This is a genomic window from Streptomyces sp. NPDC048483, assembly GCF_040651455.1.
GTDB lineage: Bacteria > Actinomycetota > Actinomycetes > Streptomycetales > Streptomycetaceae > Streptomyces.
The window spans coordinates 1-53,036 of sequence record NZ_JBEZJZ010000029.1 but is presented as its reverse complement, the minus strand read 5'-3'; the positions used below and the strand labels follow the sequence as shown (position 1 = coordinate 53,036).

Sequence of the window (53,036 nt, the reverse complement as noted above, 5' to 3'; positions counted from 1 at the left end):
AGCGCGGCAGGCCGAGCGCGGCCAGCGGGCCGGCCAGCAAGGTGGCGATGGCCGGCTTGGACAGCATGCCGATGACCAGGCCGGTCACCGTGATGCCGAGCTGTGCACCGGAGAGCTGGAAGGTGAGGCTGCGGACGGCCCTGAGGGCGCTGTCCGCACCCCGCTCGCCGCGCTCGGCGGCGCGCTCGAGGTCGCTGCGCTCGACGGTCGTCAGCGAGAACTCGGCTGCGACAAAGACGCCACAGGCCAGCGTCAGGAGGAACGCCACGCCCAGCAGGAGCAGGTCGGTCATCGGGTCACCTCCGTCCCATGATCGAACAGGATCGGGAGGTTCGCGCTCTCGCGGGAGCGTGCCCGGCGACCGGCCCGGCAACTGGGAGGCTCGTCCATGACTGGACGCTCACACACCTTTCACGTGAGGAATTCCGGCAGGAGGAATTCTTGGGGAGGGTCCCCTCATGGTAAAGGATCAGCAAAATCAGCGGGCCGGCCGCCCCCGGTCAGTCCACGAGGCGCTTGACCCAGCGCCGCCAGTGATCCTCGCGGTGGTAGCCGGCCGCACCCCATGTGTGGTGTGCCCGCTCGTTGGCTTCCAGGACCATGGCGTCGGCCCGTCGGCCGCCCAGGGCGCTGAATCGTTGTTCTGCCGCCTCCAGCAGCGCGCCGGCGATGCCCTGCCGACGGCGGTCCGGATGCACGGCCAGCCGGTAGGCGGAGCATCGCCATCCGTCGAAGCCGGCTATCACGGTCCCGGCGAGGACACCGTCTCGCTCCGCGAGGAGCAGGGCTTCAGGGTCGCGCGTGACGAGTCGGGCCACCCCGTCGTGGTCGTCACTGATGCTGGTTCCTTCCGCCGCTTCACGCCAGAACTGCAGCACGGTGTCGATGTCGGCGAGGGTGGCGCAGCGGATGTGGAGATCGCTCATGAGGTGAGCCAACCAGAGCGCCGACCTGTTCGGCGAACGGTTTCCGCGCCGAGGAATGCACTGCGCCCAGGGTGCCTGCCGGCGTGCTTGGCGTTCAGGCGGAGCCTGGTGAGCACTCGCCAGCTCTTCCGTCGACACACCCGCCCCTGTAAGACGCGAAGATGGTGAACGTCTGTTACGCGAGGGGCGTCCGCGTATGCCCTTCGCGGCACCAGCCCGAGGGGCCCTGCGCGTCATCGAGTCGCTGCGGCCGCACCGATCCTGTCGCAGTCAGTCTCTGGCGGAATCAGAAATACGCAGGCGGGGAGCCCTCATGAAGACAGTTGACCTTGAACTGGGAGATGCGCGCCCGGTGACTGATCTGCTGCCCGTCCTACGCCAACTGCGTCCCCGTCTTACGGAGGACCTCTTCCGCGAGGTGTGCGAGGAAGGCCATGGGCAAGGACTGCGGTTCACCGCGTCGTACGGCGACGATGGGGTATGCGTCGGCGCGGCGGGCTGGCGCATGGTCAGTAACACCAGTGCCCTCCGCAAGCTCTCCATCGACGACCTGGTGACCACGCAAGAATCCCGCTCCACCTCAGTCGGACGGCACCTCCTGTCGTACCTGGAGGGCAAGGCTCGCGAACTCGGATGTCGCTCCTTGGAGTTGGACTCCGGGACCCGGTGCACGGACGCACACCGCTTCTCCCTACGCGAACGTATGGACATCACAGCCTTTCCCTTCGTCAAGCGCTTGGGCTGACACGAGTCAGTAACCTGATCTTCGAGGCGGCGCTGAAGTACCGGCCGATCGCGCTGTGAGCCGTTGGCCGAGTCAGGCGGCCGGCCGCGGCCTGTTGTGCGGCCGCTTCGGCAGGCTCAGAGCAACCGGTCGGGCGCTGTTCCCCTCTTTCCGGGAAAGCGCCTCAAGGGGGAAGCACCGTGGGTTGGTCACGTATCACGATCGTCACGGTCGCCGTGGTGTGCGGCGGGACGGTGGTGTGCGGTGTCGGCGCCTCCGGTACCGCGGCGGCCGACGACGGCAGCCGCGCCAAGAAGAAGGTGCAGCTGCTCTTCCAGTCCGACGGCGAGCGGCCTGGTGAGCTCGTCTACCTCGAGGTGGTCGGCGTCGCCACGCGGCACGAGAAGGTCGTCGCGAGGTCCCCGGCCTTCGCTCACGCGGTCCGGCTCACCTACCAGCGGGACCGGATGGCGGAGCCCTCGTGGGGCCTCAGCTACAGCGCGCTGGGCCGGATCTCGATGAAGGCCAAGCGCGGTACGTACCCGCTCACGGTCTCGATCGCCGGCCGCGTCGTGGACCGGGGAACGGTCGACGTGGTGGCGTCGCCGCGGCCGTCGTTCGAGGTGAGTGATTCCGTGGAGGGTGCGCGCCCCGGCGCGTCGGTGGGGCTGTCCTTCGACGACCTGTATCCGGGGGAGACCGGCAGTTCCTTCACCGTGCACTCGAAGGCGTTCAAGGCGCCGGTCCCGCTCAAGCATGACCAGCACGGCGGGTACTGGAACATTCCCCGGATGTTCGAGGCGCTGCCAAGCGTGCGGCCGGACGCCAAGGACGGTACGTACAAGGTGGTGCTGACCGGCCCGGACGGGCGGCGGATCGCCGAGCGTCGGCTCACGGTACGGGCCGCCCGGCCCGGCGACTCCGACTACAAGGGCAGGGCGCGCGGCCCCGAGTTCTTCGGGCAGCACAGCGACCTCGGCAGGTCCCCCCGCCACTTCCGCGTCACGGCCGGCGGCCGCATGAAGGTGATGTGGCAGGACTTTGCGCCCGACCCGGGGGAAGAGAGCCGTCTGACCGCGACCTCCCCGGCGTTCGAGGAGCCGGTGCGGCTGAAGCGGTACGACAGCAAGTCCGTCGACGGCTCCGACCCGATCTTCTACGGTCTGGCCAGGGTCCGGTCCGGCCTGGACAGCGGCAGCTATCCCGTGACGGTCGTCAGCCACCACGGGCGGGTCAAGCGGAGCAACCGGCTCGTCGTGACGGCGGCTCCGGGGTACCACAGCAGCAAGCCGGGGCACGACGGCGACAAGCCGGGGCACGACCGCGACAAGCCGGGGCGGCAGAGCGATCACGCGGGCATCCCGGCCATGGCGGTCATCGGCGCCGGTGCCGGCGCACTGGCGGTGGGCGCGGCCGGCGTGCCGCTGGTCCGGGCCCGGCGCGCCCGGACCGGCGATTCCCGCTGATCCGCACGGAGGCTTCCCCGGAACGCGGCTGAACGGGCGGGAGCCGTAGGTCGGGGGCCGGGGAGGGCCAGGTTCCCTGCCGTGGCTACCGTGGCTCCAGCACCCCTCGAACCGCCCCCTGGAGAACCCCCCGTGCCCGTACCCCTCGGCGAGGACGTGGTGGCGCTGCTGCGCCGCCCCAGCACCTGCTACATCGCTACCACGATGCCCGACGGCTCGCCCCAGCTCACCCAGACATGGGTCGACACCGACGGCGAGCACGTCCTGATCAACAGCGTCGAGTCGCATCAAAAGACCCGAAACATCGCGCGTGACCCGCGGGTGGCCGTCGCAGTCGCCGACCCCTCGGAACCTGCCTCCTACGTCCAGATCCGCGGCCGTGTGGTGCGTGTGACCACCGAGGGAGCGGTCGACCACATCGAGGCGCTCGCGCAGAAGTACCTCGGCGGGCCCTACCCATGGTTCGGCGGCCGCGACCAAGTCCGGGTGATCTATGTGATCCAGCCCGAACGGATCAGCAGCCCCCGCGGCTGACAAGGGCCGACGCCATGACGTGAGTTGCCGATGCGTGATGAGGCCTGGAGGAACCCCGAACCGGCGCGTGCGCGCGCCGGCCTTCCGGGCCCGCCGTACGGGACGTCCTGCGGGCGATTGCGCCGCGCGCACGATGCTGCATGCTTTCGGTGGTCGGCGGAGGTGACGAGGGGGACGGGAATGAGTGCACAGGCCAGCTGCGGGCGGGTCCTGCTGGTGGACGACGACGCCGCGATCCGGCGGTCGCTGGGGCGTGGGCTGCGGTTGAAGGGGTTCACCGTCGACCTGGCCGACGGAGGCCGTAGCGCGCTGGCGAAGGTGGCGGAGGAGGGGCCGGATGTCGTGGTCCTGGATATCTCGATGCCCGATCTCGACGGCATCGAGGTGTGCCGGCACCTGCGGGCGGACGGCAACGACATACCGGTGCTGATGCTGTCCGCCCTGGACGAGGTGGCGGACCGGGTGGCGGGGCTGCAGGCCGGTGGAGACGACTATCTCGTCAAACCCTTTGCCCTGGATGAGCTGGTGCTGCGGCTGCACGCGCTGTTGCGCCGGCGGCCACCGGCTGCCACCGACGCCGTACGGGTCGGGGGCCTGGTGCTCGATGCGGCCGCGCGCACCGTCCGCCTCGACGACAGGCCGGTGGAACTGACCCGGCGTGAGTTCGAGCTGCTCGAAGTCCTGGCCCGTAACGCCGGCCTCGTACTGACCCGCGACCAGCTGCTGGACCGGGTGTGGGGCTATGACTTCGAGGTGCGCACCGACGCGGTCGACACCTTCGTCAGCTATCTGCGCCGCAAGCTGGAGACGGGCGGACGGCCCCGGATCGTGCACACGGTGCGCGGCGTCGGCTTCGTCCTGCGCGCCGACGAGGGCAGCGGGAGCGGCGAGAGCAGTAAGGCCAGGGGGAGCGGCGAGGGGAAGTGCCGGTCGTGAGGTTGTCCACCAGGATCGCGATCGTGGTGGGGGCCGTGGTGCCCCTGCTGGTGGTGGCCTCGGGCTGGGTGCTGGTGGGCCTGGTCGGCAAGGATCTGCATGCGCAGGCCGACCAACGGCTCGGCGAGCGTGCCCACAGCATCGCGTCGGCGGCCCGCGGTGTGCTGCGTGCCGCTTCGAAGGACCGGCCTCGCGCCGAGCAGGCTCACCAGCGCAAGCTGTTCACCGCGGCGTTGGACATCGGTATCCGCCTGAGTGGCCCGGACGGCACCGTCATGGACGGCCCGCAACCCGACGCCTCCGTGCACCTGCCGCCGGCCGGGACCGGACATCCGGTCACCGTCCGCTCCCGTGGCAAGACATGGCGCGCACTGACCGTACCGGTGACCACCGGCCGACCCGGTGTGGCGGGGACGCTGTGGCTGTTCTCCCCGGAGTCCGCGCGCCAGGCGCAGATCCAGCTGGTACGCGGCCGGGTGATCACCGTTGCACTGCTCGCCGCGCCTCTGTCCGCGGGCCTGGCCTGGGCGCTGGCCGCGGGGGCGTCCCGGCCGCTGCGGCGCCTGCAGCAGCGCACCAGCGGCCTCGACCCGCACACAAGTGCCGCCCGGCTGGAGCACACACCGACCCGGATCACCGAGGTCGATGACCTCGCGCAGACCCTGCAGACGTTCCTCGCACGCTATGACGAACAGGCCACGCGCACCGCCGAGGCCCTGGCCACGGCCCGCTCCTTCTCCGCGGCCGCATCCCACGAGCTGCGCACCCCGTTGATGAGCATGCAGACCAGCCTCGACATCCTCGACGCCTTCCACGACCTCGACCCCGCCGACCATGCGGAGACCGTGGACGACCTACGGCGCGGCCACGCCCGGCTGCTGGGCCTGCTGGTGATGCTGCGGGCGCTCGCCCAAGGTGACCTGGTCGAGGCGGACGCGTTCGCACCCGTCGACCTGGCCGACCTGGCGGACGCGGCCGTGTCCGACCTGCGCCGCACGCATCCCGAGGCCGAGGTGACGCTCGACGGCGCGCCGGGCCTGACGGTGCTCGGATGGCAGCCGGGTCTGCGGTCGATGCTGGACAACCTCCTCGCCAACACCCTGACGCACGGCCGCTCCGCGGACGACCGGGCCCATGTCGCCGTACGGCTGCGCGCGGACCGCGACAGCGACACCCCCGCGGTCGTGCTCACCGTGGACGACCAGGGGCCCGGGGTGCCACCGGAGCAGCGGCAGACGATCTTCAGGCGCTTTCACCGTCGCGCCGACAGCCCCGGGTCGGGTCTGGGCCTCACGCTCGTCGCCCAGCAGGTCGACCTGCACCGCGCCCAGTTGCGCGTCCTCGACGGCCCTGGTGGCAAGGGGACCCGATTCGAGATCACCGTTCCCCTCGCACATCCGGAACAGCCCGCTGTGGTGGTGCCGCAGCACCGGGACTGGCTGTCGGACACCGCTCAGCAGCGACAGCAACAGCGACAGGAAATTCACAAAGTAGGTCCCTAGCTTGCTCCTGGCGGCGTCGGCAGCGTGCCCACGCCCGCGAGGAGGAGGCCCCGTGCACACCAGCGGCATCGCAGTCCCGGCCGAGATCACGAGGGGTGAGTCGCGGATCGGCGTGTTTCTCTCCACCGCGTCCACCTCGCTCGCCGCGGCCGGTCTGGCAGTGGCCGTCTTCATCTGCGGGGTCCTGGTCACCGAGGACGGCAGCGGGGTGCGCGTCGAACGGCCCGCCACGACGGCGACCGCGGCGACCGCCCCGCCTCGGTGAATCCCTGGGTGTCTCTGGATGTCCCTGGGCATCTCTGGCTGCCCAACCGCCCGGAAGCAGCGAGGGGCAGCTGATGAGGCAGCTGATGAGGCTCACAAAGAAACCACAAGAACCGCTCCTACCTTCGCTCTCACGCAGCCCGCGCCGGTCCCCGCACGGGGCGGGCCGCGGGCCGTACCCGGGAAGTACAGAGAACGGAGACACTCATGCAGCGTCGCAAAGCGACCATGGCAGGGGCCCTCGCGGGCCTCGTCATCGCCACGACGGCAGCCGTGGCGCCCTCCTACGCCGCCGACAGTGCGAGCCCCGCCAAGCCGGTCTCCGCGGCCGCCCACGCGAAGGGCCCCAAGGGTGATGGGGCCAAGAAGCTGTGCCGTCGGGTGCCCAAGCTGGAGAAGCGGATCGACAGGCGGATCACGCGCATGGAGGGCACGGTCGGCACGCGTGGCTCGATCAAGTTCCTGGAAGCGCGTATCGCCAACGCCAAGAAGGCCGACCACACCGCCATCGCCACGTTCCTCGGCGACCGGCTCACCACCCGCAAGGGCCTTCTGGCGGCCCTCAAGAAGAAGAAGCCCGACCTGAAGGACGTCGCCACCTGGTGCGAGAAGAACAAGGGCGGCGTGAAGGACAAGGCGGCCCCCACGTCATGACCCACCGCCGGCGCCTGTCCGTACTGGTGGCGGCCGCTGCTCTGGCGGTGCCACTGCTGGCCACCACGGCCTGCTCGTCCTCCACCACACCGGACAAGGCACCCCCCACGCCCGGCAGCAGTTCCCCGGCCTCGCCCGATCAGCTCGGGAAGATGCAGAAGAAGGTCGACGACGCCGAGCACGCCGTCGATTCGGCGGACGCCAACGGCAACGCCGACAACTCCGGAAACTGACACCCGGCGCCTCCGCCAGGCCAAGGTGCCCGGCGTGGGCGCCGGCAGACGATGCCAGACGCTTCTCGACCTCGCGCACCATGAAGCTGACTTGACGCCCTCTCAGGCCCTGCGGCTGGTCGCGGGCATCCTGGATCACGGGCCATCGCCTCCGCCCACCTCCCGACGCATCCCAGCCGCTCTCGGTCCGCACTCTGATCCGGACGCGAGTGTGTGGGTCGGGGCGCGGTCGCCGATATCGTGGCCGTTCAGCGCAATGGCCCGGGCCAGGCATTGGCGAGCCGAGGGGAGGGCGGCATGACTGTGGTGACGCGCTTGGTCGCTCACGCCGATCTGGACGATGTTGCTACGGACGCTCGGCAGATGTCGGTGTCGGTACGGCTTGTGGCCGTACTTGCGGACGGCCGCAGCCTGGTGCTGCTCGACGATCGCGGCTGGAGCTCCTCGCTGCACGGCGGCGGAGTGGACCTCCGGGCGTGGATCTCGGCCGAGGACGTCGAGAGGACGGCCCGGGCGGTGGTCGGGCCGGACGAGCCGAGCGACGGCGAGACGCCTGAGCAGGCGGCGGCCGGCCACTGGGGTTCCCTGGCCGCCATCTTCGGGCGGCAGGGTGTGGAGGTGGACCCCCGAGAGCTGGAGCGGCTGGCGCATGATGTCGTGCTCAGCGAACGCCTTCGAGCATGGATCGCCAGAGCGGCTCAACGCTAGTCACACACTGCACTGATGGGAACCCGGTGTTCGAGCTGGGCACGTCCCCGCACAGCTGCGTGGCGTTACGGTTCATGGGGATTGGCCCGAACACCGGAGGCGAGGGAGCGCCCACGGTGTGGGTGGAAGTGGCGCACCAGATGCGGATCCGGCTGTAGGGCCTGTTCCGAAAGTGCTGTGGCCTGGGAGCATGGTGCGATGGAACGTATTCGGCAGACGGTCAGTTCCGGGTCGCCACTCGAACCGCACATCGGATTTTCGCGGGCAATCCGCAAAGGGGCGCATGTTGCGGTTGCCGGCACCGCTCCCATCGGGGATGACGGGTCGACGGTGGGGCAAGGCGACGTCATGCACCTTCGTTGAGGTCTCACGTTTCATCGATCCGGACCGGCTCGTCGAAGTAGAGCTCGACGCCGTCCTCGACCAGCTTCCGAAAGCGCTGGTCGCAGCCGGACGACGACGACATTGCTGAAGCCGTACGCGGTATCAGGAGTCAACCGCTGGAGCGGGATTGTGTCCGCGATCGCGCGGCGGACCGTCTTTTTGGCCAGGACGGCCAGGACGGCCAGGACGGCCAGGACGGCCAGGACGGCCAGGACGGCCAGAACGGCCAGAACGGCCAGGACGGCCAGGACGGCCAGGACCCCGGACCTGCGGAGTGCTCCTCGTCCTCGACCACGAAACGCACGCTGCCGTCGAGGACGAAGAAGGTCTCGTCTTCGCGGTCGTGCCTTCACCGGGTTCCAGGTTGAGGCGGTGCCCGGGGGCGGGTGGGCTCGGGCCCAGATTCAGTCCCCGCCCGTGGGTTGGGACGCCGATCGCTCCGGGCGAGCCAGTTCCTGCGGTACGGCCGCGCGGAGGGCCGCGGCGATTGCGGCGACTGCCGGATGTCGTGCGGTGCCGCTTCGAAAGGCGATCTTGGTCCGCCTGTGGAGGGACAACCGGGTCAGCGTGACGTCGGATCGGGGGTCCACCACTGCGAGTTGCGGGACAAGGGCAACGCCCTGGCCCGCTGCGACGAGGGCCAGCACGGTGGTGAATTCGTCCACCTGGTGCCGGACGCGTGGGGTGAATCCAGCGGCTTGGCAGGCCCGGACGGTCATCGCGTGGCACAACGTTCCCGGGTTCGCTGTGATCCAGGCCGAGTCCTTCCAGTGCCCGATCACAGGGCCGCCAACTGGTTCCCGCGGTGCGGGTGACGCTGATGCGAGGTACATGAACTCGCTGCACAGAGGTTCGGCCGCCAGGCCGGGTTCGGCAGATGACGGCACGAAGTCGTATTCATGGATCAACGCAACGTCCAGGTCCCCCGCGCGCAGGGCGTTGGCGGCCCCCGCCGGATCAATCTCCAGGACCATGGGTTCGAGGCCCGGATGCTGACGGGCGAGGGAGTTCAGCGCCGCGAGGACCATGGTCCGGGCGGCGGTGGGGAAGGTGCCGATCCTTACCGAGCCCGCCAGACCGTGGCGAGTGTCGGCCAGCTCTGCGGCGGCCTGTTCCAGGCGTTCAAGGACAGCCTCTGCGTGGTGGACCAGGTTCTTCCCGGCCGGGGTGAGAGTGACCCTCCGGCCTGTGCGCTCCAGAAGGGGAACTCCTGCTTCGCGTTCGAGGGCGCTGAGTTGCTGGGAGACCGCCGATGGGGTGAACGCGAGCGCATCGGCGACGGCAGCGATGGTGCCGCGCAGGGACAGTTCCCGCAGCAGGCGCAAACGCCGAACATCGAGCATCAGCTCAGCTTACGCTCTGCCTCAGGAATGCGAACTGGACCTACATGATCTGCCAACGTCACCCTCGTACCCATGACTCAGCACCCGTTCCTGCACGGAATTCACGTACCGCTCATCACGCCGTTCACTGCCGAAGGACGCATCGCGGAGGACTCCCTCGAAGAACTCGCCCGTGACGTACTGGACGCGGGCGCCACCGGCATCGTCGCACTCGGGACGACCGCCGAGGCCGCGGTGCTCGATGCCGAAGAGAAGGCCGCGGTCATCAACGTATGCGCCCGGGTCTGCCGGGAACGCGACGCGGCCCTGATGATGGGCGCCGGCACCAATGACACCCGGGCCAGTGAAAGGGCTCTGGCGGAGCTCACACAGTGGCCGGAGGTCTCCGCCGCGCTGGTGCCCGTCCCCTATTTCACCCGTCCCTCGCAGGCCGGTGTCCTCGCGCACTTCACCCACCTGGCACACACCAGCCCCCTGCCCCTGGTCGTCTATCACATCCCCTGTCGCACCGGGCAGTCGCTCAACGCATCCGACCTGCGATCGTTGGGCCGACTCCCCGGCGTCGTGGGGACCAAGCTGGCGCAGACCGGCATCGATCAGGAGACCGTGGACCTGCTCGGCGACCTTCCGCCCGACTTTGCGGTTCTGGCCGGAGAAGACCTGTCGCTGTCCCCCTTGCTGGCGCTCGGCGCGGCAGGCGGCATCATCGCCTCAGCTCACCTGGCCACCGGCCGGTTCGTGGAATTGGCCGCCGCCTGGCACCAAGGCGACCTCTCGCGGGCCCGGGACCTCGGGCACGCCCTGGCGAGGCTGTCGGCTGCGGCCTTTTGCGAGCCCAACCCCACCGTGATCAAGGGCGTGTTGCATGCACAGGGCCGCATTCCCACCCCGGCCGTACGTCTGCCGCTGCTGCCCGCGTGCCGCAACTCGGTGGTGGAGGTGCTGAAGTGCCTGGCTGACCTGGGCGAATAGCTACTTGCTCAGGAGAGGGCGTTCTGCGGGGCCTGGGCGGGACTCGTAGTGTGTGAAGGCAGGTGGACGTTACGGGGCAGCCGCTACTTCTCCAGGCGGGACAGGTCGGGTGCGCGGTCGCCCACGGCCTCCGGGACGGCCTGGCTGATCGACTTCATCTGCTCGGCGGAGAGCCGCACCTTTAACGCCCCGCTGTTCTCGTCGAGGTGGGGGCGGCGGCGCATGCCGGGGAGGGGGATCACGGTGTCGGGCTGGGCCAGCAGCCAGGCGAGTGCCAGTTGCGCCGGCGTGCAGCCGATGTTCGCGGAGAGCGCCCGTATGCGCCGGACCAGCTCCAGGTTGGCTGAGAGGTTCTCTCCCTGGAAGCGTGGCTGACCGCGCCGGACGTCGTCGGCGGCCATGGTGTCCACAGAGGTCAGGGCGCCCGTGAGGAGGCCACGCCCGAGGGGTGCGTACGCCACCAGCGCGACGCCGAGTTCACGGGCCGCGGGCAGGATCTCCCGTTCCAGGCCACGCGTCCACAGCGAGTACTCGCTCTGCAACGCCGTGACCGGGGCTGCGGCACAGGCCCTGCGGAGGGTGTCGGCACTCACCTCCGACAGGCCGATGCAGCGCATCTTTCCCTCGGCCACCAGCTCGCCCATGGCGCCGACAGTGTCCTCGATCGGGACGTCGGGGTTGCGGCGGTGGAGGTAGTAGAGGTCGAGGTGGTCCACCCCAAGGCGCCGCAGTGACGCCTCGCAGGCCGTCCTGGCATACGCGGGGGTCGAGTCGATCCGGCGTGCCCGGGGATCGGCGGACCGGACGACGCCGAACTTGGTGGCAAGAAATACCTCGTCGCGGCGACCTGCGATGGCCCGCCCCACGAGTTCCTCGTTGGTGTGCGGGCCGTACATGTCGGCCGTGTCGAGGAACGAGATGCCCCGGTCGAGTGCCCGGCGGATCGTCGCGACCGACTCCGTCTCGTCAGCCGACCCGTAGAAGTCGGACATGCCCATGCAGCCCAGGCCCATCGCCGACGCAAGCGGACCGTCATGGCCCAGCCGCTTCTGCAACATCGCCATCCCCTTTCTCCCGTTGCCCTCCATCGGGCAGCGGTCTTCTCTGCGGCCCTCCACGACTCCTATGCTCAGTAGGGGAGTTGGCCATACCGGGCCGGAAGAAGGGCGCCGATGCTCCGGGACATCACGAACGGCTGGACGCACCACTCCTTCGCCTCCCCTGCGGCGTTTCGCCTCCCGTACCTACCCGACCACGCGTCTCTGGCCCGTCGCATACATGAAGAATTGCTCGACGGCCCTGGCTTCACCGTGGTGACGGGTACGCCCATCGCCACCATGAGCACGCAAGACGCCCAGGAGTTCAGCGAGTCGATGCTTCGCCACCTCGGCGAGCCGCTCCCGCAGGGCCGCGGTACGGACACCGCCCTCGCGTGGCTGGTCCGGGACGAGGGCCTCTCGGCGTACATCGACGACCGCCGTTTCCACGAGAACGCCTACACCTCCAAGTCGCGCGGTTACCTGCATCTGCACAACGACCAGGCTGTCCAGCCCTTCGGACAGGAACCCGACAGCATCGCCCTCCTCACCCACCGGAAGGCCGAACAGGGCGGCGCATCCGTGCTGGTGGACGGCTGGACAGTGCACCGGGCGCTGTGCGAGGAGTTCCCGGAGGTACTGCACCTGCTCGGCGCCCCGTTCCCCTTCGACCGCCGCCACGTCACGCCTCCGGGAGCACCGCCCGTGGTGTGGGCGCCGGTGTTCGCGCAGGTCGGTGGTCGCCTTCACGTCCGCTGCAACGTCAAGCGGATCGAGACCGCCACCGAGCTGACCGGCGAGCCACTCCCGCCCGACAGGAGGGCGGCCCTGGACACTCTGCGACAGGTGCTGGCCCGCCCGGAACTCAAGATCACGACCCTGCTGGAGGAGGGCGACTGTCTCGTCATCGACGACCGCCGTGTCCTGCACGGCCGTACGTCCTACGAGGACCACAGTGACCCCGCCCGCCGACGGTGCCTCGTCCGGGTCATGCTCCGGCGGCACCAGCCCACGCGCACCACCTGACCCCGGCATCGCCGCTGGTCGGCAGGCGGCAGGTGGGTGGTGGGACCGCAGGCCGGCGACGGCTGGGGCGATGTCGTTCAGTGTGGCGGGCCACTGACCGCGGAAAAGTTTCCAGAACCTGCCGGTCGCGCGGCAGGCGATGAGTTCTCGCCGGCTCAGGAGTCGATCCCAGTGCAGGCGGATTCCGCACCCGAAAGGCAGCACCATGGGCAAACTGATCGTTACCGCATTCGTCACCTTGGACGGCATCATGCAGGCCCCCGGCGGCCCGGGCGAGGATGTCGACGATGGCTTCGAGCACGGCGGCTGGCAGGTCCCGTACGTCGACGACGACTTCATGGGCCTGATGAGAGGGGTCTTGGAGCGGACCGCCGACCATCTCCTGCTCGGCCGGAAGACCTACGACATCTTCGCCGCCCACTGGCCCCGCGTCACCGACGAAAACGACCCGATCGCCGTGAAGCTCAATGCCATGCCCAAGTACGTCGCCTCGCGCACCCGGAACACGCTGGAGTGGCACAACTCCCATCTGCTGAAGGGCGAGGCCGCAGAGTCCGTCGCACGGCTCAAGGAGCAGCTCGACGGCGTGATCATGACGCAGGGCAGCAGCGACCTCATCCACACCCTGCAGCAGCACGACCTCGTCGATGAGTACCGGCTGCTCGTCAACCCGGTGATCATCGGGACCGGCAAGCGGCTCTTCGCCAACGGTGCCGCCCCTGCGGCCTGGACGCTCGCGGAATCCCGCGCCACCAGCGTGGGCGTGCAGTACTGCGTCTACGAACGGGCAGGGAAGCCCGAGTACGGATCCTTCATGCTGGACGAACAGGAGTGAGCGCTCAGGCCCGGGCGTAGTCGGCGAGGGCCGGTTCGAGCAGGGCGAACGCCTGGACGGTCTCGTCCTCGAGGACCGCTGCGATCTCCGGGTTGGTGCGGCCTGCGAGGGTGAGGTCCTGGATGCGGCGGAACAGGACGCGGTGCACCCCGCCGAGCAGGGACGCGGCCGTGCGGGGAGTGATGGCGTCGGCGGGGGCAGCGGTGGCCTCGGCGAGGGCGGCGGTCAGGGCGTCTTCGCGCTGGTCGTGCAGGCCGCGCAGGCAGGCCGAGAGGGTGGGGCTCTCCACGATCATGCGGGTGAACTCCGGGCCGGCGAAACCGGAGACCGGGTCCTGTGCGGTGACCGCGGACAGGAAGGCGCGGCGCAGCGCCGAGAGGGCGGATTCGCCGGGTTCGCGGGCGGCGACGGTGCGGGCCAGGCCGGTGACGAACTCGTCCTGCTGGTCCAGGGCCAGGTCTTCCTTGCGCGGGAAGTAGTTGGTCACGGTCTTCTTGGCGACGCGGGCGGCGTCCGCGATCTCGGTGATGGTGGTGCGCTCGAAGCCCTGCTCGATGAAGAGCCTGGTCGCCTGGTCGGAGATCAGCTGCCGCGTCTCGCGCTTCTTGGTCTCGCGCAGGCCCGTCGGCGCGGCGCCCGTCGTGGTGCTCGACTCGATACCCATGGGGAAATCTTACCCTCGTTGTACTTTTATATTGACACCCCTCTTGCCTCCTGCGTAAATTTACGCCCGTCGTAATTTTCCCTGTGGGGGAGCGCTGCTGCGTCACCCGCTCGTCGGCGGTGCGGCGCACGGAGCCCGTTCCATGACCACCCATGTGTGAGAACCACGCGACCACGTACGACGGAGGACTGTTGCTGAACGTCACTGCTGTTCCCGCGGCGCCCGGGCAGACCCGGCCGGCCCGCGACCGCATCGGCGCGCCGGTCGCCGCCCCGCTCCCGGCCGACGCCGAGGTGCGTGGTGGCTGGGTCACCGCGCCGGGCGCCCGGGACGGTGCGGTGATCTACGTGCACGGCGGAGGATTCGCCCACAGCATGCCTGAGGCCGAGCGCGTGATGGCGTACCGGCTGTCGAAGGCCACCGGCCGCCCGGCCCTGCGGGTGGACTACCGGCTGGCGCCGGCCCACCCCTACCCCGCGGCGCTCGAGGACGTGCTGGCCGCCTGGCGGAGCGTGCTGGACGAGGGCGTTGCCGCCTCGGAGGTCGTCTTCGCCGGCGAGTCGGCGGGCGCCACCCTGGTGCTGTCCGCCCTGCTGGAGATCAAGCGGGCCGGCGGTCCGCAGCCCGGTGCCGCGGTCGCGGTCTCGCCCGTCACCGACTTCACGCTGACCGGTGCGTCGCTGTCCGCCAACGACGGCAAGGACGTGCTCAGCCACGCCGTTCTCCGCTCCATCGGCACCCAGTACCTGGCGGGCGCGAGCGCTCAGAAAGCGCCCCAGTCGCCGCTGTTCGGCGACCTGCGCGGGCTGCCGCCGCTGCTGGTCGCCGTCGGTACGGACGAGGTGCTCCTGGACGACGCCCGCCGCTTCGCCGAGGCGGCCGACGCCGCCGGGGTGAGCGTGCACCTGGACGAGTACGAGGGCATGCCGCACGCCTTCCACCTGTCCGAGCAGGGCGAGGTGCTGCTGGAGCGGATCGGGCGGTGGCTGGCGGACCCGGTCCGCGAGTTCACCGTCAGCGGTCCGGACGCGGGGCCTTACGCGCTGGCGGACGGACCTGACGGGGCACTGTGGTTCACCCTGGTCCACCAGGACGGGATCGGCCGCAGAGACATCAACGGCCACGTCACGCTCACCTCCGTCGGCGCGGGCCCGACGATGATCGCCCAAGGGCCCGACGGCGCCCTGTGGTTCACCGAGTACCGTGCGCATCGCGTCGGCCGGATCACCATGGACGGCGAAGCCTCCTCCTTCGCTCCGCCGACGGCCGCCGGCGGTCCGTACGGCATCGCCCCCGGGCCGGACGGAGCCATGTGGTTCACGCTGTCCGGCGCAGACCGCATCGGCCGGATCACCATGGACGGCGACATCACCGAGTACCCGGCACCGGGCGCCTTCCCGTCCGCCCTCACCGCGGGCCCCGACGGCGCGCTGTGGTTCACCCTCAACCAGGGCAACGCGATCGGCCGGATCACCACCGACGGCCGGACGTCCGCCTACCGGCTGCCGACCGAGGCCGCCGCTCCGGTGGGCATCACCGCCGGACCGGACGGGGCGCTGTGGTTCACCGAGATCGGCGCGGGACAGATCGGGCGCCTCACCGTGGACGGCACCGTCACCGAATTCCCCCTGCCCGACCGTCAGGTGCGACCGCACGCCCTCACCACCGGCCCCGACGGGGCGCTGTGGTTCACCGAATGGGGCCGCGGCCGGGTCGGACGCATCACCACCGACGGCCGGATCACCGCATACGACCTGCCCCGCTCCACCTGCGAACCGCACGGCATCGTCCAGCACCGCGGCGCACTGTGGTGCGCCCTGGAAACCGGCTCCCTGGCCAGGATCGAGGTGTCCCTGTGACAGCTCCCACCCCTGCCGCCGCTCCCGACGCCCCGCCGACATCGAGGCCGCCGCGGACAGGGAGTTGACGTGACCCACGCCCGTCAGACCCATCACGCCCATCACGCCCATCACGCACCAGAACCGAACACGACGAAAGGAACCCCTTTGCCCCGGACGGCCTTCGACGCAGGAGCCGAATTCGACCGCCAGGTCCGCAACCTGACCGACCTCGGATACCCCGCGTTCTCCGGCCTCGGCCCGGAGCGGTTCGCCGCCCTGGTCGCCCCGCTGCGCGACTGCGCCGTGGCAGCCTCGGCAGCGTCGGACAGCCGGTGCGAACCCGAGTCCGGCCGCGTGCCGTTCCTGCTGGTCGTCACCCGGAACGCGGCCCCGATCGAGGAGACGATGCCGCGCACCACCCTGCACGGCGGGCGACTGCCCGGATTCGTCGACCGGTCCTTCGAACCCGGCGCCCTCGAACGGTTCGTCGCCACCGAGGAGACCGGACTCCCCGGCCAGGACGCCTATCTGCTGTGCGACGTCGAACGCGGCGAGGAATTCTGTGGCGCCGTCCCCAACGACGCCATGAACGTCATCGCCGAAAGAGACCGCACCCTGCTCACCATCGAGGAAGGGATCGCACTCCTCACCCATTTCCCGCAGGTGCTGGTCAAGAACAAGTGCTTCTCCCTGGGCGGTTCGCGGAGCGGCGACCGCAGGGTCCCGGCCATCTGGATCAGCCAGAAGGCACCGAAACTCGGCTGGTGCTGGGCGGGCAACCCGCACACCTGGCTCGGCATGGCCTCGGCGGGCACCCGCCGCGCCCTCTCATAGGGGAGCCCCACGGAGCCTGGGCCGGGAGCCGAGGGCACGCAGAGGAGCATGAGGGCAGGGCCTCTTGGACGCGGCCGTAGCGGATCTTGCGCCCTTTCTTCGTGCCGAGGAAGCGCCGCAACTGCTGCTGTGCGGTGCGGCCCTGCTGTGCGGGCTGGCGCTGGAAGGTCTGCAGGGCGCGCAGGTCGCCCTCCGCCCGGATGAGCTCCGTCACCCGTGTCACCCCCAGCGCGCGGATGAGCTCGTCCTCCAGATCCGCCGCGCAGACGAAGAACCCTTGCTGTGTTGCACTGGCCCGCTCCCACCCGCGGGCGTAGTAGCGACGCTCCGCCTCGTCGCACAGTCCCGTGAGGCGGAGGCCCAGGCCGGGTGGCCCGAGGAGGCGGGCGAAGCGCCCGACGCTCATCGCACCGCCCATCGGCAGGACGCAGATCCCTTCGGCTGCCAGGTCCCGGCCGCGGCTCTCGGCCAGCGCGCTGACCGCTGCGACATCGCTCGGCCCTTCGAGCAGGACGGCCGCCCGGACGGGCAGCCGCGCGGCCAGCTCGTGCGCGGGATCGCCGGGGCCACCGGCCGCCCACGCGGTGACCGCCTCACGGAACGCCCCCATGTCAGCCATGGGGCGAGTCTCCGCCCTTTCCGGCCGCCACGGTAGGGAATTTCCGCCGGCGCGTCGATCGGCGGTGAGCAGTCGGGCCCGACGGTCCGAACCAAGGAGGAGGCTGCCGCCAGGTGCGGCCCGAGGTGGCCAGGAAGGCGCGGCCCGTGTCCGGCGCCCGTCAGCTGCCCCGCAATTCCTCCAGCACCGGAGCGAACGCGTCCAGGAACGGGTCAAGGACGGTGATGTACGAGAACCCGAAGCGCTCCCGCCGCTCCCGAAGCTGCTCGGCCATCTGGGCGGGTGTGCCGATCAGAAGGGTCGGGGCGTCCAGTACCTGGCCCAGCTCGGCGGGCTCCGGGCGCCCGGCGGGGCCGGCGAACCCCCGACGGCGCCGGACCCGGGAGGACAGCCGGGCACCACGTGACATTGCGCATCGACCTCGCCTGGCTCCTTCTGATCGCCGAACAGCACACCCCCTCCGACCCCCAGGTCACCGACTGGGGCGCCCTGGTGGCGGCCGTCAGCCGCCACGAAGCGGAGATATTCGGCGTCCCCGTCTACACCGAGCCGCCGGACCGTGCCGCGTCCCTGCTCCAACTCCTCATCCAGGTACCGGCGTTGGAGCGCTCGAATGCGATGTTCGCGACCGCCGTCGCCTACGGATATCTCGTCGCCGGCGGCCTGAAGGTCGCCACTTCCCCCGAGCGGGTCCGCGACCTCGCCCGCCTGATCAAGGACGGTACGGCCGACGTCCGCGCCGTCGCCGACGAACTGCGCACCTGGACGGTGTGAGCGCACGCCCCGTCAGCACGTCGCCCGCCCGGTCAGCACCTCGGTCGGCCGCTCAGCACGTCAGCCGCCCGGTCACGACGTCAGCCGACCGGCCGCCGCGCCCTCCCCAGCACCGCCGGGGACCACGGCAGCGTCGGCCCCCGCTCCGGCACCGTCAACCGCCGTACCCGCACCACCTCGAACCCCGCCGTGCGCAGCTCCGCGAGCGGATCCCGACAGGTGTGACAGCCGCCCATCAGCGGCGGCCACACCGTATGGTCCAGCGACCACTGCACCGCCGCCAGCCCCCGCCCCGGCGCCCGGCCGTGCTCGAGGAACCGCAGCTCGGCGCCGGGCCGCAGCACCCGCCGCAGCTCGGCCAGCGCCCGCCGCGCATCCCGTACGGAACACAGCACCAGCGACACCACCGCGCAGTCGAACGCCTCACTCTTGACCGGCAGAGCCTCCGCCACCCCCGGCACCAGATCCACCGGCACCTCCGCCTGCGCCGCGGCCGTCCGCGCCGCCTCCCGCAAGGTGGGCTCCGGCTCGATCGCCACCACCTCCGAGACCGTGCCCGGATAGCGCGCGAAGTTCAGCCCGCTGCCCGCCCCGACCTCGATGACCCGCCCGCTGACCCCCGCCAGCAGTTCGTCCCGCAGCGCCGCCACACCCGCGCGCCGGTCGGCGGCCGGCCCGTAGCACCGCGCGTACAGCCGGGCGAAGACCGGATGGTGCACCGTGGTCCGCGGAACGTTCCTGCGCTGCCACATGACGGCCCCTTTCGCCGGCGGTGTCCGCTCCTCCCCTCAGTTTCCCCACTGAGCAGGCGCCAAGTCCGCAGATGTGGCCGACCCGCCCAGCTCCGGCGCCAGCCACCCGCGCGCCGCGCCGCGGAAGGCGCTCGGCGGCAGCGCGCCGGAGCCTTCCGGGACCAGGCCCAGCAGCGGCGCGCCCGCCGCCTCCGGGAGGTCGGCGAGGTTGCAGCGGGCGGCGAGGCCGGGCGCGGCGGGCCAGCTGCCGACGACGACGCCGGGGCAGTGGAGGCCGTACGCGCGCAGGGCCAGCGCGGTCAGGGCGGTGGCATTGAGGGTGCCGAGGCCCGCCTGAACGACCACCAGGACCGAGGCCCTGGCCAGGCGGGCGGCGTCGGCGAGGGTGTGGCCGTCGGCGTCGAAGCGGACGAGGAGGCCGCCGGCGCCCTCGACCAGGACGAGGTCGTGCGAGGCGTCCAGCTTGGCGGCCGCGTCGGCGATGTCGCGGGGGAGCACCGGGGGCAGACCGGCCCGGGAGGCGGCCGTGGCGGGCGCCAACGGTTCGGGATAGCGGGCGAGTTCGACGGTGGTGACCGGACCGGCCAGCCGCTCGACCTCCGCCGCATCACCCGTCCCGTCGGCGGTCACCCCGGTCTGCGCCGGCTTGAGCACCGCCACCGAGCGGCCCTGCGCGAGCGCCGAGGCGGCGATCGCGGCCGTGGTCACGGTCTTGCCGATCTCCGTGCCCGTGCCCGTCACGAACAGCACCGACATCTTTTCGCCTCTCCTCTTGAGCTTCGGCCGTCAGCCTTCGCGCGCCGCGGCGCACACCGCGGCGCAGATGCGCGCCACATCGTCGTCACCGGTGATGTACGGCGGCATCGTGTAGATCAGATCCCGGAACGGCCGCAGCCAGACGCCCTCCCGGACCGCCGCCCGGGTCGCGGCCGCCATGTCCACCGCGTGGTCGAGCTGGACGACGCCGATCGCGCCGAGGACGCGCACCTCGCGCACCCCGGGGAGGTCCGCGGCCGCCGCCAGACCGTCCCGCAGCCCGGCCTCGATCCGTTTGACCTCCTGGGCCCAGTCCTGGGAGAGGAGAAGGCCGAGGGAGGCGTCGGCGACCGCCGCGGCGAGCGGATTGCCCATGAAGGTGGGCCCGTGCGCCAGGACGGGGAGCTCGCCCTGGGAGATGCCGTCGGCGACCTCCGATGTGCACAGCGTCGCCGCGAGGGTGAGATAACCGCCGGTCAGGGCCTTGCCGAGACACATGATGTCCGGTGAGATGCCCGCGTGCCCGGCGGCGAAGAGGGCGCCCGTACGGCCGAAGCCGGTGGCGATCTCGTCGAGGACGAGCAGGACGCCGTGCGCGTCGCAGGCCTCCCGCAGCACCCGGAGGTAACCGGGGGAGTGGAAGGACATTCCGCCCGCGCCCTGCACCACCGGCTCGACGATCACCGCCGCCAGCTCCTCGGCGTGGCGGCCGATCAGCTCGCGCAGATGCGCCGCATACGCCTCGTCGGGTGCGGCATCGAAGCCGGCCGGCGGCGCGTCCGCGAAGATCTGACGCGGCAGCACCCCCTGCCACAGCTCGTGCATCCCGCCGTCCGGGTCGCAGACGGACATCGGCTGCCAGGTATCGCCGTGATAGCCGCCCCGCCAGGTCAGCAGCCGCTGTTTGCGCGGCTTGCCGACCGAGCGCCAGTACTGCAGGCACATTTTGACGGCGACCTCGACGGACACCGAGCCGGAGTCGGCGAGGAAGACATGCTGCAGCGGCTCCGGGGTGATGTCGACGAGACGTTTCGCCAGGCGGACGGCGGGCTCATGGGTGAGCCCGCCGAACATCACATGGCTCATCCGCTCCAGCTGGCCGCGCGCGGCGTCGTTGAGCACCGGGTGGTTGTAGCCGTGTACCGCCGACCACCAGGACGACATGCCGTCCACCAGCTCGGTCCGCCCCTCGACGGGCTGCGCCAGCCGCAGCCGGACGCCGGACGCCGACTCCACCAGCAGCGGTTCGGCGCGGCCGGGCATCGGCCCGTACGGATGCCAGACGTGCTGCCGGTCGAGCGCGAGGAGTTCGCCGGGCGTGAGGGCCGGCTCAGGCATTGGGCGGAAGGTCGGTACCGGCGCCGCGGCGGCGTACGGAGACCAGGTCCCGGCGGGTGTCGTCGGAGGGGGGAGCGGAGACCGTGGCGGCCTCGTCGGTCCGGGGGGCGGCCTCGGCTTCCGTACGGTGCTCCGGCAGCGTCGTGGTGTCCGTGCCCTCGACCTCGAACCCGGCGTCCGCGATCATCGCCAGGTCGTCCTTGCCGGCCTGGCCCTCGCTGGTCAGATAGTCGCCGAGGAAGATGGAGTTGACCAGGTGCAGGGCGAGCGGCTGCAGGCTGCGCAGATGCACCTCGCGGCCGCCGGCCAGCCGCACCTCCACATCCGGGCAGACGAACCGGACCATCGCCAGGATGCGCAGCGCGCGCTGCGGGGTGAGGTTCCATTCCTTGGCGAGGGGGGTGCCCTCGAAGGGGATCAGGAAGTTCACCGGAACGGAGTCGGGGTCCAGCTCGCGCAGCGCGAAGACCACGTCGACCAGGGCGGCGTCGCTCTCGCCCATGCCGGCGATCAGTCCGGAGCAGGCGGACATGCCTGCCGCCTGGGCCTGCTGGACGGTGGAGACCCGGTCGGAGAAGTCGTGAGTGGTGCAGATGTCGCCGTAAGTGGCTTCTGAGGTGTTGAGGTTGTGGTTGTACGCATCGGCGCCCGCTTCGCGCAGCCGGCCGGCCTGACCGTCGGAGAGCAGCCCGAGACAGGCGCACACCTCGACGCCCTCGTTCTGCTCCTTGATGGCGGAGATGGTCTCCGAGACGCGGTCCACGTCCTTGTCCGTCGGGCCGCGGCCGCTGGCCACCAGGCACACCCGCTTGGCGCCGCCCGCCACGCCGGCGGCGGCCGCCTTGGAGGCGTCATCGGGCTTGAGCCAGGTGTACTTGAGGATCTCGGCCTTCGACCCCAGCCGCTGGGAGCAGTACGAGCAGTCCTCGGGGCACAGGCCCGACTTGAGGTTGACGAGATAGTTGAGTTTGACCCGCCGCCCGAACCACTGGCGGCGCACCTTTCCGGCCGCGGCCACGACATCGAGCAGTTCGTCATCGGACGTCGCCAGCACGGCGAGCGCCTCTTCGCGGGTCGGCAACTCGCGCCGCAGTCCCTTGTCCACCAGTGTGTTCAGCAGGTCCATGATGGTGATCCTGGCGTACGCCACCGCCCTCGGCCAAGGAGGATTCCCACAACACGGCGGGATCGGGGTGTGTGTATCACCACACCGTGTCCGTGCGGAACGACCGCTAACGTCTATCGACAGCCCACAATCGAGGCCGCGAGACGAGGCCGTGACGACAAGGACGCCGATGCTTCAGGACGCCGCCCCCTCGCCGCTGCGCGACGCCTCGCCCGCGACGCCCGACGAGCCCTCCCGGCGGGCGTCCGGCGCGGCCTTCGACTGGATCGACGAGGCGCGCGCCGCACGCCGGCGCGCCGGACTGGTCCGTACGCTGCGGCCCCGCCCCGCCGACTCCCCGCTGCTGGACCTCGCCGGCAACGACTACCTGGGTCTGGCCCGGCACCCCGAGGTCACCGGCGGCGCGGCGCGCGCCGCCCAGCGGTGGGGCGCCGGCGCGACCGGCTCCCGGCTGGTCACCGGCAGCACCGAGCTGCATGCCCAGCTGGAGGCCGAACTCGCCGCGTTCTGCGGCTTCGAGGCGGCCCTCGTCCTGTCCTCCGGCTACGCCGCCAACCTCGCGGCCGTCACCGCGCTCACCGACGCCGCGACCCTCATCGTTTCTGATGCGGGCAACCACGCTTCCCTGATCGACGGCTGCCGCCTCTCCCGCGCCCGCCGCGAAGTGGCCCCGCACGCCGACCCGGAGGCGGTACGCGCCGCGCTGGCCGGCCACGACGGCCGGGCGCTCGCCGTCACCGACTCGGTGTTCTCCGTCGACGGTGACGCCGCGCCGCTGCGCGCCCTCGCCGAGGCCTGCCGGGCACAGGGCGCCGCCCTCGTCGTCGACGATGCGCACGGCCTGGGGGTCCTGGGCGACGGGGGCCGCGGTGCGGTGGCGGCCGCCGGACTGGCCGGTGACGCCGACGTGGTGACCACCGTGACCCTCTCCAAGGCGCTCGGCTCCCAGGGCGGCGCGGTGCTCGGCCCGGCCCGGGTCATCGAGCATCTGGTCAACACCGCCCGGTCGTTCATCTTCGACACCGGGCTCGCCCCGGCGGCCGTCGGCGGCGCGCTCGCCGCGCTGCGGCTGCTGCGCCGCGAACCCGAGCGCGCCGCCCGTGCCCGCGAGGTCGCCCAGGAGCTGCACGCCCGGCTCACCGCCGCCGGTCTGACGGCGGTACGGCCGGACGCCGCGGTGGTCTCCGTACAGGCGCCCTCCCCGGAGCGGGCGGTCCGCTGGGCGGCCGACTGCCGGGAGGCCGGACTCGCGGTCGGCTGTTTCCGGCCACCGTCCGTACCCGACGGGATCTCCCGGCTGCGGCTCACCGCCCGCGCGGACCTGACGCGCGACCAGGTGGATACGGCGGTCGGTGTGATCACCGCCACCGCGCCGGCGCTCTGAGGTCCCTCCGGGCGCCCAAATACGGTCTCCCGTCGCAGAGTTCACCGCTTCGGGCGACAGAATCCGTACAACTCGGTGGATCGGCCACCACACCATCAGCAACGGTGGCAGCCTGGCGCGCACAGCACCGGTCCGTGGCCGTACGGGACACCCCTGCGGCCACGGCGGAAAAGGGACGGCGTCGCCATGGCAGACCACCAGGAATCCTCACTCACCCTGCCGAGCGTCCCGGCGTCGGTTCCGCTCGCCCGCAGACATGTGCTGGAGGTGCTGGCCGAATGGGGTCTGCCCGCCGACACGGAGACCGCCGACGCCATCCGCCTGATCGTCTCCGAGCTCACCACCAACGCCGTCCAGCACACCTTCGGCCGGTCACCGACCTTCACCGTCGGGCTGCGCCTCGACCGGGACGCGCTGCTGCGGATCGGCGTCACCGACAGCCATCCGCGCCGGCCGCGGCGGCTGCCCGCCGCGGTCCAGCAGGACAACGGCCGGGGCATGGTCATCATCCGCTCCCTCGCCGCGGAGTCCGGGGGCCGGCTGTCGGTCGTGCCCACGGAGTGCGGCGGCAAGACCGTCACCGTGGCGATGCCGTGGACGGCCGGGGTCCACTGAGCCCCCCCGTCTCACGGCGCCGGGGCCCTTCGGGTGAACGCGCCGTGCAGCAGGGCCCGCAGGGTGTCCGCCGCCGGGGTGCCGCCGCCGGTGCGGCAGGCCACCGAGATCGTGCGGTGCAGCGCGGGCGGGTCCAGGTGACGGATCCCCAGCGGGGTCACCGAACCGGTCGCCATCATCTCCGGGACCACCGCCACCCCGAGCCCGGCGCTCACCAGGGCACACACCACGCCGTAGCCCGGTGACTCGCAGCGCACCGCCACACTCGCCCCGGCGTCCGCCAGCGCCGCCTCCACGGCGCGCCGATTGGGATTGGTCGGCGCCATGCTGACCAGCGGCTGGCCGGCCAGCTCGGTCAGCGCCAGCCGCCCGGTGCCCGCCGACAGCGCATGACCGGGGGCCGTGACCAGCACCAGCTCCTCGGTCAGCAGCGGGTCCAGCCGTACCCCGTCCGGCACCGGCACCGCCTCGCCGGGCACATACTCATGCGTCAGTGCCAGATCCACCTCACCGAGCGCCACCGCCGTCATCTCCTGCGGCGGTACGAACTCCGTCACGCTCAGCTCCACGTCCGGGTGCGCCCGCCGGAAGGAACTCAGGGCGGGCGGCAGCAGATGCGTACCGGCCGTCTGGAACGTCCCCACGCGCAGCCGGCCCCCCGACAGCCCGGTCAGCTGGGACAGCTCGTGCCGCGCCAGATCCAGCTCGTCCAGCACCCGCCGCGCCCGGACGAGCAGCAGCTCACCGGCCGCCGTCAGCCGGGCGCCGCGGTGGTGGCGCACCAGCAGCGCCGCACTCGTCTCCCGTTCCAGCTTGGCGAGCTGCTGGGAGAGCGCGGGGGCGGTGTAGCCGAGCCGCTCGGCCGCCCGGGTGATCGAACCGGCTTCCGCCACCGCCACCAGGGCGGCGAGCCGCGTGGGGTCGTACACAGAAGCCACTCCCTTAAGAATCTCTTTAGGCAGACCCAGAAGATCTCCCATACCTATTAAAGGCTCCTTCGGGCGATGCTGCTGTCATGGACGGACAGCTGATGGCATTCACCGGTGTCGCCGCGGGCATGGTCGCCCTGCCGGGCGCGGACTTCGCGGTCGTGGTGCGCAACGCACTCGACTCGCGCCGGGCGGGCGTGGCGACCGCCTTCGGGGTCGCGGGCGGACTGCTGGTGCACACCGCGCTGGCGGTGGCGGGGCTCGCGGCGGTGCTCGTCGCCGTGCCGGCGCTGTTCGAGACCGTTCAACTCCTGGGCGGCGCCTATCTGCTGTATCTCGGCGCCCGTGCCCTGATCTCGGTCGCGCGCCGGCCGTCCGCCTCCCGCGCACCACGGCCCGTCGGTCCCGCGACCGCCGCACCGGCCGAGGAGGCCCACCCCATGGGCCGCCTCGCCACCGCTCGCTGCCTGCGCCAGGGCTTCCTCACCAATGCGCTCAACCCCAAGGCCCCCGTTCTCTTCCTCAGCCTGCTCCCGCAGTTCGTCCCGGCGGGGCAGCCCGCGCTGCCCCGCACCCTGCTGCTCGCGGCCGTCGTCGTCGGCATGGCGGCGGTGTGGTTCCCCGCCGTGGCGCTGCTCGTCGACCGCCTCGGCGCCTGGCTGCGCCGCCCGCGGGTGGCCCGCGCCCTGGAGGCCGCCACCGGAGCGCTGCTGACCGCCCTGGGCGGCATCCTGCTCGCCGAGCTGGTACTCGCCTGAGCCACCGTCGCCCCCGCAGCTCCGCCACCCCCCGTTGATGTCGCAGGGCCCGGTCATTGCTCCAACGTACCCAGGCCCACTGACAATTGACGGAGAACAGTGGATCGCCGCAGCTCAGCCCACCCGTCCGTACCAGACGGCGGAACTCCAGATGCGCTCCAGCCGCACCACCGCGCCCGCCTTCGGCGCATGCCAGATCCGGCCGCTGCCCGCGTAGATGCCGACGTGGTACACGCCGCCGCTCGCGTGGAAGAAGACCAGATCCCCGCTTCTGCGCGCCCCGCGCGAGACATGACTGGTGTCGTTGTACTGCGCGGCGGCGGTACGCGGCAGCGCCTTGCCCGCGTGCTTGAACGAGTACCTCGTCAGCCCCGAGCAGTCGAAGCGGTACGGGCCTTGGGCGCCCCACTGGTAGGGCGAACCCCGCTTGGAGGCCGCGATCCGCAGTGCCTTCGTGGAGACCGCGGCCGCTTCGGCGTCGGGGGTTGCTCCCGGAGTCACGGTGGTGGCCCCGATGGTGACCATCGTGAGGGCCGAGACGGTGCCGGCGCGTGCCAGCAGATGCGGCAGATGCCTGCGCATGCTCATGCGCAACCCTTCGTCAGCCGCCTGCGAAGGGAGACCTGTCGGGTTCGGGCAGGCGAAGATGCCCGGCCGTGCGTACGGCTTCACCCCAAGGAGCCCGTCGGCCTTGCGGGCCGGGGCCCCGTCGTGCTCGGTTCCTCCGCTCCTGCCGATCCAACCGCGTCGACCTGACATCCGGCACGGCGGCAGGATTAGGCGCCCGTCCGGACCGCCCCGTCGAGGTGGCGGGGTCTTGTCGTGGAGGGATCTTTACGCCGTCACCGCCCAAAATCGCGCAAGAAATGCGTTGCGTGACATTGGTCACATTTACACCGATTGGTGACTTATGTCGGATTTTTTGAGGGGTGGGTGGTGGTGGGTGAGGCCGGGACCAGGGCTGAAGCGTCAACTGCCGCATGACGTGCAGGCGCGCTCTGCAACTCGTCGCCCCTCCAAGGCAAGCACGCGTGCTACGCCGTACGGGCGGGTCGGCCGGGGGCGTGTCGTGTCACGGCCCGGGCGGCGGGGGCAGTGCGACGAGCCGGGCCCGGCGCTCGCCGTCCAGCACCCGCAGCGCCCGGGTCAGCGTCCCGGAATGCAGTTCACTCTCGCCGCGGCTGTGCATCAGCGCCAGCGCGTCGCGCAGTTCGGCCGCCTTGCCGACCAGCGCCTGGGCCGCGCGCAGGCCGCTGTAAGTGCCGCCGCTGCGTGCCGGATTGATCCGGCCCAGCAGGTCCAGGACCTCCAAGTACCGGTCGATCACTTCCCCCTCGGCCCGCGTCAGTGCGGGCAGCGGCGGCAGCTCCGGTGGCAGCACCCTCGTTCACCGCGCCCCGGACGAGGCGGCGGACCGCTTGCGGCCGCGGGTGAGCCCGTCGATCAGGCCGTACTCCTGCGCTCCGCGGGCGTCGAAGATCTTGTCGCGCTCGATGTCGACGGCGATCACCTCGCGCGGCTGCCCGGTGTGCCGGGTGAGCAGCTCCTCCAGCTTGTCGCGGGTGCGCAGCAGTTCCGTCGCCTGGATCTGCAGGTCGGTGGCCTGCCCCTGGATCGGCTCGGGGAAGGACGGCTGGTGGATCAGGACCCGCGCGCTGGGCAGGGCCAGCCGCTTTCCCGGTGTCCCGGCGGCCAGGAGGACCGCGGCCGAGGAGGCGGCCTGCCCCAGGCACACCGTCTCGATGTCGCAGGAGACGAACCGCATCGTGTCGTAGATGGCGGTCATTGCGGTGAACGAGCCCCCGGGGGAGTTGATGTAGAGCGAGATGTCCTGGTCCGGGGCGGCGTGTTCGAGGTGGATGAGCTGCGCCATCACATCGTTGGCGGCCGTGTCGTCGACCGCGGTGCCCAGAAAGATGATCCGCTCGCTCAGCAGCTTGGAGTACGGGTCCAGGGTGCGCGTCCCGTTGGTGGTGCGCTCGGTGAACTCCGGCAGGACATAGCGGGCCGTCGGTCGCAGCATGACCGCTCCCCTCCTCTGTAAAAAATGTACAGGATGTACATCCAGTTAGAATGGGAGCATGGCCTACGAAATTCCGGTGACGCAAGCCCGGGCCGAGCTCGCGGATCTGATCAACCGCGTCGTCTACGGCAGCGAGCGGGTCGTCGTCACACGCCACGGAAAGCCCCTGGTGGCACTGGTATCCGCCGCTGACCTGCAGCTACTCGAAGAGCTGGGGCGGCGGGAAGAGGGCGCTCAGGAGGAGCAGGTGATCAGCACGGTCTCCTCCGTGCGGCAGCTGCCGTCCGCTCCGGGCGAACGTCGGCGGTTCGGTATCGCGGCAGAACACCGCGACCCGGCCGCCGGGGACCGGCGACCGGGTCGCGAGAGTTGACCTTTACGGTCGAGAGCTGACCTTTACGGTGAGGTGATGGCGGCCGTAGCGGCCGTTCGGTGCGGCGCCCGCGTCAGGAGCTGAGCTCCCACAGTGCGTGCGCGATGGCGTCGCTGTTGTTGTCCAGCGCCTTCTCGTCGATGTTCTTCGAGGTGTCGCAGGACTGGTGGTAGCAGGCGTCGAAGGCCTTGCCCGCCTCGCCGCCCCAGTTCTTCGCCTGCTCCTCGGTCTTGATGTAGTCGGCGCCCGAGAAGAGGCCGCCGACCGGGATGCCCGCGTCCTTGAAGGAGGCGTGGTCCGAGCGGCCGTCGCCCTCGGTCTCCTTCTCGGTGGCGATCTTCTTGGTCGCGAAGAAGTCCTTGAAGACCTTCTCCAGGCGCGGGTCGTCGTCGTAGACGAAGTAGCCCGGGTTGGGCGAGCCGATCATGTCGAAGTTCAGATACGCGTCGATCTTCGACTTGTCGGCGCCGAGCTTGTCGACGTAGGCCTGCGAGCCGACCATGCCGTCCTCTTCGTCGCCGAACCAGGCGAACCGCAGGTGCTTGGTGGGCTTGAGGTCCGACTTGGCGACCGCCAGTGCGACCTCGAGGATGCCGGCCGAACCGGAGCCGTTGTCGTTGATGCCGGGGCCCGCGTCGACCGAGTCCACGTGGGCGCCGGCCATCACGGTCTTGCCCTCGTCGCCGCCCTTCCAGTCGGCGATGAGGTTGTAGCCCGTGGCGCCGTTGTTGTCGAACTCCTGGACCTGGGTGGTGAATCCGGCCTTGTCCAGCTTGTCCTTGATGAAGTCGACGGACGCCTTGTGGCCGGGCTGGCCGTGGGCGCGGTTGCCGCCGTTGGCGTCGGCGATCGACTGGAGCTGGTCCAGGTCGGCCTTGACGGCCTTGACGTCGATGTCCGGGGCGGCCGCCGGCGCGGTGCCGGCGTGGGCGCCGGCCGCGGTGAAGAGGGTGGCGGCGAGGGCGGTGACGGTGCCTGCGGCCAGTGCGGCGCGGCGTATTCGTATGGAACGAGTCACGGTATGGCTCCTGGTGTGGGGGGTTGGTGCGGAGCGTTTGACGCGCACATGAGGATCGCGATCATGTCGCGAACCGTCAAGAGCGGATACCGGACAAGGGTGTTCGTGGAGCGGAACACGTCCTATTTGCTTGAATTGTCCCGATGGGTGGGCGCGGTGACCCGCCTGCTACCGGGGCCCGGCGCGCCCTGGACGCACGGAATGCGCCACCGGGCCGCGATGACGTTGTGTGACATCGGCCGCAAGAAAGGAAACGAAAGTGCCCTCGGTTGTAACGCCGATGAAATCCCGCCGAACTAGTTTCGAACTGCGGGGCTCGCGATGGTCAACTGCTGGAAGTCGGTTTGCACCCCCTTTAATTACTGCGTGGTACACCTAACCGACCGGGTGTGCCCATGCCCGTGACCTGGGTGGATGTATCCAGGTGGGAAGAGTGTGAGGTGGAAGGTATGCAACTGACCCCGCATGAACAAGAACGCTTGATGATTCATGTGGCGGCAGACGTGGCCGAAAAGCGACGGTCCAGGGGGCTGAAGCTCAACCACCCGGAATCCCTCGCGCTGCTCACCGTGCACATCCTCGAAGGCGCCCGCGACGGCCGTACGGTCGCCGAGCTCATGTCCTCGGGACGCAAGGTGCTCGGCCGGGACGACGTCATGGAGGGCGTCCCCGAGATGATCCATGACGTGCAGGTCGAGGCCACCTTCCCCGACGGCACCAAGCTCGTCACCGTTCACGAACCCATCAACTGACCACGGGAGAGCAGACGATGATCCCGGGACAGATCCTCCATGCCGACGAGCCGGTGCGCCTCAACGAAGGCCTCCCCGTCACACGCATGACCGTCCTCAATGCCGCCGACCGCCCCGTCCAGGTCGGCTCCCACTACCACTTCGCCGAGGCCAACCCCGGCCTCGACTTCGACCGCGCGGCCGCGCACGGCAAGCGGCTGAACGTCGCGGCCGGCTCCGCCGTGCGCTTCGAGCCCGGCATCCCCACCGAGGTCGAACTCGTCCCCATCGGGGGCAAGCGGATCGTCGTGGGCCTGCGCGGCCAGACCGGAGGCACCCTCGATGGCTGAGCTGACCCGCCAGGCGTACGCCGATCTCTTCGGCCCGACAGCCGGCGACCGGATCCGGCTCGCCGACACCGACCTGGTCATCGAGATCGCCGAGGACCGCTCCGGCGGGCCCGGCCGGGCCGGTGACGAGGCCGTCTTCGGCGGCGGCAAGGTCATCCGGGAGTCCATGGGCCTCTCCCGCGCCACCCGCGCCGAGGGCACCCCCGACACCGTGATCACCGGCGCCGTCGTGCTGGACCACTGGGGCATCGTCAAGGCCGACATCGGCATACGGGACGGCCGGATCACCGCGCTCGGCAAGGCCGGCAACCCCGACACCATGGACGGCGTCCACCCCGACCTCGTCATCGGCCCCGAGACCGAGATCATCGCGGGCAACGGCAAGATCCTCACCGCCGGCGCCATCGACACCCACGTCCACTTCATCTGCCCCCAGCAGGTGGACGAGGCGCTGGCCTCCGGCGTCACCACGCTCATCGGCGGCGGCACCGGACCGGCCGAGGGCAGCAAGGCCACCACCATCACCCCCGGTGCCTGGCACGTTGCCCGGATGTTCGAGTCGATGGACAACCTGCCGGTCAACGTCGGTCTGCTCGGCAAGGGCAACACCACTTCCCTCGCCTCGATGCGCGACCAGCTGCGGGCCGGCATCCTCGGCTTCAAGATCCACGAGGACTGGGGCGCCACCCCTGCCGTCCTCGACGCCTGTCTGAGCGTCTGTGAGGAGAGCGGCGCCCAGCTCGCGATCCACACCGACACCCTCAACGAGGCCGGATTCCTCGGCGACACCCTCGCCGCCATCGCCGGCCGCACCCTCCATGCCTTCCACGTCGAGGGCGCCGGCGGCGGCCACGCCCCCGACATGATCGCGATGGTCTCCGAGCCGCATGTGCTGCCCGCGTCCACCAACCCCACGCGGCCGCACACCGTCAACACCGTCGAGGAACACCTCGACATGCTGATGGTCTGCCACCACCTCAACCCCGCCGTCCCCGAGGACCTCGCCTTCGCCGAGTCCCGGATCCGGCCCTCCACCATCGCGGCCGAGGACATCCTGCACGACCTCGGCGCCATCTCGATCATGTCGTCCGACGCGCAGGCCATGGGCCGCATCGGCGAGGTCGTGATGCGTACGTGGCAGACCGCGCACGTCATGAAGCGGCGCCGGGGCAGCCTGGCCGGCGACCGTGGCGCGGACAACACCCGCGCCCGCCGCTACGTCGCGAAGTACACCATCAACGCGGCCATCGCCCAGGGCATCGACCACGTCGTCGGCTCGGTCGAGGACGGCAAGCTCGCCGACCTCGTCCTGTGGGACCCGGCGTTCTTCGGCGTCAAGCCGCAGCTGGTCATCAAGGGCGGCCAGATCGCGTATGCGCAGATGGGCGACGCCAACGCGTCCATCCCCACCCCGCAGCCGGTCCTGCCCCGCCCGATGTTCGGCGCCACCGGCAGGGCCCCCGGCAGCAACTCCGTCAACTTCGTCTCCCAGCAGGCCCTCGAGGACGACCTCCCCGAGCGCCTCCAGCTGGGCAAGGCGTACGAGGCGATCCGCTCCACCCGCGGCCTCACCAAGGCGGACATGCGCAACAACGACGCGCTGCCCCGTGTCCAGGTCGACCCCGACACCTTCACGGTGACCATCGACGGCGAAGTGGTCGAACCCCACCCCGCCGCCGAACTTCCCATGGCCCAGCGGTACTTCCTCTTCTGAGCGGTGCCCATGAACACTCCGGAACACCACCGATGAGCCGCGCAGCGCTGCTCGTCCTCGCCGACGGCCGGTTCCCCGCCGGCGGGCACGCCCACTCGGGCGGCGCCGAACCGGCCGTCACCGCGGGACGCATCAAGGACGCCGCCACCCTGGAGAGCTTCTGCCGGGGCCGGCTGCACACCGCCGGCCTGGTCGCCGCGGGGCTCGCCGCCGCGGCCGCCGCGGGCTGCGACCCGCTCCTCCTGGACGACGCCGCCGACGCCCGTACGCCGATGCCGGCGCTCCGCCTGGTCGCCCGGCGGCTCGGCCGGCAGATGATGCGGGCCGCCCGCGCCACCTGGCCGAGCACCGCCCTCGACGCGCTCGCGGCGGCCCGCCCGCGCGGCGCCCACCAGCCCGTCGTGCTGGGCCTGGCCGCCCGGTCCGCGGGCCTGGACCCGCTCGACGCCGCCTACGCCGTCGCGTACGAGAACATCAGCGGCCCGGCCACCGCCGCCGTCCGCCTGCTGAGCCTGGACCCCTTCGACGCCACCGCCGTCCTCGCCCGCCTCGCCCCCGAACTCGACCAGGTCGCGCGGCAGGGCGCCGAGGCCGCGGCCCGCGTCGCCACCGAAGGAGCCGAGGCCCTGCCCGCCGCCTCCGCGCCGCTGCTCGACATCACCGCCCAAGCGCATGCCGCCTGGCCGGTACGGCTCTTCGCGTCCTGACCCGCGCCGCACCCGCCCATCCGCCCCCTACGAACCACCGGAGCCCCCGTGCACCTCGACCACCAGGACACCTTCCCCCAGCGCCACACCTACAGCGCGGCCGACCCCGTACGGACAGACGGGAAGCGGCGCGCCCTGCGCATCGGCCTGGGCGGCCCGGTCGGCACCGGCAAGACCGCCACCGTCGCCGCGCTGTGCCGCGCGCTGCGCGACGAGCTGTCCATCGCGGTCGTCACCAACGACATCTACACCCGTGAGGACGCCGAATTCCTGCTCCGCGAGGCGGTACTGCCGCCCGAGCGGATCATGGCGGTGGAGACCGGCGCCTGTCCGCACACCGCCATCCGCGACGACATCTCCGCCAACCTGGAGGCCGTCGAGGACCTGGAGGACGCGGTTTCTTCCGAGGGGGCCGGGCCGCTCGATCTCGTCCTGGTGGAATCCGGCGGCGACAACCTGACGGCCACCTTCTCCAAGGGCCTGGTCGACGCCCAGATCTTCGTCATCGACGTCGCGGGCGGCGACGACATCCCCCGCAAGGGCGGCCCCGGCGTCACCAACTCCGACCTCCTGGTCATCAACAAGACCGACCTCGCGCCCTACGTCGGCGTCGACCTCGAGGGGATGGCCCGCGACGCCAAGGCGCAGCGCGGCGAACTCCCCGTCGTCTTCACCGCCCTGAAGTCGGAGGACGGTGTCCGGCCGGTCGCCGAGTGGGTCTGCCACCAGCTGGCGCACTGGACCGCGGGCGCCGCATGACCCTCGCCGTTCCCGCCCCCGCCCGGCCGCAGAGCGCCGCCCCTCCGGCGGCCGGCCTGCGGGCCACCGCCCGGATCACCGCACGCGCCGAGGACGGGGGAGGCACCACCCGCCTCCCGGTCCTCGACGGCGACGGCCCCCTTGCGCTGCGCCGTCTCCGCTCGCACGACCACCGGGCCCGGGTGTGCGTCGTCGGCGCCATGAGCGCCCCGCTCGGCGGCGACCGGCTGGGCATCGAGGTGAGGGCCGAGGAGGGCGCTGCGCTGCACATCACGGCCGCCGCGGCGACCGTCGCGCTGCCCGGCCGCGGCGCCCGGCACGCCACCTACGACGTGCGGCTGACGGTCGCCGACGGCGCACGGCTGGACTGGCTTCCGGAACCGCTGATCTCCGCCGCCGGCAGCGACCTGCGGATGACCACGACCGTCGAACTGGCCCCCACCGCGCGCCTGGTCCTGCGCGAGGAACAGGTCCTGGGCCGCACCGGCGAGCCCACCGGAGCGCTGCGCAGCCGACTGACGGTCCGCCGCGCGGGCCGCACCCTCCTGGACCAGGAGACGGCCTACGGGCCCGGCGCCCCCGGCTGGGACACCGCGGCCGTGCTGGACGGCCACCGCGCCACCGGTCAACTCCTCGTCGTCGACCCGGAGCTGGACGACAAGCCGGTGGACGTACGGCTCCTGGGCGCGGCGGCCGACGGCGTCGGACAGGGCGTCCTCGCACCGCTCACCGGCCCCGCGGCCCTGGTCACGGCCGTCGCCCCGGATGCGCTGCGACTGCGGCGCATCCTGGACGAGGCCGCCCGGTCACACCTCCAGCTCGGCCTCTAGCCGGGCGAGGCGGTGGCGCGCCAGCGCGAGGTTGGCGCGCTTGCGGTCGAGTACCAGATAAAGGAACAGCCCGGCGCCGTTCTTGCCGGTCACCGGCCGGATCAGATGGTACTGCGCGGTCAGGGTGATGAGTATGTCCTCAATGGTGCCCTGGAGTTCGAGCATTTCCATGGTGCGCAGTTTTGCCCGGACGACGTCGGTGTTGCCGGCCGCGGCGACATCGAGATTCAGCACATTGTTGTCGCCCAACGTGGCGAGCGCCATTCCGCTGGTGTAGTCGACGAGGGCGACGCCGACGGCGCCGTCGATGGTCGACATCGCGTCGGAGAGGGCGGATTCCATTTGTGCCATGGGAAGTGCAGACCTTTCGCTGTGTGTCAGTTGGTGTTCTTCGGTGCGTGGGTGGCGGCACCGGGGGAGTTGTCCATCAGGGCGCCGATGCGGGCGGCGGTCCGCCGGGCCTGCCAGTGCAGGCGTCCCACGTTGGTGTCCGGGCCGGCCACGGCCGTAAGGACGGCGCGGTTTCCGGCCGAGTAGGCCGCGATATAGCCGCTGGCGCCTCGCGTGAGGGATTCCTCGAACGCGCCCTGCCCGGTCGCTTCCGTAAGCCGTTTGGCGACCCCTATGGCCGCGGCGGTGAGCGCGGCGAGGCCGTCCGGTTCGATGTCCCGCAGATCATGGGCGATGACCATGCCGTCGGCGCTGGCCACCATTCCGCCCTGCAGATGCCGTACCTGATCGCGTAGGGCAAGTAATTCGTCCCGTATATCGGGTTCGATCGTCATAGGTCTCCTGAATCTCTTCTGTCTCTTTCTGCTGGCGGGCCTTCCGAATACATTCCTCATGGCGTGGATTCGCAGGGGTTCACAGGTTTTCCTCCAGCGCCGTACGGAGGCGGACAAGGAGGGCAATATCGGGATCGGCGGTCTCGAGAATGTCCGGTACCGGTAGTTGCCAGGTCGGCGAGGGGCCTTCTGTTACGGGGTGACAGGCGCCGGGCCGCCGACGGGGCAGCGCCGTCGGTGTCGCGGGCACCCGTATGAGTCCGGCCGCGGCGAGGCGGCGGCTGTCCAGCAGCGTGACAAACGCGGACTGGCCCAGCGCGCGGGCAAGTTCGTACGGGGTGTGCCGGCCGTCGGCGCGGTCGAGCAGCCGGCGTTGCCTGCCGGTGGTGGGGGAGTGGCCCGAGGGGGGCGGGGCGAGGGGGACGACGGGGGAGGCGTCGACCGCCGCCCAGGGGTGCAGCCGGTCGAGCAGCGCCCGGCGGCGGGCCGTCGCCTGCTGGAGGGCGGCGGCACTGATCCCGCGTACGACGCCCAGCCAGTGCGCGGTGCCTGGCGTGAACGACGTGGTCCCGTGTGGCAGCGGCAGCGCAAAGAATGCGGCGTCGAGCAGGGCCCCGAGATGGCAGATCTCCAGCTCGCTCTGCGTCAACCAGCCTTCGCTGACGAGGAATTGACCACCGCGATGATCCGGCCCGGCCGTTTCGCGGGCCTGCCGCCAGCGGCCCGGGGGCACCCGCCCGGCCGCGCTGAGCCGGGCGTCGAGGCCGGGCGCCGTGCTGCCTTCGACGCAGTACACGGCGCCGTCGAGCAGGTAGAAGCAGCCGTTCGGGCCGTGCAGGGCGCCGGTGGCGCGCTCCGCTGCGCACCGGTCGAGCAGCCCGCCGGACGCGACCGGGCGGGGCGGTAGGGGCAAGGTCATGGCGGCGCGTCAGGCCGCGACCAGCTCCGCGGCCAGATCGCGCAGCCGTAACCGGGCGATGGCCAGATTGGCCTGCCCGCGATCCAGCCAGAGGTAGAGATAGGTCTGGCTGTCAAAGGCCGTGTGCACAAAGCGGATCAGGTGGTAGCTGCCGGCGGCCGTGATGATGAGGTCCTCGAGGTCCGGTCCGTCCGACCCGTTCGTGCCGTCCGACCCGTTCGTGCCCGTGGTGTCGAAGGTGGCGTTGCGGACCACGGCCTGGACCACCTCGGCGGTGTCCGCGGCGGCCGCCTCATGATCGGCGTGCGGCGCCCGCCCGGCCGTACCGAGGGTCAGCCCGCTGGTCCAGTCGACCAGTCCGGCACCCAGCACACCGGGGATCCCCATCGCTTGGGCCAACACCTGATCGATACCGGGCACTTCTGATCTCCTCGTGGCAGCCTGTGGGGGAACCCGCACGGAAGGTTACTGAAGGTGGCGGGTCCGGCGCATGTCTGAGCGGCATATGCGCGCCAATTGACGTGTTATCGCCCCTCGGTGAACTGTTGTCCGCGGCCCGTTGTCCGCGGCCCGTCGCCTGGCAGGCGCACGTCGACGAAGGTGTCGGCTCCGGGGCGGGAACCAGCCATCCGGCGCACCGACTTGACCGTGGCGGTGCCCGCCGTTGAGCGGCCCCGCAGCGTCCGACGCGGCCCGACGAACGGGGCCCCGGCCCGCCGGGCAGACGCCGGGCCGGGCGCGGGATCGGGCAGCGGGTCTGTTCTGGGTGAATTCCGCCCGTAAATGGGTAACTCGGCACATCCAGGTGCGGCGATCCGCGGCACGCCCCGCCGCTCGGCAACCTCAGCAATCCTACGGATTGGTAAAGAAATCGCGGTCAAACCTGTTCAGGAAGGGACACGAGGCGACAGGATCCCTCTGTAGCTAGCTCTGTGATCATCGTCGCCACAAGCGGCGCACCATGCAGGGGGATCCACCACGTGAGACGAACAGCAGCGCTCGGCGCTGCCGGCACCCTGGTGACCGGCACGCTCATAGCCGGCGCGATAGCCGCCACGCCCGCCAGCGCGGGCGAATCCCACCAGCCCGGATCGGCCGAAGCGCGCGGAGTCCAGGCCGCCGCCGCGCGCGCCGCCAAGAAGGGCATCGACTGGAAGGACTGCCCCGCCGACTGGGGTCTGAAGGCCCCCATCCAGTGTGGCTATGTCACCGTCCCGGTCGACTACGCCAAGCCCAACGGCCGCACCATCAAGATCGCCGTCGACCGCGCCGTCAGCACCGGCGGCAAGGAGGAGCGACAGGGCTCCCTCATCTACAACCCCGGCGGTCCCGGTGGGTCGGGCATGAAGTTCCCGACCCGCATCACCACCAATGCCCCGCTGTGGGCCAAGACGGCGAAGGCCTATGACTTCGTCGGCTTCGACCCCCGCGGCGTCGGCCACTCCGCGGCGATCTCCTGCATGGACCCGCAGGAGTTCGTCAAGGCACCCAAGGCCGACCCGGTGCCCGACAGCGAGGCCGACAAGCTCGCCCAGCGCAAGCTCGCCAAGGAGTACGCCGACGGCTGCGCCGAGCGGAGCGGCGGCCTTCTGCCGTACATGACGACGCCGAACACCGCCCGCGACCTGGACGTGATCCGCGCCGCGCTCGGTGACAAGAAGCTCAACTACCTGGGCGTCTCCTACGGCACGTATCTGGGCGCCGTCTACGCGACGCTCTTCCCGGACCACGTCCGCCGGATGCTCGTCGACAGCGTGGTCAACCCCTCGCGCGAGAAGGTCTGGTACCAGGCCAACCTCGACCAGGACGTGGCCTTCGAGACGCGCTGGGGCGACTGGAAGAAGTGGGTCGCCAAGAACGACGCGACCTACCACCTCGGTGCCACCCCGGAGAAGGTCCAGGCCGCCTGGGAGAAGCTGCGCGCCACCGCCAAGAAGAACCCGATCGGTGGCGTCGTCGGCCCCGCCGAGCTCACCGGCTTCTTCCAGAACGCGCCGTACTACGACTCCATGTGGGCCACCGTCGCCCAGGTCTGGAGCGCATACGTCGCCGGTGACGAGAAGCCTCTGATCGAGAACGCCGGGCCCGACCTCAAGGACACCGCGGGCAATATCGCCAGCGAGAACGGCAACGCCGTCTACACGGCCGTCGAGTGCACCGACGCCAAGTGGCCCACCAGCTGGAAGAAGTGGGACCGGGACAACACCCGGGTCCACCAGCAGGCGCCGTTCATGACCTGGTCCAACGCCTGGATGAACCTGCCCTGCGCCACCTGGCCGGAAAAGCAGCAGACCCCGGTCAACGTCAAGACCGGCAAGGGCCTGCCCGGCGTGCTGATCGTGCAGAGCACCCGCGACGCGGCGACCCCGTACGAAGGGGCCGTCGAGTTGCACAAGCGGTTCTCGGGCTCCCGCCTGATCACCGAGCGGGACGCCGGTTCGCACGGTGTCACCGGCCTGGTCAACCCCTGCATCAACGACCGGGTCGACGGGTACTTCGTCGACGGCAAGATCGACGCCGAGGACGTGACGTGCGCGCCGCACGCCACCCCGCAGCCGGCCAAGCTGACGGCGAAGGTCATCGGGAACGGTCTCTCCGGCCTTCCGGTCGCGCCTTAGTGACAGCATGAAGGGGCGGCCCGGGAAGTCTCTCCGGGCCGCCCCTTCTCCGTTCCGGGCCGCTCCTTCTCCGCTCCCGGCCGCCGCCTCTCAGCCGGCGATCGGCTCGACCCGCGGCTCCGCGATCGCCACATAGTCCGCAGTCGCCAGCGTCGGCGAGCGGTCCAGCCGGGCCGCATTGAAGTAGATCTCCGGCTGCTCCAGCAGCACCGGATCGACGACCAGCGCCAGCTCCTCATCGAAGGAGAACGGCAGGACCGTCCCTCCCCCACTCTCGGCTACGCTCGAGCGGGAGGTACCCCCATCGCTGCGCGCCGGCCGCTCCGCCACCTCGGGCGTCGCAAAGCCCGCGTACGACCCGCCCAGCAGCGCCTTCACCGCACCGAGATCCACCCGCCGGTCACCCGGCACGACCGCCGGCACATACCGCTTGGTCTTCTTGCCCAGCTTGACCATCACCACAAGGCACTTGGCGGCCTGCTCGACGGCGTTCCCGCGCAGCGCGCTGACCGCCTCCGTGGCCCCTTCCTCGGCATGCTCGTAGATCCGGTACCGGGCCCCGCGCTCGTCCAGCAGCCCGATCAGCTTGATGTACGTCTCGTGCTCACTCACCGCTGTCCCGCTTCCTCTCTCTCGCCCTGTGCCGCGCCGAACACCTCGGTGAAGGCCGCCCTGGTCGGGGAATCCGTCCGCCGGTCCAGCACGGCGAACACCACCCGGTCGAACCCTCCGGCAAACCGCCCGACGCCCAGCAGATGAGCCGCGAACGCCCCCGCCACATCGGCCGGTTCGTTACGGAACACCCCGCACCCCCACGCACCGAGCACCAGCTGACGGTGCCCTCCCGCCGCCGCGACCTCCAGCACCCGCTCCGCGCGGTCCGCGAGCGCCCCCGCGACCCGTCCCGCCTCGGCCGGCCGCTGCCGCGCAATCACCCCCGCATTCGGCGCCGCCGCCGTCAAGAACCCTGCCTCGTACGGCACTTCGAGCAGCGCACCCCGGTCGTCACGGAACACCGGCACACCCGGGGAGAGGATCACCCGGTCGCTGTAGAACGGGCTCGGCTCGGCCCGGTGCGCGGCGTAGAACTCCGGCGCTTCGCGCACACACGTATACAGGGCCGACCCCCGGCACACCGCCTCCTCCTGGGCCTGCGCGCCATTGAGATAGCCGCCGCCGGGATTACGCGCCGATGCGAAGTTCAGCACCGCAAGCGGCCCGCCGCCCGCCTCGGCCAGCCGTCGGCCCGCCGTGAGACTGCCTTCCCCCGTCACCTCGAAGACGGTCCGTACGCCCGCGCCCTGCCCCGCGACGGCGACTGCCTCCGGCCCGTACAGCCGGGTCCCCGCCCGCGCCCGTGCCACCGCCGCCGCGATGTCCACCAGCCGTCCACTGGGCGCGCGGTACGCACCCGCCGCGACGATCCGCTCCGTCTCCTGCGCCATGCCGCGCAGCCGGGCACTCATCGTCGGTACCCATGTATCCGATGCATCATGACGATCAAGATACGGGGCGGCGGCACGGCCCACGACGGAATATCCGCCCGCCCCGCGAGGTCTTACGCATGCCGCGCGGCCGGTCACCGGTCCTCGGTCGCGTACCCGAACAGCGTCTCATCCGGTGCCGGCGGTCACCGCGCGATGGCCCAACTCCCGCTTTGCCGCCGCCCCTTCCACCGTCACAATGCTCTCCGGCGCGCCCTTCGCCGCCTCCACCGCCACCGGTCTCTGCCCGCCCGGGGACGACCACTCGCAACGCTCACCACTGCGCTGCCCGTTGCCGTGGCGGACGGTACGGACCGTCAGGCGCCGCCCGCAGCCCCGTTCACCCTCGCCACAAGAGCGCTCAGCTCCCGCCCCCGTGCCCCCGCCGCCCATGGCCCCTGCCCTGTGCCTTGGCCTCTGCCTGTGCCTTGGCCTTCGCCTCGCCCGCGTACGTGTCCACGTACTCCTGCCCGGACAGCTTCAGAATCGCGTACATGATCTCGTCCGTGACGGCCCGCAGCGCGGTCCGCTCGTCCACCAGTCCGGCATACCGCGAGAAGTCCAGCGGCGCCCCGAACCGGATGGTGATCCGCATCGCCCGCGGCAGCCGCCGCCCCGTCGGCTGCGCCTCGAACGTGCCGATCATCGCGCACGGCACCACCGGCACCCCTGCCTTGATCGCCATCGAGGCAACCCCGGTGCGGCCCTTGTAGAGCCGTCCGTCGTGCGACCGGGTGCCCTCCGGATAGATCCCCAGCAGCCGCCCCTTGCGCAGCACCGCCAGCCCCGACGTGATCGCCGCCTGCGACGCCCGGCCCCCCGACCGGTCGATCGGAATCTGCCCGACACCCCGGAAGAACGCCGCGGTCAGCCGCCCCTTCAGCCCCGGTCCGGTGAAGTACTCCGCCTTGGCCAGAAACGTCACCCGCCGCGGCACGATCGCCGGCATCACGAAGTGATCGGCGAACGACAGATGATTGCCGGCAATGATCGCCGCGCCCTCCTCCGGCACATGCTCGAGCCCCTCGATCCGCGGGCGGAACATCAGCCGCAGCAAGGGCCCGAGAACGATGTACTTCATCAGCTGGTAGAACACCCGTTGGCCTCCCCGTAGTGAGCGTGCCGACGCAGAGTAGCCGCCACCTGAACAGGGCGCGAGTGGTCCGTATCAGCGGGCGTCGCCCGTCACCTGATACCGCAGGAGGACGACCCCGTTGCCAAACGCCCGGGTCTCGGCCAGCCGGAGCTCGGCCCTCGCGTCCGAGGCCGGGAAGAGCGGTTTGCCCCGCCCGATGAGTACCGGATGGACGTAGATCCGGTACTCGTCGATCAGGCCGTGCTCCCTGAAGGCCGCGGCGAGATCGGCACCGCTGAGCGCCATATCGCCGCCCGGCTGCGCCTTGAGCGCCCTGATCTCGTCGACCACGACATCCCGCATGACGGTCGTGTTCCAGTCGGCCCGCTCCAGGGTGCGGGAAAACACGATCTTGGGCATCTCCCGCCAGATGCCGGCAAACTCGGCCATGGGCCCGGTAATTGACGGATCGGCGTCCGCGGTCGGCCAGAAATCGGCCATCAGCTCATGGGTGACCCGCCCGCTCAGGAAGGCGCCCATGCCCCGGAGCTGGTCATTGAAGTGGCGGTGCAGTTCGTCATCGACCAGGTGCCAGTCGATCTGCCGGTCCGGCCCCTCGACATACCCGTCGAGCGACACCGACATCATCAAAATGATCTTCCGCGTCGAAGTCATCCGCCACTGATACCAGCCGTCCGCGCCCTCCGCGAGCGACCGGCCGAGGCGGTCCCGCAGATCCCGGCCGACCCCGCCGACCTCGCGCTCCCACCCTGAACACGACGAACGGCCCGCACACCCCCAACGGGGCCGTACAGGCCGTCGTCCGTGCTCCCGCCACCGTGGGGACGGATGGCGCAGGTGTCAGTCGTTCACGCAGGTGTTGCCGAAGGCGGGGTTGAGCAGCCCGATGATGTCGATGCTGTTGCCGCACACGTTGACCGGGACATGGACGGGGACCTGGATGACGTTGCCGGAGATGACGCCGGGCGAGTTCTGGGCTGCGCCTGAGGCCCCCGAGTCGGCGGCGGCGATGCCCGCTCCTCCGAGGACGGCGGCGGCGGTCAGGGCGGTGGCGGCGAGTGCACTGCGCATACGCATGCTTTTCTCCTGCGTTGAAGGGGACGCTCAGACGGAGAGTGTCCGTGCCCTGTCCTCAAAAACGCCGATAACCCAATAGAAGGAACGAAATCACCCATACGTGTGGGCGCGCCGCGTTGCATTCGACCGCATGTGCACTCCGCGTTCGGAGCGGGCGGGCCCGACGGCACCCCGACGGCACCCCGGATGGCGTAGCAGCCGTCGCCGGGCGGCTCGCCACGTGTCGCACTGGTAGGGAGCAGGCAAGGGAGCATCTGGCAGCGGGAGGACGCGCACAGCAGGCCGGCGGTGTACCCGGCCGGCATGGCGTACCGCACGTGTGCCGCTCGCTCCTACCAAAGGAGTCACGATGACCCTCTCGCCATTTCCGGCCGTTCCTCTGGACGTCAAGGAAGACCTCGCCGCCCTGCCGTTGGCTGAATTCTCCCAGCGATTCGCACAGGCTCTTGCGCCGCTCATCCGGTTCGCTCTCGGGCCGACTCTGCGTGAACACCCCAAGTGGGGATCGAGGCTGCCGTACGACGTGGCACCCTACGGATCATCGCCTTCCTGCGGACACATTTGCCGACCGGACATCATCCTGACCCCTGACGGTCCGAAGGTCTGCGAGATGGACTTTGTCCCGGCCGGGCGCGGCTGGCTGCTGGCTGCCCTGCCAAGGAAGTCCGACCGGTTGGCGGTCCTTCGGGAATTCGCGAAGTGGTACGTAAGCCTGGACTCCCATCTCGTCTACTACGCGACCGGGTCGGTGACCGAAAGCAAGGTGGAAACCGACCTGTTTGCCAAGGCCATGCGGGACATGGTCGGCTTCGATATGCGGTCGGTCAATGTCGATGCGGACCGTATCGACACGGACGGTCTGGTCGACCGGCTCTTCTACCGATCCGAGCTTGCGCAACCGCTCACGCTCGATCACCACCGCGTCATCACCGCAGAGCCCTGGCTGGACTCCAAAATGATCTTCGCGGTGGTGCATGACCGGTCGATGACCGAGCTGCTGGAGGAATCCGTCGGCCGGGAAAATCTTTCCTTCCTGCGTCACACATGCGTCGAATCGCACCTCGTGGAAGATGTGCGATCGCCTTCCGAACGCGGCGTCCCCGGTCTCGACGACCACCGGGAGTGGGTGCTCAAAGCCACAGAAGTGGAAAAATACTGGAGTTGGGGATCGCGCGGTGTGGTGCTGGGGAAGACGCACACGCAGGAACAATGGGACGAGTACATGAGGGGAGTCAGCCCCCATCAGGAGATGCTCGGGCACCGGCCGATCCTGCAGAGGTTCATGGAGTCCTTGGATTTCGCCGGCATCTGGAATTCCGCCATCGAGGGTTCCCTTGCGACGTCCGCCCCGGAGAGACTTGGCAGAACTCGCGATCCTGCCACCGGCCGGCCTGCCCAGGAGGCCGTCATCGGACGTCTCGGGATTTATTTCCTCGTCAGTCACCGGGCGGGAAAAGTGTTCACCTCGCCGCTGGGGAATTTGTGCCTGCGCCAGAATCCGTTGACGCATATGGAGGGTGACGCGCTGTCGATGGCATTCCGGCCCTCAGCGGCCGAACGTTGACCGGTTGCGCTGGGCGTTTCGGCGGTCGGCGCGGCAGGCACCCGGCCGCTGAGGCGAGGGGGGCCGCTGCCCCGTTCCCGCCGCCCGTTCCCGCCGCTCCGATCCCGCCCCGCGAGTCCGTACGGGCGACCTCACGGCGTGGCCGCTTGCCCGGTGGCGTGTGGCGGGGTGCGCTGGCACGCGTGCACCCGCGCTCGATCCCACCGAGCCACCCTCAGGAGAACCGCATGTCCCAGGCCCGCCGCGTACCCCGTGCCGCCGCGCTCACCGCCGTCGTGCTCTGCACGCTGGCCGCCGGCCCGGCCGGTTCCGCGGGCGCCGCGGAGCCGCTGTCCGACCGTGTCGTGTTCCTGACAGTGTCCGGTGCGGGCGACACCTGGATCCGCGGGGTGCAGCTCAACTGCCCGGACACCCGCGGCAGTCATCCGCACGGTGCGGCCGCCTGCGAGACGCTGGCCGAGGTGGACGGCGATCTGGACGCGCTGCCGGGGGACCCGCGGCCGTGCACCAAGCAGTACGACCCGGTCACCGTCACGGCGACCGGGGAATGGCACGGTCGCCCGGTGGCGTGGCGCAAAGCGTTCCCGAACGCCTGCGTCCTGGACTCCGACACCGGGCCGGTCTTCCGCTTCTGACGCCGGTACGACCTCCTGTACCACCGCGGGTGCCGGCGGCCGCCGTGACGAGCGGGCCGGTTCCCTCCGGCGCCACGTGCTCAGACCCGCCGCGCCGCCACCATCCCGGCCGTCACCAGCGCCAGCACCACCCACAGGAACCACAGCCAGCCATTGCCGCCCAGGGCCACGGTGTAGGCGGTCGCGATGACCAGCCCGCTCACCGTGCACACGGCCATCGTCTTGGCAGATCCGGGCATACCCGCAACCTCCTCCTGGCAGCCCCCAGCACTCATGCCGCGGGCCGCGGCCATGGGACCATCGTCCCCGGCCGCGGCCCGTACCGCCAGATGGGCGGCTTTGCCGTCACTGCCCCCGTGCGTTGAGCGAGGCGAGGTAGGCGTTGTAGTCCGCGAGGTCCTTGTCGCCGTTACGGTCCGCGGCCCGGTCCGCGCGCTGCGACTGGCGCTCCTCGGACTTGTACCACTGGAAGACCAGGGCGATCAGCACCACCACGGACGGGATCTCGCTGAACGCCCAGGCGATGCCGCCCGCGGCGGTCTGGTCGGAGAGCGCCTCGATGCCCAGCGAGGCCGGCGGGTGCAGGAAGGTGTCGACCATCGGCTCCGACGCCATCATCAACGCAATCCCGAAGAACGCGTGGAACGGCATACCGGCGAACAGCTCCAGCATCCGCATCACATAGCCCGGCCGGTGCGGGCCCGGGTCGACGCCCATGATCGGCCAGAAGAAGACCAGGCCGACGGCGAGGAAGTGCACCATCATCCCGATGTGCCCGACCCGCGACTCCATCAGGAAGTCGAAGAGCGGGGAGAAGTACAGGGCGTAGAGGCTCGCAATGAAGAGGGGGATGGTGAACGCGGGGTGCGTGATGATCCGCATATAGCGGCTGTGCAGCAGCGCCACCAGGAGTTCGCGCGGGCCCTTGCGGCCGCGCCCGGCAGCCGGCAGCGCGCGCAGCGCCAGCGTCATCGGCGCGCCCAGCAGCAGCAGGATCGGCGACAGCATGCTGATGACCATGTGCTGCACCATGTGCACGCTGAACATCGCCATGCCGTAGTCGTTGAGCCCGGTGCACATCACCAGAGCCACCGAGAGCACGCCCACGACCCAGGCGACGATCCGGCCCACCGGCCACTCGTCGCCCCGTCGCCGCAGCCGGAGCACCGCCCAGCCGTACAGCAGCAGTCCCAGCAGGCAGCCGACGAGAAAGAACGGATCACCACCGAACTCCAGCCCCCGCCCCAGCGTGAACGGCGGCAGATCCATGTTCATGCCGTCCATGCCGTGCCCGCCGTGATCCATCCGCTCGCTCCTGATTCGTACCAATGCTCCGGCGACAAGACTAGAGCCGCCCCCGGCCATCGCATCGGCCGGGGGCGGCTCTGAACAACGCCGGACCAGGGTGTACGACAGGGGACTAAAGCACGCACTCCGACTCGTCGTACCGCTCCGCCGGCACCGTCTTCAGGCTTTCCACGGCGTCGGCCAGCGGCACCAGCGTGATGTCCGTGCCGCGCAGCGCCGTCATCATCCCGAAGTCGCCGCGGTGCGCGGCCTCCACGGCGTGCCAGCCGAAGCGGGTCGCCAGGACCCGGTCGTACGCGGTCGGGGTACCGCCGCGCTGGACATGGCCGAGGATGACCGGGCGGGCCTCCTTGCCGAGGCGGTTCTCCAGCTCGACGGACAGCTGGCGGGCGACCCCGGCGAACCGCTCATGGCCGTAGACGTCCTTGCCGCCGACGTCGAAGGACATGCTGCCCTCGCGCGGCTTGGCACCCTCGGCGACCACCACGATCGCGAACTTCTTGCCGGCCTCGAACCGCTCGGCGACCCGCGCCGTCAGCTCGTCGATGTCGAAGGGCCGCTCCGGCACCACGATGGCGTGCGCACCGGCCGCCATCCCCGAGTGCAGCGCGATCCAGCCGGTGTGCCGCCCCATGACCTCGACGATCATCACTCGCTGGTGCGATTCGGCGGTGGTCTTGAGCCGGTCCAGCGCCTCGGTGGCGACACCGACCGCGGTGTCGAAGCCGAAGGTCACATCCGTGACGGCGATGTCGTTGTCGATCGTCTTCGGTACGCCGACGATCGGCAGCCCGGCGTCCGACAGCAGCCGCGCCGCCTTGAGCGTGCCCTCGCCGCCGATCGGGATGATCGCGTCCAGCCCCAGCTCGGCGACATGGCCGCGGGCCCGCTCGACACCGTCGCGCAGATGGGCGGGCTGCACCCGCGACGACCCGAGGATCGTGCCGCCGCGCGCCAGGATGCCGCCGACGGCATCCAGGTCGAGCTTGCGGTAATCGCACTCCAGCAGGCCCTTCCAGCCATCGCGGAAGCCGATCACCTCATCGCCGTGATCGGCGGTGGCGCGGTGGACGACGGACCGGATGACGGCGTTCAGACCGGGGCAGTCGCCGCCGGAGGTGAGGACACCAATACGCATTGCTCGAAAACCCTCTGCAACTCAACCGGAGGCCCGGACCCCGTCGTCCGGTTGGATCCCGCTCACCCTACAAGCGCGGGGCCACCGGGCACACGTACGCCCGCAGTGCGGGACTGCGGGCGTACGAATGGGCGCGGTGGCGCTCAGGCGGGCTGCGTCGCCGCGGCGATCCGCTCCTGGCGCAGCGCCTCGTACCAGCGGTCATCCACCGGGGGCAGCGCATTGACGTCCAGCGCCAGCTTGATCAGCAGGTCGGCGATGTGCGGATTACGGGCCATGACCGGGCCGTGCATGTACGTGCCGAAGACGGTGTCGTTGTACGCGCCCTCGTAACCGTCGCCGACGCCGTTGCCCTTGCCGAAGCGCACCTTGGCGAACGGCTTGGCGGTCTTGCCCAGATGCGTCACGCCCTGGTGGTTCTCGAAACCGGTCAGCGGCGGCAGGCCCAGCTGCGGGTCGATGTCGGCCAGTACGTCACCCACGCACCGTTCGGCCTCGCCGCGGGTGCTCACCACGTCCAGCAGCCCCAGGCCCTCCTGCTGCTCACCGAGGTCGTTGATGAACTCATGGCCCAGGATCTGGTAGCCGGCGCACACCGAGAAGACGATCGCGCCGTTGGAGACCGCACGGTGCAGGCCGCCGTCGCGGATCAGCCGCTCGGCAGCCAGCCGCTGCGGCCGGTCCTCGCCGCCGCCGATCAGATAGATGTCGCCGGAGGTGGGAATGGCCTGGTCGGACCGTACGTCCAGGCGCTGTACGTCCAGACCGCGCTGCCGCGTCCGCCGCTCCACCACCAGCGCATTGCCCTGGTCACCGTACGTGCTCAGCAGGTCCGGATAGATCCACACCAGACGCAGGCTGTTGTCACTCATGCTCGCTCGTCCTTGTCCGTAAGGTCGGTGGACCGCACTCAGTTGCCCACGCGGCGGCGCAGGTCCTGGAAGGCCGTGTAGTTGGCGATGACCTCGATCCGGCCGGGCGGCGCCAGCTGCACCGCCTCGTCGACGTTGTCGCACACCTGGAAGTCGAGCCCGGCGACCTCGAGGCGCACCGCCAGGTCCAGCTTGCGGTCGCCGAGCACGAAGATCGGGTGCCCGGCCAGCCGGGTGTAGTCGACGTCCCACAGCCAGGAGGTGTCGGTGCCGTCCGCGCCGCGGGCGTTCACCGACATGATCACCGGGGTCGGCGGCGGGTCGATCAGCGAGAACGTCTCCAGCCAGCCGGCCGGGTTCTTCGCCAGCAGCAGCCGCAGCTCCCGCTCCAGGAAGGTGACCACGTCATAGCGGCCGGCCACCGCCTGCACGCCGTACATCCGCTCCAGGGCGACCTGTGGCGGCACTCCGAAGGCGGCGGCCACCGCGGCCGACGTCGTGGCGTTCGCCTTGTTGGCACGCCCCGGCAGCTGGAGCTTGATCGGCCAGGCGCTGCCGTGCGGGTCGAGTACGTGATCGCCGGACAGCGCCCAGCTGGGCGTCGGGCGTCGGAAGCCGCACTCGCCGCAGAACCAGTCCTCGCCCGGCCGCTGCATCACACCGCCGCACGACGGGCAGGACCAGGCGTCGTCCTTCCACTCCTGCCCGGCCGCGACCCACACCACATTCGCGGACGACGAGGCCGCCCAGACGATCAGCGGGTCGTCCGCGTTGGCGACGATCAGCGCCTTGGAGCCGGCCAGGCCCTCGCGCCAGTGCTCGGCCAGCATCCGGGTCTCGGCGGCGCGGTCGAGCTGGTCGCGCGAGAGATTCAGCAGCGCTATGGCCTTCGGGGTGACATCCCGGGCCACGCCCGCCAGGTACTTCTCGTCGACCTCGATGACGCCGTACTTGGCGTCCGAGCCGCCGGCCAGCGCGGAGGTGATGCCCGCCGGCATATTGGCGCCGAGCGCGTTGGAGACCACCGGGCCGCTGGCCCGCAGCGCCTCCGCGATCAGCCGGGTGGTCGTCGTCTTGCCGTTGGTCGCCGACACCAGGATCACGTCCAGGTGCCGGGCCAGCCGGGCCAGCAGGTCGGGGTCGAGCTTGAGCGCCACCCGGCCACCGATCACCGATCCGCTGCCGCGGCCCGCCGCGCGCGATACCGCCGCCGCGGCCTTGCCCGCCGTCACGGCCAGCTTGGCCCGCGGCGACAGCGGCTCCGTGTTGCCTGCCATCGTCCTTGATCCTCCTTGCATCCGGCGCCCGCCTGCCGCGTGGCCGCCGGGGGAACGCCTCCTCCGCAACCGATGACCGGCCGGAGGCTTCGGTCGGGGTTCAGCCTATCGAGATCCGGCCGTGGGCCCGAACCCCGCCACCCGTGGCGCCACATCCGGTATGACCGGGAGGCTGTCCTGTGGACCGTACGCTGGACGCCATGCGCTCCCGTACGATCCCCGGCAGCACCGGCCGGCCACGCCCCATGCGCCTCCTCGGCGACCCGGCCCTGACCGCGCCCTGCCAGGAGGTCACCGCCTTCGACGGCGAGCTCGGCCGGCTGATCGAAGACATGTACGCGACAATGTACGCGGCCCGCGGCGTAGGCCTCGCCGCCAACCAAATCGGCGTCCCGCTCCGGGTGTTCGTCTACGACTGCCCCGACGACGAGGACCGCCGTCATCTCGGGCATCTCGTCAATCCCCGCCTGGTCGAGGTCGACGGACCCCTCGTCCGCGGACCCGAGGGCTGTCTGTCCCTCCCCGGTATCGAGGCCGCTACGCCGCGCCACGACCACGCCGTTGTGGAAGGGCACAGCGCGAGCGGTGAGCCGCGCACCGTGACCGGCACCGGCTTCTTCGCCCGCTGTCTCCAGCACGAGTGCGACCACCTCGAGGGCGGTCTGTACGTCGACCGCCTCACCGGGCTCCGGCGGCGACGGGCACTGCGCGCGGCCGCCCGCGCTCCGTGGGCTGCGGGGGAGTCCGGCCGCTGATCTTCCTCACAAGCCGGGTGATCGTTCTCAGAAGCCTGGGCCGCCCGCGCGGTCCTTGACGGTGGCCAGCTGTCCCCACAGCAGATCCGTCAGATGCTGCACCAACTTCTCGCGGGAGCAGGGGCGTTCGCGCAGCCACCAGTCGCCGGCCGCATGCATCATGCCGACGATGCCGTGGCCCCACACCCGCGCCCGTTCCTCGCCCTCGGGCCCCAGGTCGAGCCGGTCGGCGATCACCTGGGCCAGCTCCTCGCCGAGCCGGCGCAGCAGCGGGGCGGAGTGCCGTCCCACATCGAAGCCGGACTCGCCCTGCCCCTGCTCGTCGGACGGGTGCATCAGGAAGCGGTACACCTGCGGCCGGGTCTCGATCGCGACCAGATAGGCGTCGAGGGTGGCCTCGACCCGGTCGCGGCGCAGCACCGGGGCGTCCAGTGCGGTCCGCAGGTTGTCCAGCAGGGCGTTGGTGTGCCGTACGGCCAGCGCGCGGTACAGCCCGCCCTTGTCGCCGAAGTGCCGGTAGAGGATCGGTTTGGTGATCCCGGCCTCGGCGGCGATGGCGTTCATCGACGCGTCCGGCCCGTCGCGGAGCACAATCCGCTCCGCGGCCTCCAGCAGCTCCCGCCGTCTGCGCTCGGTGGCCGTCTGCCGACGGCCACCTTCCTGTGTGTTCTCCATGGTCGTGCTCCCACCCTCGTGACTCTGTGGCGCTCGCGCAACGTAACACCCGAACTCCGCGGCGAATTCGAAGCCTCGGGAGTTGACATCCCTTACTCGCGAGTAACAGACTCAGGTTACCGCAAGTAACATCTGAAAGATCGCAGCGCAGGAGGGGTCATGGCCGAGTTCACCATGGAGCTCAACGACGAGCAGAGAGAAGTCCGCGACTGGATTCACGGCTTCGCCGCGGACGTCATGCGCCCCGCCGCCGCAGAGTGGGACGAGCGCGAGGAGACCCCCTGGCCGGTCATCCAGGAGGCCTCCAAGATCGGCTTGTATTCGCTGGACTTCTACGCCCAGCAGTTCTTCGACCCTACGGGCCTGGGCATCCCGATGACCATGGAGGAGCTGTTCTGGGGCGACGCAGGCATCGCCCTGTCGATCGTCGGCACCGGCCTCGCCGCCGTCGGCGTGCTCGCCAACGGCACCGAGGAGCAGATCGGCACCTGGGTCCCGCAGATGTACGGCGATGCGAACGATGTCAAGGTCGCCGCCTTCTGCTCCTCGGAACCGGACGCCGGCTCCGACGTCGCCTCGATGCGTACCCGCGCGGTCTACGACGAGGCCAAGGACGAGTGGGTCCTCAATGGCACCAAGACCTGGGCCACCAACGGCGGCATCGCAGGCGTCCACGTCGTCGTCGCGGTCGTCGACCCCGAGCTGGGCTCCAAGGGCCACGCGTCCTTCATCGTGCCCCCGAACACCCCCGGCCTCTCCCAGGGGCAGAAGTTCAAGAAGCACGGCATCCGCGCCTCGCACACCGCGGAGGTCGTCCTGGAGGACGTCCGCGTCCCCGGCCACTGCCTGCTCGGCGGCAAGGAGAAGCTCGACGAGCGCCTCGCCCGCGCGCGCGAGCGGGCCAAGGCCGCAGGCGGTGAGCGGGTGAAGAACGCCGCCATGGCCACCTTCGAGGCCTCCCGCCCGGCGGTCGGCGCGATGGCCGTGGGCACCGCCCGTGCCGCGTACGAAGAGGCCCTGGAGTACGCAAAGACCCGCGAGCAGTTCGGCCGCCCGATCATCGACAACCAGGGCGTCGCCTTCCAGCTGGCCGATATGCGCACCCAGATCGACGCCGCCCGCCTCCTGGTGTGGCGCGCCTCCTGGATGGCGGTGGCCGGCAAGCCCTTCACCTCCGCCGAGGGCTCCATGTCCAAGCTCTACGCCAGCGAGGTCGCCAAGAAGGTCACCGCCCAGGCTGTACAGATCCTCGGCGGCAACGGCTTCACCCGCGAGTACCCGGTCGAGCGGATGCACCGCGACGCCGCGATCTACACCATTTTCGAAGGCACCAGTGAGATCCAGCGGCTGGTGATCGCCCGCACGCTGTCGGGGATGCCGATCCGGTAGGGCATCACTGCAGGAAGACACGCATAGATCAACTTGAAGAAGAAGACCCCACATTCATCAAGAGGTGGGGTCTTCTCTGCTCCAGAAGAGTAGGAGATGGGCGCCTGGGAGAAATTTGGGAGACCAGCTCGACGGCTGGGAGATGTACGGGAGAATGGGGCCCAGCTCGCGGTGGTCGATGACCAGCTTCAGTGACTGCTCCCAGCGCTCCTGGAGCGTCTCTGCGATCTTCAGCTCCATGGCCAGGGTGGTGTGGGAGTAAACCCCTTCGATGCCCTGCAGCTCATGGCCCATCCGTCCCTCTGTAGCAACCCTAGGGTGCCCGTCCTCGTCAAGCCACACCCTGTGGGAGTGCCGCAGCCCGTGCGGCGTGAGTCCCTCCACCCCCAGGACCCGGCTGGACCGACGAACAAAAGCAGCACGTCGAAGAGCTTCGGGCCCGACGCCTCGCACTCGCCGAAACGATCGTCACCCACCACCACTGGGCCACCCTCACCGGACCCGACCTCGTAAAAGCCCGCAGCGCCCTCAAGCGCGTCGATGACGAAGACGACAGCTGAGCCACTCGGCCACAGTCGCGGTCGCAAGATAGCCCCCGCCCGGAACGCCCAGGCGGGGGAGAGGCTGCTGGCAGCCAGCCAGCTCAGTCCGCAGTGTCGACCTCCACGGGCTCATCGGGGCAGCCAGAGGCCAGGTCGGTCAACACCTGCTGCTCCGCCGGGTCGACGCTCAACCGCCACCGCAACTTGATCGCAGTCCAGTCAGCGACATACCGGCAAACCACCGCGTCATCAGGCAGCCACGTGGACGGGTCCTGATCAGACTTCTGCCGATTCGAGTGCGCCGTAACCGCGACCAGCGCCCGAGAGTCATCCAGGTCGTTGGCGTAGCGTTCCCGCTGCTTAGCTTCGGCGTTTCGGTTGGGATGAGGCGGCTTCGCTGATCAGCAACTGTTGGGTAGGTCGAGGTGATTTTGTTGCCTGGGCATGGCGGAGTCCCGGCGTG

The 53,036-nt window shown here is 70.5% G+C and carries 63 protein-coding genes, 1 pseudogene and 1 riboswitch (1 of these 65 running past the window's edge); of the genes and pseudogenes, 32 read left to right on the top strand and 32 right to left on the bottom strand.

Going from position 1 to position 53,036, the window contains the following annotated elements:
* Positions 1–292, bottom strand: partial view of a hemolysin family protein gene (locus tag AB0D04_RS17730; RefSeq protein ID WP_362703828.1) — the start only. 1,052 nt of this gene lie to the left of the window's left edge; 292 of the gene's 1,344 nt are visible here — the first part of the coding sequence; the start codon lies at positions 290–292; the stop codon falls past the left edge of the window.
* Positions 293–500: 208 nt separating this feature from the next.
* On the bottom strand, positions 501–926 hold the full coding sequence (locus AB0D04_RS17725; protein WP_362703826.1) for a GNAT family N-acetyltransferase: 426 nt from the start codon (positions 924–926) through the stop codon (positions 501–503).
* A 313-nt stretch (positions 927–1,239) separates the two neighbouring features.
* Here AB0D04_RS17725 and AB0D04_RS17720 point away from each other — a divergent pair, with 313 nt between their 5' ends.
* The 9 genes from AB0D04_RS17720 to AB0D04_RS17680 all read left to right on the top strand — a co-directional run bounded on the left by AB0D04_RS17720 (position 1,240) and on the right by AB0D04_RS17680 (position 7,947).
* Positions 1,240–1,671: a GNAT family N-acetyltransferase gene (locus tag AB0D04_RS17720; RefSeq protein ID WP_362703824.1), complete on the top strand. Its 432-nt coding sequence runs from the start codon at positions 1,240–1,242 to the stop codon at positions 1,669–1,671.
* A 179-nt stretch (positions 1,672–1,850) separates the two neighbouring features.
* A complete protein-coding gene (locus AB0D04_RS17715; protein WP_362703821.1) occupies positions 1,851–3,116 on the top strand; it encodes a hypothetical protein in 1,266 nt (421 codons plus the stop codon).
* Positions 3,117–3,248: 132 nt separating this feature from the next.
* Entirely contained in the window at positions 3,249–3,650 is a 402-nt protein-coding gene (locus tag AB0D04_RS17710) for a PPOX class F420-dependent oxidoreductase (RefSeq protein WP_362703818.1), read from the top strand.
* Between the two features lie 180 nt (positions 3,651–3,830).
* Positions 3,831–4,586, top strand: a complete 756-nt coding sequence (locus tag AB0D04_RS17705; protein WP_362703816.1) for a response regulator transcription factor — start codon at positions 3,831–3,833, stop codon at positions 4,584–4,586.
* Positions 4,583–6,088 carry a HAMP domain-containing sensor histidine kinase gene (locus AB0D04_RS17700; protein ID WP_362703813.1) on the top strand — a complete coding sequence of 502 codons (1,506 nt, stop codon included), beginning with the start codon at positions 4,583–4,585 and terminating at the stop codon, positions 6,086–6,088. The genes AB0D04_RS17705 and AB0D04_RS17700 overlap by 4 nt, the downstream gene beginning before the upstream one ends.
* 52 nt (positions 6,089–6,140) lie before the next feature.
* On the top strand, positions 6,141–6,353 hold the full coding sequence (locus AB0D04_RS17695; RefSeq protein WP_362703811.1) for a hypothetical protein: 213 nt from the start codon (positions 6,141–6,143) through the stop codon (positions 6,351–6,353).
* A gap of 206 nt (positions 6,354–6,559) precedes the next feature.
* On the top strand, positions 6,560–7,006 hold the full coding sequence (locus tag AB0D04_RS17690) for a hypothetical protein (protein WP_362703810.1): 447 nt from the start codon (positions 6,560–6,562) through the stop codon (positions 7,004–7,006).
* Positions 7,003–7,239 carry a hypothetical protein gene (locus AB0D04_RS17685; protein ID WP_362703808.1) on the top strand — a complete coding sequence of 79 codons (237 nt, stop codon included), beginning with the start codon at positions 7,003–7,005 and terminating at the stop codon, positions 7,237–7,239. The genes AB0D04_RS17690 and AB0D04_RS17685 overlap by 4 nt, the downstream gene beginning before the upstream one ends.
* A 297-nt stretch (positions 7,240–7,536) precedes the next feature.
* Positions 7,537–7,947, top strand: coding sequence for a hypothetical protein (locus tag AB0D04_RS17680; RefSeq protein ID WP_362703806.1), 411 nt, complete (start codon positions 7,537–7,539; stop codon positions 7,945–7,947).
* 788 nt (positions 7,948–8,735) lie between these two features.
* Here the strand turns inward: AB0D04_RS17680 and AB0D04_RS17675 are convergent.
* Positions 8,736–9,674 (bottom strand): LysR substrate-binding domain-containing protein, encoded by a 939-nt coding sequence (locus AB0D04_RS17675; RefSeq protein WP_362703804.1) that lies wholly within the window; start codon positions 9,672–9,674, stop codon positions 8,736–8,738.
* Positions 9,675–9,746: 72 nt separating this feature from the next.
* Here AB0D04_RS17675 and AB0D04_RS17670 point away from each other — a divergent pair, with 72 nt between their 5' ends.
* Entirely contained in the window at positions 9,747–10,646 is a 900-nt protein-coding gene (locus AB0D04_RS17670; RefSeq protein ID WP_362703801.1) for a dihydrodipicolinate synthase family protein, read from the top strand.
* Positions 10,647–10,729: 83 nt separating this feature from the next.
* On the opposite strand, the gene AB0D04_RS17665 is transcribed toward AB0D04_RS17670, so the two are convergent.
* Complete coding sequence (locus AB0D04_RS17665) at positions 10,730–11,710, bottom strand: aldo/keto reductase (RefSeq protein WP_362703798.1); 981 nt, start codon at positions 11,708–11,710, stop codon at positions 10,730–10,732.
* Between the two features lie 108 nt (positions 11,711–11,818).
* Between AB0D04_RS17665 and AB0D04_RS17660 the strand changes: the two genes are divergently transcribed.
* Both AB0D04_RS17660 and AB0D04_RS17655 read left to right on the top strand, forming a co-directional pair.
* Positions 11,819–12,709, top strand: coding sequence for a TauD/TfdA family dioxygenase (locus AB0D04_RS17660; protein WP_362703796.1), 891 nt, complete (start codon positions 11,819–11,821; stop codon positions 12,707–12,709).
* 205 nt (positions 12,710–12,914) lie between these two features.
* Positions 12,915–13,544, top strand: coding sequence for a dihydrofolate reductase family protein (locus AB0D04_RS17655; RefSeq protein ID WP_362703794.1), 630 nt, complete (start codon positions 12,915–12,917; stop codon positions 13,542–13,544).
* 4 nt (positions 13,545–13,548) lie between these two features.
* Here AB0D04_RS17655 and AB0D04_RS17650 read toward each other — a convergent pair whose 3' ends face one another.
* The gene (locus tag AB0D04_RS17650) at positions 13,549–14,208 is read right to left on the bottom strand and encodes a helix-turn-helix domain-containing protein (RefSeq protein WP_362703791.1); all 660 of its coding nucleotides are present in this window, start codon (positions 14,206–14,208) and stop codon (positions 13,549–13,551) included.
* Positions 14,209–14,360: 152 nt separating this feature from the next.
* Here AB0D04_RS17650 and AB0D04_RS17645 point away from each other — a divergent pair.
* The 3 genes and pseudogenes from AB0D04_RS17645 to AB0D04_RS17635 form a co-directional block, all read left to right on the top strand.
* Positions 14,361–15,137 (top strand): annotated as a pseudogene (locus tag AB0D04_RS17645) (alpha/beta hydrolase); the annotation flags it as partial.
* A gap of 57 nt (positions 15,138–15,194) precedes the next feature.
* Positions 15,195–16,067: a virginiamycin B lyase gene (locus AB0D04_RS17640; RefSeq protein ID WP_362703885.1), complete on the top strand. Its 873-nt coding sequence runs from the start codon at positions 15,195–15,197 to the stop codon at positions 16,065–16,067.
* Between the two features lie 147 nt (positions 16,068–16,214).
* On the top strand, positions 16,215–16,883 hold the full coding sequence (locus AB0D04_RS17635) for a DUF5701 family protein (protein WP_362703788.1): 669 nt from the start codon (positions 16,215–16,217) through the stop codon (positions 16,881–16,883).
* Here AB0D04_RS17635 and AB0D04_RS17630 read toward each other — a convergent pair.
* The gene (locus AB0D04_RS17630) at positions 16,786–17,502 is read right to left on the bottom strand and encodes a TOPRIM nucleotidyl transferase/hydrolase domain-containing protein (RefSeq protein WP_362703785.1); all 717 of its coding nucleotides are present in this window, start codon (positions 17,500–17,502) and stop codon (positions 16,786–16,788) included. The genes AB0D04_RS17635 and AB0D04_RS17630 overlap by 98 nt on opposite strands.
* 160 nt (positions 17,503–17,662) lie before the next feature.
* Positions 17,663–17,911 carry a hypothetical protein gene (locus AB0D04_RS17625; RefSeq protein WP_362703782.1) on the bottom strand — a complete coding sequence of 83 codons (249 nt, stop codon included), beginning with the start codon at positions 17,909–17,911 and terminating at the stop codon, positions 17,663–17,665.
* Between AB0D04_RS17625 and AB0D04_RS17620 the strand changes: the two genes are divergently transcribed.
* Positions 17,905–18,276: a fic family toxin-antitoxin system, toxin component gene (locus AB0D04_RS17620; protein WP_362703780.1), complete on the top strand. Its 372-nt coding sequence runs from the start codon at positions 17,905–17,907 to the stop codon at positions 18,274–18,276. The two genes, AB0D04_RS17625 and AB0D04_RS17620, sit on opposite strands and share 7 nt — an antisense overlap.
* An 80-nt stretch (positions 18,277–18,356) precedes the next feature.
* Here the strand turns inward: AB0D04_RS17620 and AB0D04_RS17615 are convergent, their stop codons facing one another.
* The 4 genes from AB0D04_RS17615 to bioB are packed head-to-tail and all read right to left on the bottom strand — an operon-like array spanning position 18,357 to position 22,248.
* Entirely contained in the window at positions 18,357–19,028 is a 672-nt protein-coding gene (locus AB0D04_RS17615) for a class I SAM-dependent methyltransferase (protein ID WP_362703777.1), read from the bottom strand.
* Positions 19,029–19,064: 36 nt separating this feature from the next.
* The gene (gene bioD / locus AB0D04_RS17610; protein ID WP_362703774.1) at positions 19,065–19,784 is read right to left on the bottom strand and encodes a dethiobiotin synthase; all 720 of its coding nucleotides are present in this window, start codon (positions 19,782–19,784) and stop codon (positions 19,065–19,067) included.
* Positions 19,785–19,814: 30 nt separating this feature from the next.
* Complete coding sequence (locus AB0D04_RS17605; RefSeq protein ID WP_362703771.1) at positions 19,815–21,122, bottom strand: adenosylmethionine--8-amino-7-oxononanoate transaminase; 1,308 nt, start codon at positions 21,120–21,122, stop codon at positions 19,815–19,817.
* Positions 21,115–22,248: a biotin synthase BioB gene (gene bioB / locus AB0D04_RS17600; protein ID WP_362703768.1), complete on the bottom strand. Its 1,134-nt coding sequence runs from the start codon at positions 22,246–22,248 to the stop codon at positions 21,115–21,117. Before bioB ends, AB0D04_RS17605 begins: the two co-directional genes overlap by 8 nt.
* Before the next feature lie 169 nt (positions 22,249–22,417).
* Between bioB and AB0D04_RS17595 the strand changes: the two genes are divergently transcribed.
* Both AB0D04_RS17595 and AB0D04_RS17590 read left to right on the top strand, forming a co-directional pair.
* Positions 22,418–23,632, top strand: a complete 1,215-nt coding sequence (locus AB0D04_RS17595; RefSeq protein WP_362703766.1) for an 8-amino-7-oxononanoate synthase — start codon at positions 22,418–22,420, stop codon at positions 23,630–23,632.
* A gap of 186 nt (positions 23,633–23,818) precedes the next feature.
* Positions 23,819–24,247 (top strand): ATP-binding protein, encoded by a 429-nt coding sequence (locus AB0D04_RS17590; protein WP_362703763.1) that lies wholly within the window; start codon positions 23,819–23,821, stop codon positions 24,245–24,247.
* An 11-nt stretch (positions 24,248–24,258) separates the two neighbouring features.
* On the opposite strand, the gene AB0D04_RS17585 is transcribed toward AB0D04_RS17590, so the two are convergent.
* Entirely contained in the window at positions 24,259–25,176 is a 918-nt protein-coding gene (locus AB0D04_RS17585; protein WP_362703761.1) for a LysR family transcriptional regulator, read from the bottom strand.
* Positions 25,177–25,262: 86 nt separating this feature from the next.
* Between AB0D04_RS17585 and AB0D04_RS17580 the strand changes: the two genes are divergently transcribed.
* Positions 25,263–25,934 carry a LysE family translocator gene (locus AB0D04_RS17580; protein WP_362703759.1) on the top strand — a complete coding sequence of 224 codons (672 nt, stop codon included), beginning with the start codon at positions 25,263–25,265 and terminating at the stop codon, positions 25,932–25,934.
* 114 nt (positions 25,935–26,048) lie between these two features.
* On the opposite strand, the gene AB0D04_RS17575 is transcribed toward AB0D04_RS17580, so the two are convergent.
* From AB0D04_RS17575 to AB0D04_RS17565, 3 genes are all read right to left on the bottom strand, one after another.
* The gene (locus AB0D04_RS17575; RefSeq protein ID WP_362703756.1) at positions 26,049–26,522 is read right to left on the bottom strand and encodes an NlpC/P60 family protein; all 474 of its coding nucleotides are present in this window, start codon (positions 26,520–26,522) and stop codon (positions 26,049–26,051) included.
* 3 nt (positions 26,523–26,525) lie between these two features.
* Positions 26,526–26,714, bottom strand: a riboswitch (cyclic di-AMP (ydaO/yuaA leader).
* A gap of 292 nt (positions 26,715–27,006) precedes the next feature.
* Positions 27,007–27,315: a hypothetical protein gene (locus AB0D04_RS17570; RefSeq protein WP_362703754.1), complete on the bottom strand. Its 309-nt coding sequence runs from the start codon at positions 27,313–27,315 to the stop codon at positions 27,007–27,009.
* Positions 27,316–27,321: 6 nt separating this feature from the next.
* A complete protein-coding gene (locus AB0D04_RS17565) occupies positions 27,322–27,957 on the bottom strand; it encodes an ATP-dependent Clp protease proteolytic subunit (RefSeq protein ID WP_362703751.1) in 636 nt (211 codons plus the stop codon).
* Positions 27,958–28,015: 58 nt separating this feature from the next.
* Here AB0D04_RS17565 and AB0D04_RS17560 point away from each other — a divergent pair, with 58 nt between their 5' ends.
* Complete coding sequence (locus tag AB0D04_RS17560; protein ID WP_362703748.1) at positions 28,016–28,330, top strand: type II toxin-antitoxin system Phd/YefM family antitoxin; 315 nt, start codon at positions 28,016–28,018, stop codon at positions 28,328–28,330.
* A 73-nt stretch (positions 28,331–28,403) separates the two neighbouring features.
* Here AB0D04_RS17560 and AB0D04_RS17555 read toward each other — a convergent pair whose 3' ends face one another.
* Positions 28,404–29,348 carry a M28 family metallopeptidase gene (locus AB0D04_RS17555; RefSeq protein ID WP_362703745.1) on the bottom strand — a complete coding sequence of 315 codons (945 nt, stop codon included), beginning with the start codon at positions 29,346–29,348 and terminating at the stop codon, positions 28,404–28,406.
* Positions 29,349–29,396: 48 nt separating this feature from the next.
* Between AB0D04_RS17555 and AB0D04_RS17550 the strand changes: the two genes are divergently transcribed.
* The 7 genes from AB0D04_RS17550 (at position 29,397) to AB0D04_RS17520 (ending at position 34,439) form a co-directional block, all read left to right on the top strand.
* Positions 29,397–29,648, top strand: coding sequence for a hypothetical protein (locus AB0D04_RS17550; protein WP_362703742.1), 252 nt, complete (start codon positions 29,397–29,399; stop codon positions 29,646–29,648).
* A 149-nt stretch (positions 29,649–29,797) separates the two neighbouring features.
* Complete coding sequence (locus AB0D04_RS17545; RefSeq protein WP_030064636.1) at positions 29,798–30,100, top strand: urease subunit gamma; 303 nt, start codon at positions 29,798–29,800, stop codon at positions 30,098–30,100.
* 17 nt (positions 30,101–30,117) lie between these two features.
* Positions 30,118–30,429: an urease subunit beta gene (locus tag AB0D04_RS17540; RefSeq protein ID WP_362703739.1), complete on the top strand. Its 312-nt coding sequence runs from the start codon at positions 30,118–30,120 to the stop codon at positions 30,427–30,429.
* Positions 30,422–32,143: an urease subunit alpha gene (locus AB0D04_RS17535; protein ID WP_362703736.1), complete on the top strand. Its 1,722-nt coding sequence runs from the start codon at positions 30,422–30,424 to the stop codon at positions 32,141–32,143. Before AB0D04_RS17540 ends, AB0D04_RS17535 begins: the two co-directional genes overlap by 8 nt.
* 32 nt (positions 32,144–32,175) lie before the next feature.
* On the top strand, positions 32,176–32,850 hold the full coding sequence (locus AB0D04_RS17530; RefSeq protein WP_362703734.1) for an urease accessory UreF family protein: 675 nt from the start codon (positions 32,176–32,178) through the stop codon (positions 32,848–32,850).
* A 48-nt stretch (positions 32,851–32,898) separates the two neighbouring features.
* Positions 32,899–33,609, top strand: a complete 711-nt coding sequence (gene ureG / locus AB0D04_RS17525) for an urease accessory protein UreG (RefSeq protein ID WP_362703731.1) — start codon at positions 32,899–32,901, stop codon at positions 33,607–33,609.
* Entirely contained in the window at positions 33,606–34,439 is an 834-nt protein-coding gene (locus AB0D04_RS17520; RefSeq protein WP_362703728.1) for an urease accessory protein UreD, read from the top strand. The genes ureG and AB0D04_RS17520 overlap by 4 nt, the downstream gene beginning before the upstream one ends.
* Here AB0D04_RS17520 and AB0D04_RS17515 read toward each other — a convergent pair.
* From AB0D04_RS17515 to AB0D04_RS17500, 4 genes are all read right to left on the bottom strand, one after another.
* Positions 34,416–34,790 carry a hypothetical protein gene (locus tag AB0D04_RS17515; RefSeq protein WP_362703726.1) on the bottom strand — a complete coding sequence of 125 codons (375 nt, stop codon included), beginning with the start codon at positions 34,788–34,790 and terminating at the stop codon, positions 34,416–34,418. The two genes, AB0D04_RS17520 and AB0D04_RS17515, sit on opposite strands and share 24 nt — an antisense overlap.
* 26 nt (positions 34,791–34,816) lie before the next feature.
* Positions 34,817–35,224, bottom strand: coding sequence for a roadblock/LC7 domain-containing protein (locus tag AB0D04_RS17510; protein WP_362703723.1), 408 nt, complete (start codon positions 35,222–35,224; stop codon positions 34,817–34,819).
* Between the two features lie 79 nt (positions 35,225–35,303).
* Positions 35,304–36,143, bottom strand: a complete 840-nt coding sequence (locus tag AB0D04_RS17505) for a hypothetical protein (protein WP_362703720.1) — start codon at positions 36,141–36,143, stop codon at positions 35,304–35,306.
* A gap of 9 nt (positions 36,144–36,152) precedes the next feature.
* Positions 36,153–36,563, bottom strand: coding sequence for a hypothetical protein (locus AB0D04_RS17500; RefSeq protein ID WP_362703717.1), 411 nt, complete (start codon positions 36,561–36,563; stop codon positions 36,153–36,155).
* A gap of 560 nt (positions 36,564–37,123) precedes the next feature.
* Here AB0D04_RS17500 and AB0D04_RS17495 point away from each other — a divergent pair.
* On the top strand, positions 37,124–38,761 hold the full coding sequence (locus tag AB0D04_RS17495; RefSeq protein WP_362703714.1) for an alpha/beta hydrolase: 1,638 nt from the start codon (positions 37,124–37,126) through the stop codon (positions 38,759–38,761).
* A 90-nt stretch (positions 38,762–38,851) separates the two neighbouring features.
* Here AB0D04_RS17495 and AB0D04_RS17490 read toward each other — a convergent pair whose 3' ends face one another.
* The 5 genes from AB0D04_RS17490 to AB0D04_RS17470 all read right to left on the bottom strand — a co-directional run bounded on the left by AB0D04_RS17490 (position 38,852) and on the right by AB0D04_RS17470 (position 42,418).
* Positions 38,852–39,373 (bottom strand): YbaK/EbsC family protein, encoded by a 522-nt coding sequence (locus AB0D04_RS17490; RefSeq protein ID WP_362703712.1) that lies wholly within the window; start codon positions 39,371–39,373, stop codon positions 38,852–38,854.
* Positions 39,370–40,227, bottom strand: coding sequence for a TIGR02452 family protein (locus AB0D04_RS17485; RefSeq protein WP_362703710.1), 858 nt, complete (start codon positions 40,225–40,227; stop codon positions 39,370–39,372). The genes AB0D04_RS17490 and AB0D04_RS17485 overlap by 4 nt, the downstream gene beginning before the upstream one ends.
* A 379-nt stretch (positions 40,228–40,606) precedes the next feature.
* On the bottom strand, positions 40,607–41,341 hold the full coding sequence (locus AB0D04_RS17480; RefSeq protein ID WP_362703709.1) for a lysophospholipid acyltransferase family protein: 735 nt from the start codon (positions 41,339–41,341) through the stop codon (positions 40,607–40,609).
* A gap of 72 nt (positions 41,342–41,413) precedes the next feature.
* Positions 41,414–41,995, bottom strand: a complete 582-nt coding sequence (locus AB0D04_RS17475) for a dihydrofolate reductase family protein (protein WP_362703707.1) — start codon at positions 41,993–41,995, stop codon at positions 41,414–41,416.
* 186 nt (positions 41,996–42,181) lie between these two features.
* Positions 42,182–42,418, bottom strand: a complete 237-nt coding sequence (locus tag AB0D04_RS17470; RefSeq protein ID WP_362703705.1) for a chaplin — start codon at positions 42,416–42,418, stop codon at positions 42,182–42,184.
* Positions 42,419–42,767: 349 nt separating this feature from the next.
* Between AB0D04_RS17470 and AB0D04_RS17465 the strand changes: the two genes are divergently transcribed.
* On the top strand, positions 42,768–43,982 hold the full coding sequence (locus AB0D04_RS17465) for a hypothetical protein (protein ID WP_362703703.1): 1,215 nt from the start codon (positions 42,768–42,770) through the stop codon (positions 43,980–43,982).
* Positions 43,983–44,209: 227 nt separating this feature from the next.
* Entirely contained in the window at positions 44,210–44,617 is a 408-nt protein-coding gene (locus tag AB0D04_RS17460; RefSeq protein ID WP_362703701.1) for an SSI family serine proteinase inhibitor, read from the top strand.
* Positions 44,618–44,697: 80 nt separating this feature from the next.
* Here AB0D04_RS17460 and AB0D04_RS17455 read toward each other — a convergent pair whose 3' ends face one another.
* The 5 genes from AB0D04_RS17455 to AB0D04_RS17435 form a co-directional block, all read right to left on the bottom strand.
* Positions 44,698–44,856, bottom strand: coding sequence for a hypothetical protein (locus tag AB0D04_RS17455; RefSeq protein WP_362703699.1), 159 nt, complete (start codon positions 44,854–44,856; stop codon positions 44,698–44,700).
* A 106-nt stretch (positions 44,857–44,962) separates the two neighbouring features.
* Complete coding sequence (locus AB0D04_RS17450) at positions 44,963–45,922, bottom strand: cytochrome c oxidase assembly protein (protein WP_362703697.1); 960 nt, start codon at positions 45,920–45,922, stop codon at positions 44,963–44,965.
* Between the two features lie 115 nt (positions 45,923–46,037).
* Positions 46,038–47,063, bottom strand: coding sequence for a 6-phosphofructokinase (locus AB0D04_RS17445; protein WP_362703695.1), 1,026 nt, complete (start codon positions 47,061–47,063; stop codon positions 46,038–46,040).
* 143 nt (positions 47,064–47,206) lie between these two features.
* The gene (locus AB0D04_RS17440; RefSeq protein WP_362703694.1) at positions 47,207–47,935 is read right to left on the bottom strand and encodes a glutamine amidotransferase; all 729 of its coding nucleotides are present in this window, start codon (positions 47,933–47,935) and stop codon (positions 47,207–47,209) included.
* Between the two features lie 38 nt (positions 47,936–47,973).
* The gene (locus tag AB0D04_RS17435; protein ID WP_362703692.1) at positions 47,974–49,212 is read right to left on the bottom strand and encodes a MurT ligase domain-containing protein; all 1,239 of its coding nucleotides are present in this window, start codon (positions 49,210–49,212) and stop codon (positions 47,974–47,976) included.
* A 200-nt stretch (positions 49,213–49,412) separates the two neighbouring features.
* Between AB0D04_RS17435 and def the strand changes: the two genes are divergently transcribed.
* The gene (gene def, locus AB0D04_RS17430) at positions 49,413–49,967 is read left to right on the top strand and encodes a peptide deformylase (RefSeq protein ID WP_362703690.1); all 555 of its coding nucleotides are present in this window, start codon (positions 49,413–49,415) and stop codon (positions 49,965–49,967) included.
* Between the two features lie 27 nt (positions 49,968–49,994).
* On the opposite strand, the gene AB0D04_RS17425 is transcribed toward def, so the two are convergent.
* Complete coding sequence (locus AB0D04_RS17425) at positions 49,995–50,642, bottom strand: TetR family transcriptional regulator (RefSeq protein WP_362703689.1); 648 nt, start codon at positions 50,640–50,642, stop codon at positions 49,995–49,997.
* 159 nt (positions 50,643–50,801) lie between these two features.
* On the opposite strand from AB0D04_RS17425, the gene AB0D04_RS17420 reads away from it, so the two are divergent.
* Positions 50,802–52,031: an acyl-CoA dehydrogenase family protein gene (locus AB0D04_RS17420; RefSeq protein ID WP_362703688.1), complete on the top strand. Its 1,230-nt coding sequence runs from the start codon at positions 50,802–50,804 to the stop codon at positions 52,029–52,031.
* Between the two features lie 57 nt (positions 52,032–52,088).
* Here AB0D04_RS17420 and AB0D04_RS17415 read toward each other — a convergent pair whose 3' ends face one another.
* Entirely contained in the window at positions 52,089–52,325 is a 237-nt protein-coding gene (locus AB0D04_RS17415; protein WP_362703687.1) for a hypothetical protein, read from the bottom strand.
* Between the last annotated feature and the right edge of the window lie 711 nt (positions 52,326–53,036).

Excerpts from the sequence above, each read along its gene's own strand:
- AB0D04_RS17725 (WP_362703826.1), bottom strand. The coding sequence starts at position 926 with ATGAGCGATCTCCACATCCGCTGCGCCACCCTCGCCGACATCGACACC.
- AB0D04_RS17720 (WP_362703824.1), top strand. The coding sequence starts at position 1,240 with ATGAAGACAGTTGACCTTGAACTGGGAGATGCGCGCCCGGTGACTGAT.
- AB0D04_RS17705 (WP_362703816.1), top strand. The coding sequence starts at position 3,831 with ATGAGTGCACAGGCCAGCTGCGGGCGGGTCCTGCTGGTGGACGACGAC.
- AB0D04_RS17690 (WP_362703810.1), top strand. The coding sequence starts at position 6,560 with ATGCAGCGTCGCAAAGCGACCATGGCAGGGGCCCTCGCGGGCCTCGTC.
- AB0D04_RS17685 (WP_362703808.1), top strand. The coding sequence starts at position 7,003 with ATGACCCACCGCCGGCGCCTGTCCGTACTGGTGGCGGCCGCTGCTCTG.
- AB0D04_RS17680 (WP_362703806.1), top strand. The coding sequence starts at position 7,537 with ATGACTGTGGTGACGCGCTTGGTCGCTCACGCCGATCTGGACGATGTT.
- AB0D04_RS17675 (WP_362703804.1), bottom strand. The coding sequence starts at position 9,674 with ATGCTCGATGTTCGGCGTTTGCGCCTGCTGCGGGAACTGTCCCTGCGC.
- AB0D04_RS17670 (WP_362703801.1), top strand. The coding sequence starts at position 9,747 with ATGACTCAGCACCCGTTCCTGCACGGAATTCACGTACCGCTCATCACG.
- AB0D04_RS17665 (WP_362703798.1), bottom strand. The coding sequence starts at position 11,710 with ATGGCGATGTTGCAGAAGCGGCTGGGCCATGACGGTCCGCTTGCGTCG.
- AB0D04_RS17660 (WP_362703796.1), top strand. The coding sequence starts at position 11,819 with ATGCTCCGGGACATCACGAACGGCTGGACGCACCACTCCTTCGCCTCC.
- AB0D04_RS17655 (WP_362703794.1), top strand. The coding sequence starts at position 12,915 with ATGGGCAAACTGATCGTTACCGCATTCGTCACCTTGGACGGCATCATG.
- AB0D04_RS17650 (WP_362703791.1), bottom strand. The coding sequence starts at position 14,208 with ATGGGTATCGAGTCGAGCACCACGACGGGCGCCGCGCCGACGGGCCTG.
- AB0D04_RS17630 (WP_362703785.1), bottom strand. The coding sequence starts at position 17,502 with ATGGCTGACATGGGGGCGTTCCGTGAGGCGGTCACCGCGTGGGCGGCC.
- AB0D04_RS17625 (WP_362703782.1), bottom strand. The coding sequence starts at position 17,911 with ATGTCACGTGGTGCCCGGCTGTCCTCCCGGGTCCGGCGCCGTCGGGGG.
- AB0D04_RS17615 (WP_362703777.1), bottom strand. The coding sequence starts at position 19,028 with ATGTGGCAGCGCAGGAACGTTCCGCGGACCACGGTGCACCATCCGGTC.
- bioD (WP_362703774.1), bottom strand. The coding sequence starts at position 19,784 with ATGTCGGTGCTGTTCGTGACGGGCACGGGCACGGAGATCGGCAAGACC.
- AB0D04_RS17605 (WP_362703771.1), bottom strand. The coding sequence starts at position 21,122 with ATGCCTGAGCCGGCCCTCACGCCCGGCGAACTCCTCGCGCTCGACCGG.
- bioB (WP_362703768.1), bottom strand. The coding sequence starts at position 22,248 with ATGGACCTGCTGAACACACTGGTGGACAAGGGACTGCGGCGCGAGTTG.
- AB0D04_RS17595 (WP_362703766.1), top strand. The coding sequence starts at position 22,418 with ATGCTTCAGGACGCCGCCCCCTCGCCGCTGCGCGACGCCTCGCCCGCG.
- AB0D04_RS17590 (WP_362703763.1), top strand. The coding sequence starts at position 23,819 with ATGGCAGACCACCAGGAATCCTCACTCACCCTGCCGAGCGTCCCGGCG.
- AB0D04_RS17580 (WP_362703759.1), top strand. The coding sequence starts at position 25,263 with ATGGACGGACAGCTGATGGCATTCACCGGTGTCGCCGCGGGCATGGTC.
- AB0D04_RS17575 (WP_362703756.1), bottom strand. The coding sequence starts at position 26,522 with ATGAGCATGCGCAGGCATCTGCCGCATCTGCTGGCACGCGCCGGCACC.
- AB0D04_RS17565 (WP_362703751.1), bottom strand. The coding sequence starts at position 27,957 with ATGCTGCGACCGACGGCCCGCTATGTCCTGCCGGAGTTCACCGAGCGC.
- AB0D04_RS17560 (WP_362703748.1), top strand. The coding sequence starts at position 28,016 with ATGGCCTACGAAATTCCGGTGACGCAAGCCCGGGCCGAGCTCGCGGAT.
- AB0D04_RS17550 (WP_362703742.1), top strand. The coding sequence starts at position 29,397 with ATGAGGATCGCGATCATGTCGCGAACCGTCAAGAGCGGATACCGGACA.
- AB0D04_RS17545 (WP_030064636.1), top strand. The coding sequence starts at position 29,798 with ATGCAACTGACCCCGCATGAACAAGAACGCTTGATGATTCATGTGGCG.
- AB0D04_RS17540 (WP_362703739.1), top strand. The coding sequence starts at position 30,118 with ATGATCCCGGGACAGATCCTCCATGCCGACGAGCCGGTGCGCCTCAAC.
- AB0D04_RS17535 (WP_362703736.1), top strand. The coding sequence starts at position 30,422 with ATGGCTGAGCTGACCCGCCAGGCGTACGCCGATCTCTTCGGCCCGACA.
- AB0D04_RS17530 (WP_362703734.1), top strand. The coding sequence starts at position 32,176 with ATGAGCCGCGCAGCGCTGCTCGTCCTCGCCGACGGCCGGTTCCCCGCC.
- AB0D04_RS17520 (WP_362703728.1), top strand. The coding sequence starts at position 33,606 with ATGACCCTCGCCGTTCCCGCCCCCGCCCGGCCGCAGAGCGCCGCCCCT.
- AB0D04_RS17515 (WP_362703726.1), bottom strand. The coding sequence starts at position 34,790 with ATGGCACAAATGGAATCCGCCCTCTCCGACGCGATGTCGACCATCGAC.
- AB0D04_RS17510 (WP_362703723.1), bottom strand. The coding sequence starts at position 35,224 with ATGACGATCGAACCCGATATACGGGACGAATTACTTGCCCTACGCGAT.
- AB0D04_RS17505 (WP_362703720.1), bottom strand. The coding sequence starts at position 36,143 with ATGACCTTGCCCCTACCGCCCCGCCCGGTCGCGTCCGGCGGGCTGCTC.
- AB0D04_RS17485 (WP_362703710.1), bottom strand. The coding sequence starts at position 40,227 with ATGAGTGCCCGGCTGCGCGGCATGGCGCAGGAGACGGAGCGGATCGTC.
- AB0D04_RS17475 (WP_362703707.1), bottom strand. The coding sequence starts at position 41,995 with ATGACTTCGACGCGGAAGATCATTTTGATGATGTCGGTGTCGCTCGAC.
- AB0D04_RS17470 (WP_362703705.1), bottom strand. The coding sequence starts at position 42,418 with ATGCGTATGCGCAGTGCACTCGCCGCCACCGCCCTGACCGCCGCCGCC.
- AB0D04_RS17465 (WP_362703703.1), top strand. The coding sequence starts at position 42,768 with ATGACCCTCTCGCCATTTCCGGCCGTTCCTCTGGACGTCAAGGAAGAC.
- AB0D04_RS17460 (WP_362703701.1), top strand. The coding sequence starts at position 44,210 with ATGTCCCAGGCCCGCCGCGTACCCCGTGCCGCCGCGCTCACCGCCGTC.
- AB0D04_RS17455 (WP_362703699.1), bottom strand. The coding sequence starts at position 44,856 with ATGCCCGGATCTGCCAAGACGATGGCCGTGTGCACGGTGAGCGGGCTG.
- AB0D04_RS17450 (WP_362703697.1), bottom strand. The coding sequence starts at position 45,922 with ATGGATCACGGCGGGCACGGCATGGACGGCATGAACATGGATCTGCCG.
- AB0D04_RS17445 (WP_362703695.1), bottom strand. The coding sequence starts at position 47,063 with ATGCGTATTGGTGTCCTCACCTCCGGCGGCGACTGCCCCGGTCTGAAC.
- AB0D04_RS17440 (WP_362703694.1), bottom strand. The coding sequence starts at position 47,935 with ATGAGTGACAACAGCCTGCGTCTGGTGTGGATCTATCCGGACCTGCTG.
- AB0D04_RS17435 (WP_362703692.1), bottom strand. The coding sequence starts at position 49,212 with ATGGCAGGCAACACGGAGCCGCTGTCGCCGCGGGCCAAGCTGGCCGTG.
- def (WP_362703690.1), top strand. The coding sequence starts at position 49,413 with ATGCGCTCCCGTACGATCCCCGGCAGCACCGGCCGGCCACGCCCCATG.
- AB0D04_RS17425 (WP_362703689.1), bottom strand. The coding sequence starts at position 50,642 with ATGGAGAACACACAGGAAGGTGGCCGTCGGCAGACGGCCACCGAGCGC.
- AB0D04_RS17420 (WP_362703688.1), top strand. The coding sequence starts at position 50,802 with ATGGCCGAGTTCACCATGGAGCTCAACGACGAGCAGAGAGAAGTCCGC.
- AB0D04_RS17415 (WP_362703687.1), bottom strand. The coding sequence starts at position 52,325 with ATGGGCCATGAGCTGCAGGGCATCGAAGGGGTTTACTCCCACACCACC.